57 protein-coding genes and 2 tRNA genes (1 of these 59 cut by a window edge) are annotated in these 55,081 nt (G+C 68.0%); 50 read left to right on the top strand and 9 right to left on the bottom strand.

Going from position 1 to position 55,081, the window contains the following annotated elements; all coding sequences use genetic code 11:
• A protein-coding gene (locus EV671_RS18740; protein WP_132574543.1) for an NADPH:quinone oxidoreductase family protein crosses the window boundary here: on the bottom strand, positions 1 to 200 show its start. 778 nt of this gene lie to the left of the window's left edge; only the first 200 of its 978 coding nucleotides appear in the window; its start codon is at positions 198 to 200; its stop codon lies off the left edge, out of view.
• Positions 201 to 293: 93 nt separating this feature from the next.
• Here EV671_RS18740 and surE point away from each other — a divergent pair, with 93 nt between their 5' ends.
• From surE to EV671_RS18710, 6 genes are all read left to right on the top strand, one after another.
• Positions 294 to 1,037, top strand: coding sequence for a 5'/3'-nucleotidase SurE (gene surE / locus EV671_RS18735; RefSeq protein WP_132574541.1), 744 nt, complete (start codon positions 294 to 296; stop codon positions 1,035 to 1,037).
• A complete protein-coding gene (locus EV671_RS18730) occupies positions 1,038 to 1,841 on the top strand; it encodes a protein-L-isoaspartate O-methyltransferase family protein (RefSeq protein ID WP_132574539.1) in 804 nt (267 codons plus the stop codon). It abuts the gene before it with no gap.
• Between the two features lie 62 nt (positions 1,842 to 1,903).
• The gene (locus EV671_RS18725) at positions 1,904 to 2,755 is read left to right on the top strand and encodes a peptidoglycan DD-metalloendopeptidase family protein (RefSeq protein WP_132574537.1); all 852 of its coding nucleotides are present in this window, start codon (positions 1,904 to 1,906) and stop codon (positions 2,753 to 2,755) included.
• Positions 2,756 to 2,859: 104 nt separating this feature from the next.
• A complete protein-coding gene (rpoS, locus tag EV671_RS18720; protein WP_132574605.1) occupies positions 2,860 to 3,810 on the top strand; it encodes an RNA polymerase sigma factor RpoS in 951 nt (316 codons plus the stop codon).
• A gap of 112 nt (positions 3,811 to 3,922) precedes the next feature.
• Complete coding sequence (gene rlmD / locus EV671_RS18715; protein WP_132574535.1) at positions 3,923 to 5,275, top strand: 23S rRNA (uracil(1939)-C(5))-methyltransferase RlmD; 1,353 nt, start codon at positions 3,923 to 3,925, stop codon at positions 5,273 to 5,275.
• Positions 5,276 to 5,442: 167 nt separating this feature from the next.
• Complete coding sequence (locus EV671_RS18710; RefSeq protein ID WP_165917641.1) at positions 5,443 to 6,951, top strand: glycoside hydrolase family 5 protein; 1,509 nt, start codon at positions 5,443 to 5,445, stop codon at positions 6,949 to 6,951.
• Between the two features lie 46 nt (positions 6,952 to 6,997).
• Here EV671_RS18710 and EV671_RS18705 read toward each other — a convergent pair whose 3' ends face one another.
• Positions 6,998 to 7,690 carry a Bax inhibitor-1/YccA family protein gene (locus EV671_RS18705; RefSeq protein WP_132574531.1) on the bottom strand — a complete coding sequence of 231 codons (693 nt, stop codon included), beginning with the start codon at positions 7,688 to 7,690 and terminating at the stop codon, positions 6,998 to 7,000.
• Between the two features lie 92 nt (positions 7,691 to 7,782).
• Here EV671_RS18705 and EV671_RS18700 point away from each other — a divergent pair, with 92 nt between their 5' ends.
• The 6 genes from EV671_RS18700 (at position 7,783) to EV671_RS18675 (ending at position 14,630) form a co-directional block, all read left to right on the top strand.
• Positions 7,783 to 8,184: a GlcG/HbpS family heme-binding protein gene (locus EV671_RS18700; protein ID WP_132574529.1), complete on the top strand. Its 402-nt coding sequence runs from the start codon at positions 7,783 to 7,785 to the stop codon at positions 8,182 to 8,184.
• Between the two features lie 167 nt (positions 8,185 to 8,351).
• A complete protein-coding gene (carA, locus tag EV671_RS18695; protein WP_165917640.1) occupies positions 8,352 to 9,512 on the top strand; it encodes a glutamine-hydrolyzing carbamoyl-phosphate synthase small subunit in 1,161 nt (386 codons plus the stop codon).
• Positions 9,513 to 9,522: 10 nt separating this feature from the next.
• Complete coding sequence (gene leuE, locus EV671_RS18690; protein WP_132574527.1) at positions 9,523 to 10,164, top strand: leucine efflux protein LeuE; 642 nt, start codon at positions 9,523 to 9,525, stop codon at positions 10,162 to 10,164.
• 24 nt (positions 10,165 to 10,188) lie between these two features.
• Entirely contained in the window at positions 10,189 to 13,464 is a 3,276-nt protein-coding gene (gene carB, locus EV671_RS18685) for a carbamoyl-phosphate synthase large subunit (protein ID WP_132574525.1), read from the top strand.
• 140 nt (positions 13,465 to 13,604) lie between these two features.
• On the top strand, positions 13,605 to 14,081 hold the full coding sequence (gene greA, locus EV671_RS18680; RefSeq protein WP_132574523.1) for a transcription elongation factor GreA: 477 nt from the start codon (positions 13,605 to 13,607) through the stop codon (positions 14,079 to 14,081).
• Between the two features lie 105 nt (positions 14,082 to 14,186).
• Positions 14,187 to 14,630 carry a DUF4149 domain-containing protein gene (locus EV671_RS18675; protein ID WP_132574521.1) on the top strand — a complete coding sequence of 148 codons (444 nt, stop codon included), beginning with the start codon at positions 14,187 to 14,189 and terminating at the stop codon, positions 14,628 to 14,630.
• Here EV671_RS18675 and EV671_RS18670 read toward each other — a convergent pair.
• Positions 14,608 to 15,084, bottom strand: coding sequence for a YhbY family RNA-binding protein (locus EV671_RS18670; RefSeq protein WP_132574519.1), 477 nt, complete (start codon positions 15,082 to 15,084; stop codon positions 14,608 to 14,610). The genes EV671_RS18675 and EV671_RS18670 overlap by 23 nt on opposite strands.
• A gap of 20 nt (positions 15,085 to 15,104) precedes the next feature.
• Between EV671_RS18670 and EV671_RS18665 the strand changes: the two genes are divergently transcribed.
• From EV671_RS18665 to phoR, 11 genes are all read left to right on the top strand, one after another.
• Positions 15,105 to 15,779, top strand: coding sequence for an RlmE family RNA methyltransferase (locus EV671_RS18665; protein ID WP_132574517.1), 675 nt, complete (start codon positions 15,105 to 15,107; stop codon positions 15,777 to 15,779).
• A gap of 85 nt (positions 15,780 to 15,864) precedes the next feature.
• The gene (ftsH, locus tag EV671_RS18660; RefSeq protein WP_132574515.1) at positions 15,865 to 17,769 is read left to right on the top strand and encodes an ATP-dependent zinc metalloprotease FtsH; all 1,905 of its coding nucleotides are present in this window, start codon (positions 15,865 to 15,867) and stop codon (positions 17,767 to 17,769) included.
• 57 nt (positions 17,770 to 17,826) lie between these two features.
• Positions 17,827 to 18,669, top strand: a complete 843-nt coding sequence (gene folP / locus EV671_RS18655) for a dihydropteroate synthase (protein ID WP_132574513.1) — start codon at positions 17,827 to 17,829, stop codon at positions 18,667 to 18,669.
• 13 nt (positions 18,670 to 18,682) lie between these two features.
• Complete coding sequence (gene glmM, locus EV671_RS18650; RefSeq protein WP_132574511.1) at positions 18,683 to 20,014, top strand: phosphoglucosamine mutase; 1,332 nt, start codon at positions 18,683 to 18,685, stop codon at positions 20,012 to 20,014.
• A gap of 273 nt (positions 20,015 to 20,287) precedes the next feature.
• On the top strand, positions 20,288 to 21,334 hold the full coding sequence (pstS, locus tag EV671_RS18645) for a phosphate ABC transporter substrate-binding protein PstS (protein WP_132574509.1): 1,047 nt from the start codon (positions 20,288 to 20,290) through the stop codon (positions 21,332 to 21,334).
• 152 nt (positions 21,335 to 21,486) lie between these two features.
• Positions 21,487 to 22,446 carry a phosphate ABC transporter permease subunit PstC gene (gene pstC / locus EV671_RS18640; protein WP_132574507.1) on the top strand — a complete coding sequence of 320 codons (960 nt, stop codon included), beginning with the start codon at positions 21,487 to 21,489 and terminating at the stop codon, positions 22,444 to 22,446.
• Positions 22,443 to 23,303: a phosphate ABC transporter permease PstA gene (gene pstA / locus EV671_RS18635; RefSeq protein WP_132574505.1), complete on the top strand. Its 861-nt coding sequence runs from the start codon at positions 22,443 to 22,445 to the stop codon at positions 23,301 to 23,303. Before pstC ends, pstA begins: the two co-directional genes overlap by 4 nt.
• Positions 23,304 to 23,314: 11 nt before the next feature.
• Complete coding sequence (gene pstB, locus EV671_RS18630) at positions 23,315 to 24,100, top strand: phosphate ABC transporter ATP-binding protein PstB (RefSeq protein ID WP_132574503.1); 786 nt, start codon at positions 23,315 to 23,317, stop codon at positions 24,098 to 24,100.
• Positions 24,101 to 24,116: 16 nt separating this feature from the next.
• Positions 24,117 to 24,824, top strand: coding sequence for a phosphate signaling complex protein PhoU (gene phoU / locus EV671_RS18625; RefSeq protein WP_132574501.1), 708 nt, complete (start codon positions 24,117 to 24,119; stop codon positions 24,822 to 24,824).
• A gap of 112 nt (positions 24,825 to 24,936) precedes the next feature.
• Entirely contained in the window at positions 24,937 to 25,638 is a 702-nt protein-coding gene (phoB, locus tag EV671_RS18620) for a phosphate regulon transcriptional regulator PhoB (RefSeq protein ID WP_132574499.1), read from the top strand.
• A gap of 16 nt (positions 25,639 to 25,654) precedes the next feature.
• Positions 25,655 to 27,022, top strand: coding sequence for a phosphate regulon sensor histidine kinase PhoR (phoR, locus tag EV671_RS18615; protein ID WP_132574497.1), 1,368 nt, complete (start codon positions 25,655 to 25,657; stop codon positions 27,020 to 27,022).
• Here the strand turns inward: phoR and EV671_RS18610 are convergent.
• The 4 genes from EV671_RS18610 to trxA form a co-directional block, all read right to left on the bottom strand.
• Positions 27,016 to 28,656: a hypothetical protein gene (locus EV671_RS18610; RefSeq protein ID WP_132574495.1), complete on the bottom strand. Its 1,641-nt coding sequence runs from the start codon at positions 28,654 to 28,656 to the stop codon at positions 27,016 to 27,018. The genes phoR and EV671_RS18610 overlap by 7 nt on opposite strands.
• Positions 28,657 to 28,801: 145 nt before the next feature.
• Complete coding sequence (locus EV671_RS18605; protein WP_132574493.1) at positions 28,802 to 29,053, bottom strand: type B 50S ribosomal protein L31; 252 nt, start codon at positions 29,051 to 29,053, stop codon at positions 28,802 to 28,804.
• 115 nt (positions 29,054 to 29,168) lie between these two features.
• Complete coding sequence (gene rho / locus EV671_RS18600; RefSeq protein WP_132574491.1) at positions 29,169 to 30,434, bottom strand: transcription termination factor Rho; 1,266 nt, start codon at positions 30,432 to 30,434, stop codon at positions 29,169 to 29,171.
• A gap of 255 nt (positions 30,435 to 30,689) precedes the next feature.
• Complete coding sequence (gene trxA, locus EV671_RS18595) at positions 30,690 to 31,019, bottom strand: thioredoxin TrxA (protein ID WP_132574489.1); 330 nt, start codon at positions 31,017 to 31,019, stop codon at positions 30,690 to 30,692.
• 145 nt (positions 31,020 to 31,164) lie between these two features.
• Between trxA and EV671_RS27820 the strand changes: the two genes are divergently transcribed.
• The 26 genes from EV671_RS27820 to EV671_RS26835 all read left to right on the top strand — a co-directional run bounded on the left by EV671_RS27820 (position 31,165) and on the right by EV671_RS26835 (position 53,287).
• A complete protein-coding gene (locus EV671_RS27820; RefSeq protein WP_132574487.1) occupies positions 31,165 to 33,732 on the top strand; it encodes a PD-(D/E)XK nuclease family protein in 2,568 nt (855 codons plus the stop codon).
• A complete protein-coding gene (locus EV671_RS18585; protein ID WP_165917639.1) occupies positions 33,729 to 36,938 on the top strand; it encodes a UvrD-helicase domain-containing protein in 3,210 nt (1,069 codons plus the stop codon). Before EV671_RS27820 ends, EV671_RS18585 begins: the two co-directional genes overlap by 4 nt.
• A 50-nt stretch (positions 36,939 to 36,988) precedes the next feature.
• A tRNA-Pro gene (locus tag EV671_RS18580) sits at positions 36,989 to 37,065 on the top strand.
• 172 nt (positions 37,066 to 37,237) lie between these two features.
• Positions 37,238 to 39,220 (top strand): OPT family oligopeptide transporter, encoded by a 1,983-nt coding sequence (locus EV671_RS18575; RefSeq protein ID WP_132574483.1) that lies wholly within the window; start codon positions 37,238 to 37,240, stop codon positions 39,218 to 39,220.
• A 16-nt stretch (positions 39,221 to 39,236) separates the two neighbouring features.
• Positions 39,237 to 39,313, top strand: a tRNA-Arg gene (locus EV671_RS18570).
• Between the two features lie 189 nt (positions 39,314 to 39,502).
• A complete protein-coding gene (locus tag EV671_RS18565) occupies positions 39,503 to 40,744 on the top strand; it encodes a tyrosine-type recombinase/integrase (protein ID WP_132574481.1) in 1,242 nt (413 codons plus the stop codon).
• A 2-nt stretch (positions 40,745 to 40,746) separates the two neighbouring features.
• Positions 40,747 to 40,983 (top strand): hypothetical protein, encoded by a 237-nt coding sequence (locus tag EV671_RS18560; RefSeq protein WP_132574479.1) that lies wholly within the window; start codon positions 40,747 to 40,749, stop codon positions 40,981 to 40,983.
• Positions 40,984 to 41,101: 118 nt separating this feature from the next.
• Entirely contained in the window at positions 41,102 to 41,404 is a 303-nt protein-coding gene (locus EV671_RS18555) for a hypothetical protein (protein ID WP_132574477.1), read from the top strand.
• Complete coding sequence (locus EV671_RS18550) at positions 41,397 to 41,726, top strand: hypothetical protein (protein ID WP_132574475.1); 330 nt, start codon at positions 41,397 to 41,399, stop codon at positions 41,724 to 41,726. The genes EV671_RS18555 and EV671_RS18550 overlap by 8 nt, the downstream gene beginning before the upstream one ends.
• 11 nt (positions 41,727 to 41,737) lie before the next feature.
• Positions 41,738 to 42,241 carry an HNH endonuclease gene (locus EV671_RS18545; RefSeq protein ID WP_207911201.1) on the top strand — a complete coding sequence of 168 codons (504 nt, stop codon included), beginning with the start codon at positions 41,738 to 41,740 and terminating at the stop codon, positions 42,239 to 42,241.
• Positions 42,242 to 42,255: 14 nt separating this feature from the next.
• Entirely contained in the window at positions 42,256 to 42,831 is a 576-nt protein-coding gene (locus EV671_RS18540) for a hypothetical protein (protein ID WP_132574473.1), read from the top strand.
• Positions 42,832 to 42,897: 66 nt separating this feature from the next.
• Positions 42,898 to 43,164, top strand: coding sequence for a helix-turn-helix transcriptional regulator (locus EV671_RS18535; RefSeq protein ID WP_132574471.1), 267 nt, complete (start codon positions 42,898 to 42,900; stop codon positions 43,162 to 43,164).
• Positions 43,154 to 43,375 (top strand): hypothetical protein, encoded by a 222-nt coding sequence (locus EV671_RS18530; protein WP_132574469.1) that lies wholly within the window; start codon positions 43,154 to 43,156, stop codon positions 43,373 to 43,375. Before EV671_RS18535 ends, EV671_RS18530 begins: the two co-directional genes overlap by 11 nt.
• On the top strand, positions 43,372 to 43,551 hold the full coding sequence (locus EV671_RS18525) for a hypothetical protein (RefSeq protein ID WP_132574467.1): 180 nt from the start codon (positions 43,372 to 43,374) through the stop codon (positions 43,549 to 43,551). The genes EV671_RS18530 and EV671_RS18525 overlap by 4 nt, the downstream gene beginning before the upstream one ends.
• On the top strand, positions 43,551 to 44,474 hold the full coding sequence (locus EV671_RS18520; RefSeq protein ID WP_132574465.1) for a hypothetical protein: 924 nt from the start codon (positions 43,551 to 43,553) through the stop codon (positions 44,472 to 44,474). Before EV671_RS18525 ends, EV671_RS18520 begins: the two co-directional genes overlap by 1 nt.
• Complete coding sequence (locus EV671_RS18515) at positions 44,471 to 44,659, top strand: hypothetical protein (RefSeq protein WP_132574463.1); 189 nt, start codon at positions 44,471 to 44,473, stop codon at positions 44,657 to 44,659. Before EV671_RS18520 ends, EV671_RS18515 begins: the two co-directional genes overlap by 4 nt.
• A complete protein-coding gene (locus EV671_RS18510; protein WP_132574461.1) occupies positions 44,656 to 45,126 on the top strand; it encodes a hypothetical protein in 471 nt (156 codons plus the stop codon). The genes EV671_RS18515 and EV671_RS18510 overlap by 4 nt, the downstream gene beginning before the upstream one ends.
• A complete protein-coding gene (locus EV671_RS18505) occupies positions 45,123 to 46,922 on the top strand; it encodes an AAA family ATPase (protein ID WP_132574459.1) in 1,800 nt (599 codons plus the stop codon). Before EV671_RS18510 ends, EV671_RS18505 begins: the two co-directional genes overlap by 4 nt.
• A 19-nt stretch (positions 46,923 to 46,941) precedes the next feature.
• On the top strand, positions 46,942 to 47,376 hold the full coding sequence (locus tag EV671_RS18500; RefSeq protein WP_132574457.1) for a DUF5681 domain-containing protein: 435 nt from the start codon (positions 46,942 to 46,944) through the stop codon (positions 47,374 to 47,376).
• Positions 47,360 to 47,623: a hypothetical protein gene (locus tag EV671_RS18495; protein ID WP_132574455.1), complete on the top strand. Its 264-nt coding sequence runs from the start codon at positions 47,360 to 47,362 to the stop codon at positions 47,621 to 47,623. The genes EV671_RS18500 and EV671_RS18495 overlap by 17 nt, the downstream gene beginning before the upstream one ends.
• A 2-nt stretch (positions 47,624 to 47,625) precedes the next feature.
• A complete protein-coding gene (locus tag EV671_RS18490; protein ID WP_132574453.1) occupies positions 47,626 to 47,967 on the top strand; it encodes a hypothetical protein in 342 nt (113 codons plus the stop codon).
• Between the two features lie 4 nt (positions 47,968 to 47,971).
• A complete protein-coding gene (locus EV671_RS18485; protein WP_132574451.1) occupies positions 47,972 to 48,196 on the top strand; it encodes a hypothetical protein in 225 nt (74 codons plus the stop codon).
• A complete protein-coding gene (locus EV671_RS18480; protein ID WP_132574449.1) occupies positions 48,193 to 48,444 on the top strand; it encodes a hypothetical protein in 252 nt (83 codons plus the stop codon). The genes EV671_RS18485 and EV671_RS18480 overlap by 4 nt, the downstream gene beginning before the upstream one ends.
• A gap of 22 nt (positions 48,445 to 48,466) precedes the next feature.
• Positions 48,467 to 49,171 (top strand): hypothetical protein, encoded by a 705-nt coding sequence (locus EV671_RS18475; protein ID WP_132574447.1) that lies wholly within the window; start codon positions 48,467 to 48,469, stop codon positions 49,169 to 49,171.
• A gap of 7 nt (positions 49,172 to 49,178) precedes the next feature.
• Positions 49,179 to 51,086 (top strand): hypothetical protein, encoded by a 1,908-nt coding sequence (locus EV671_RS27035; RefSeq protein WP_207911200.1) that lies wholly within the window; start codon positions 49,179 to 49,181, stop codon positions 51,084 to 51,086.
• A complete protein-coding gene (locus tag EV671_RS26835) occupies positions 51,071 to 53,287 on the top strand; it encodes a lytic transglycosylase domain-containing protein (protein ID WP_341540505.1) in 2,217 nt (738 codons plus the stop codon). The genes EV671_RS27035 and EV671_RS26835 overlap by 16 nt, the downstream gene beginning before the upstream one ends.
• Here EV671_RS26835 and EV671_RS26830 read toward each other — a convergent pair.
• Positions 53,267 to 53,404 (bottom strand): hypothetical protein, encoded by a 138-nt coding sequence (locus EV671_RS26830; protein ID WP_165917637.1) that lies wholly within the window; start codon positions 53,402 to 53,404, stop codon positions 53,267 to 53,269. The two genes, EV671_RS26835 and EV671_RS26830, sit on opposite strands and share 21 nt — an antisense overlap.
• Positions 53,405 to 53,512: 108 nt before the next feature.
• Between EV671_RS26830 and EV671_RS18460 the strand changes: the two genes are divergently transcribed.
• Positions 53,513 to 53,746 carry a hypothetical protein gene (locus EV671_RS18460; protein WP_132574445.1) on the top strand — a complete coding sequence of 78 codons (234 nt, stop codon included), beginning with the start codon at positions 53,513 to 53,515 and terminating at the stop codon, positions 53,744 to 53,746.
• A gap of 21 nt (positions 53,747 to 53,767) precedes the next feature.
• Here the strand turns inward: EV671_RS18460 and EV671_RS18455 are convergent, their stop codons facing one another.
• Positions 53,768 to 54,925 carry a hypothetical protein gene (locus EV671_RS18455; protein WP_207911199.1) on the bottom strand — a complete coding sequence of 386 codons (1,158 nt, stop codon included), beginning with the start codon at positions 54,923 to 54,925 and terminating at the stop codon, positions 53,768 to 53,770.
• Between the last annotated feature and the right edge of the window lie 156 nt (positions 54,926 to 55,081).

Raw genomic sequence — 55,081 nt, 5'->3', positions numbered from 1 at the left:
CCGGAGAACTCCGTGCCGGGCACGAAGGGCAGGGGCGGCTTCATCTGGTACTTGTTCTGCACGATCAGCAGGTCAGGGAAATTCAGGCTGGCGGCGCGGATGCCCACGCGGATCTGGCCGGCCGGCAGAGGCGGGGCCGGCAGTTCGCGCCATTGCAGGGCCTCGACGCCCACCGGGTTTTCGCAGAGCCACGCCTTCATCGTCAATCTCCTGGTTTCGTGAGGCGGTGATGATAGGAATCAAGGTGGTTACACCCGGTCTCGCAGGTGACGCCCTCCCTACAATCGGCCATCATGCGCATCCTGATTTCCAACGACGACGGCTATCTGGCCCCCGGCCTGGCGGCCCTCGTGAAGGCCTGCGAGGGCCTGGGCGAGATCGACGTCATCGCCCCCGAGCAGAACGCCAGCGGCACGTCCAACTCGCTGACGCTGAACCGCCCGCTCAATGTCTATCGCGCCGCCAACGGTTTTCGCTACGTCAGCGGCACGCCGTCCGACGGCGTGCACCTCGCGCTGACCGGCCTGCTGGGCTACCGGCCCGACCTGGTGCTCTCGGGCATCAACAACGGCGCCAACATGGGCGACGACACGCTCTATTCCGGCACCGTCGCGGCGGCCACCGAGGGCTATCTGTTCGGCATCCCCTCCATCGCCTTCTCGCAGACCGAGAAGGGCTGGGGCGAGCTGGAGGCGGCTGCGCGCACGGCACGCAGCGTCGTCGAGCAGGTCATTGCCGGGGGCCTGGGCCAGGGCTTCCTGCTCAACGTCAACATCCCCAACCGGGCCGATGCAGCCACGCTGCCGCGCAAGATCACTCGGCTGGGCCGGCGCCATGCCAGCGAGGGCATCATCGAGCAGGTCAACCCGCGCGGCGAGACCATCTACTGGATCGGCCCGGCCGGCGATGCCAAGGACGCCGGCGCGGGCACGGATTTCCATGCCACGGCCAACGGCCTGGTCTCGATCACGCCGCTGCAGGTGGACCTGACCGAGCATGCATCCCTGGGCTCCTGGGCGCAGCGCCTGGGCCTCTAGATGTCCACCCCCAAGCGCTTTCCGGCCAGCCTGAAGTCTGCCGCCTCGCCGCAGCGCGAGCTGCTGATGCCGCAGCGCCATCTGCGCCAGGCCACGGCCGATGCGGCGCGGCTGGCCCGGCCCAGCGGTACCGGGCTGGACAGCGGTGCCGTGCGCGAGCGCATGGTCGGCCGTCTGCGGGCCGAAGGGCGTTTCGATGAGCGCGTGCTGGCCGCGATGGCCGCCGTGCCGCGCCACGAATTCGTCGACAGCGCGCTGGCCGCCCAGGCCTATGAGGACACGGCCCTGCCCATCGGCCATGGCCAGACCATCTCCAAGCCTTCGGTCGTCGGCCACATGCTCGGTCTGCTGTTCGCCGGTGCGGGCGCCAGGCAGCGCGGCTCCCTCGGACGCGCGCTCGAGATCGGCACCGGCTGCGGCTACCAGGCCGCCGTCATCGCGCTGCTGGCGCGCCAGCTGACGTCCATCGAGCGCCTGCAGGGGCTGCACGACAAGGCCAGGGCCAATCTGCAGCGCGTCGCCCTGCCGCGTGCGCCGCGCCTGGTCTGGGGGGATGGGCGCGTCGGCCATTCGGCCAGCGGCCCCTTCGACAGCATCATCGCGGCGGCCGGCGGTGAAGACATTCCGCAGGCCTGGATGGACCAACTGGCGCCTGGGGGGCGGCTGGTCGCGCCGACTGCGGCGGGCGGGCGTGGCCAGGTGCTGGTCGTGCTCGATCATGTCGTCGAGGCCGGTGTCTCGCGCTGGATCCGCAGCGAGCATGAGGCCGTGCTCTTCGTCCCCCTAAAATCCGGCGTTGTCTGACGGGGCCGTCGGCGTATCGCGCCACACAATCGGGTCGGCCTCCAACGTGCCGTAGCCACACGATGCCCTCAAGCCTGCGTTTCCTTTTCGTCCTCTCCACCTCGCTGTTGCTCAGCGCCTGCGGCACGTCGCTGCATCGCGCGCCCGTCGAGGACCGCAATCCGCAGCAGTCCAGGTCGGCCGCCGAAGCGTCGCCGGCGGCCTCTGCGCCCGCGCCCGAGGCCAAGCTGCCGCCCGGCGCCGAGAACGCCGGCAAGCCCGGCTACTACACCGTCAAGCCCGGCGACGCTCTGATCCGCATCGCGCTGGACAACGGCCAGAGCTGGCGCGACGTGGCCAAGTGGAACAGCCTCGAGAACCCGAACCGCATCGAGGTCGGCCAGGTGCTGCGCGTCGTGCCGCCGGGCGCCGACCCGTCGGCCGTGACGGCCAAGCCGATTGCCACCGCGCCCAAGGTCGAGTCCCGTCCGCTAGATGTCAAGCCGCCGGTGGCGGCGGCCAGCGTGCCCGCCACTGCGGCTTCCACTTCGTCCGCGTCGGAAGACGATGGCATCGCCTGGGGTTGGCCGGTCACGCAGCCCATCAGCGCCGGCTTCGATGACCAGCGCAACAAGGGCCTGGACTTTGCCGGCAAGCCGGGCGACCCGGTGCTGGCGGTTGCAGACGGCCGCGTGGTTTACGCCGGTTCGGGCTTGCGCGGCTACGGCAACTTGGTCATCATCAAGCACAACAACACCTACCTGACGGCGTATGCCCACAACCGGGCGATGCTGGTCGAGCAGGACCAAGTCGTACGCAAGGGCCAGAGGATTGCCGAGATGGGTTCCACCGAGAGTGACACCGTCAAGCTGCACTTCGAAGTGCGCAAGCTCGGCAAGCCGGTCGATCCGGCCAAGCTGTTGCCCCCGCGCTGATCGGGCGGGAAGCACACCCTTCACACCGGGCCAGCGAACAAGCCATGAAACGCGCTGCGCCCAAACTCAACGGCCACCATGACGGCAGCGGCGAGCCCGGCGTCATGCTGTCGGCGCTGAACGGCAGTGCCGAGGCCGCGAGCCCGCCGGCCGATTCGCCGGACGAAGACGCCCAGGTGCTGCGCAGCGCTGCCGACGATGTCGAACTCGGCAATGCCCTGCAGGCCTATCTGCGCGACATCCGCCGCACGCCGCTGCTGACGCCGCAGCAGGAGTTCGACACGGCCCAGGCTGCGCGGGGCGGCGACTTCCACGCCCGTCAGGCCATGATCGAGCACAACCTGAGGCTCGTCGTCAGCATCGCGAAGAACTACCTCGGCCGCGGCCTGCCGATGAGCGATCTCATCGAGGAGGGCAATCTCGGCCTGATGCATGCCATCAGCAAGTTCGAGCCGGAGCGGGGCTTCCGCTTCTCGACCTATTCGAGCTGGTGGATTCGCCAAAGCATCGAGCGCGCGCTGATGCACCAGGCCCGCCTCGTGCGTCTGCCGGTGCACATCGTGCGCGAGCTCAATCAGGTGCTGAAGGCGCGCCGCGCGCTGGAGGCGTTGCAGAGCGCTCAGGGCGCCGAAGGCCGTGTGCGCGCGGAGGACGTGGCCCAGGCCCTGGGCCGGCCGGTCGACGAGGTGGCGGAACTGCTGGCCTATGCCGAGCTGCCGAGTTCGCTCGATTCGCCGGTGGACCGCAGCGGCGAGGGCGGCGAGTCCATGCTCGATCTCGTCGCCGACGACCAGGCCATCGACCCGATGGGCCTGCGCCTGTCGCACGAGGTCGAGGAACTGCTGCAGCACGGTCTGGCCAGCCTGAACGACCGCGAGCGCGAGGTGCTGTCGGGGCGTTATGGCCTGTCCGACCGCGAGCCGGAGACGCTGGACGTGCTGGCCATCCGCCTCAAGCTGACGCGCGAGCGCATCCGCCAGATCCAGATCGAGGCGCTGGCCAAGCTCAAGCGCAACATGATGCGCCACGGGGTGGATCGGGATTCGATCTTCTGAGGGGGCTGGGCCGAGCGCAGGGCCGCCCCAAGCCGGCCCGCATCCCCTTGGGGGATCGGTCGACGTACTCGTTGGACGAGGGGCTCGTTCCATGCCGGGATAATTCGGCCCCATGAATCAGACGACGGATTGGCTCAAGGTCGAAAGCCTCGAGCTTGAGGCGCAGGGCGTGGCGCACAACGCCGAGGGCAAGGTGGTTTTCATCGACGGCGCCTTGCCGGGCGAAATCGTGAAGGCGCAGATCTCGCGCCGCAAGAACAACTGGGAGCAGGGCCAGCTCACCGAGATCAAGAAGGAAAGCCCGCTGCGCGTGACGCCGGGCTGCCCGCATTTCGGTCTGCATGCCGGTGCCTGCGGCGGCTGCAAGATGCAACATCTGCATGCCGGGGCCCAGGTGGCGATCAAGCAGCGGGTTGTGGAAGACCAGCTCTGGCACCTGGGCAAGGTCAAGCCCGAGGTGCTGCTGCGGCCCATCGAGGGGCCGACCTGGGGCTATCGCTACCGGGCGCGGTTCTCGGTGCGCTATGTGGCCAAGAAGGGCGTCGTGCTGATCGGTTTCCATGAGCGCAAGAGCCGCTATGTGGCCGACATGCAGGTCTGCAAGGTCGTGCCCAAGGTCGTCAGCGACCTGTTGTTGCCGCTGCGCGAGCTGATCTCCGGCATGGCCGAACGCGACCGCCTGCCCCAGATCGAGCTGGCGATGGGCGACGCGGTCATCGCACTGGTGCTGCGCCACCTGAACCCACTGCCGGCCGGCGATGTCGCTCTGCTGCGCGAGTTCGCCGCCAAGCATGGCGTGCAGTGGTGGCTGCAACCCAAGGGACCGGACACGGTCAAGCTGCTGGACGAGGGTGGCCCGCAGCTGGCCTACGGCCTGCCCGAGTTCGGCGTGACCATGCCCTTCAAGCCGACCGACTTCACCCAGGTCAACCCGCACATCAACGCGGCGCTGGTGGGCCGCGCGCTGCGCCTGCTGGCCGTGCAGAAGGACGAGCGCGTCATCGACTGGTTCTGCGGCCTGGGCAACTTCACGCTGCCGCTGGCCACGCAGGCGCGCGAGGTGCTGGGCATCGAGGGCAGCGAGACGCTGGTGCAGCGTTCGCGCGAGAACGCCGCGGCCAACGGCCTCGCGCACAAGACCAGCTTCGTTGCGCGCAATCTGTTCGAGATGACGCCCGAGCTGCTGGCCGCCGACGGCGTGGCCGACCGCTGGCTGATCGACCCGCCACGCGAGGGCGCCTTCGCCCTCGCCAAGGCCGTGGCCGACATCGCCCAGGACCCGTCGCTGGCGCCGGGCTGGACGCCGCCGAAGCGCATCGTCTACGTGTCATGCAACCCGGCCACGCTGGCGCGCGACGCGGGCCTGCTCGTCAATGTGGCGGGCTACCGCTGCACGGCGGCCAGCGCGGTGAACATGTTCCCGCACACGGCCCACGTCGAGAGCGTCGCGGTCTTCGAACGCTGAGGTTGGCCGCAGGGGAAGGCATGCGCGCCGCGTGACGGCGGCGCGGGCCGGGTGCGTGTTCGCGTAAGTCCGGGGTGCCGTTTTCGGCAAGGTGGACAAAATGGATAAACACAATTTGTTTAGTTGTGTTTATCGACAGCTACCGACTTGGAGACTGGAGGCCGCCCGTGTTCACCCGACTCAACTTTGCCCGCCTGCTGGGCGTCGCCTGGCTGGCGCTTGGCTTGATCGGCGGCGCCCATGCGCAGGCCGATGGCGCGGCCATACCCAGCGTGCCCAAGCGGGGCGTCAACATCGTGGGCTACGACCCGCTCTGGACCGACCCCGCCAAGGCGCGCTTCCAGCCGCGCCACATGCAGGCCATCCGCGACGGTGGCTTCGATCACGTCCGGCTCAACCTCCAGGCCTTTGTGCACATGGACGCCGAGCATCGCTTGCCCGCCGCCTGGCTGAAGCAGCTGGACATCCTGGTGGATGCGGGGCTGAAGGCCGGCCTGCAGGTCATTCTTGACGAGCACAACTTCACCGAATGTGCGAAGGAGGTGGCCGTCTGCCGCGCCCAGCTCCAGGCCTTCTGGCGTCAGATTGCGCCGCGCTACCGGGGCGCGCCGGACGCGGTGATCTTCGAGATCCTGAACGAGCCTAACGGTGCCGCCGACGCGATCTGGAACGACATGCTGGCCGAGAACCTGGCCATCATCCGCGAGACCAACCCGACGCGCCGGGTCATCGTCGGCCCCAAGTTCTGGAACTCGCTGGACCACCTGGACAGCCTGCGCCTGCCCGACAGCGACCGGCAGCTCATCGTGACCTTCCACTACTACACGCCCATGGAGTTCACGCACCAGGGCGCAAGCTGGACGCCGCAGTTCCAGAAGCTGTCTGGCATCACCTGGGGCTCGCCGGCCGAGCTGGAGAAGCTGCAGAAGGACATGGACCGGGTCAAGGCCTGGGCCGACCAGCACAAGCGGCCCATCCTGATGGGCGAGTTCGGCGCATTGGAAAGCGCTGGCATGTATCACCGCGTGGCCTGGACGGCCGCCGTGGCGCGGGCCGCCGAGGCGCGTGGCTTCGGCTGGTCGTACTGGCAGTTCGACTCGGACTTCGTGCTCTGGGACATGAAAGCCGACGACTGGGTCAAGCCCATCCATGGTGCGTTGATTGGCCGAATCGTGGCAGCAGTTGCGCCGGCGCGTGACCCGGCGTTGGACTACCTCATCAACGCGCCGCGCGCGACGGCCTGGTCGGTGTACGGCGAGGGCCAGTCTACCCAGCAGGTGCCCTGCGCCACCACCAGCAGGACCTGCCTGCGCGTGGCCTTGGCCGGCGCCAAGCCCAATGCCTGGGATATCGGTGCCGTCATGCCGCTGCAGGGTGACATTGCCAAGGGCGACAAGTTGCAGGCCCTGCTGTGGGCGCGGCTGGACACGGAGGACCCAAAGGCCAAGGCGGTTGTTCCGATGCTGCTGCAGCTCGGCTCGGCGCCCTACACGGCCGTGGTGTCCGGCCAGGTCACGCTTACGAACAAGCTGGAGGCCGTCGTCGTCAGCGGCGTGGCGGCGGAGGGCTTTGCCGCTGGCACGGTGAACCTCGCGCTGCAACTGGGCCAGATCGGCCAGCCCATCGTGCTGAGTGCGCCCTACGTGCTGAAGAACTACACGCCGGCCGGCAAATGAAAAAGGCGGCCGAAGCCGCCTTTCCAGCTTTATCGCAAGAACTCAATCAATCGCGGTCGCCGCCGAAGATGCCCAGCAGGGACAGCAGGCTCTGGAACACGTTGTAGAGGTCCAGGTAGATGTTGAGCGTGGCGCTGATGTAGTTGGTCTCGCCGCCATCGACGACGCGCTTGATGTCGTAGAGCATGAAGGCCGAGAAGATGCCCAGCGACATCACCAGCATCGTCAGCATCATGGCGGACGACTGCAGGAAGATGTTGGCGATGCCGGCGATCATCAGGATCACCGCGCCGACGACCAGGAACTTGCCCATGGACGACAGGTCGCGCTTGATGATGGTGGACAGGCTGGCCATCGTGAAGAAGACCGCAGCCGTGCCGCCGAAGGCCGTCATGACCAGCGAGGTGCCGTTCTTGAAGCCCAGCACGAAGCCGATCAGGCGCGAGAGCATCAGGCCCATGAAGAAGGTGAAGCCGAGCAGGGCGGCGACGCCGGCGGCGCTCTCCTTGGTGCGTTCGATGACGAACATCAGGCCGAAGGCGCCGATGAAGAAGACCAGGGCGCTCATGCCCGGGCTCATCATGCGGAACACCCCGGTGGCGACGCCGATCCAGGCGCCCAGCACCGTGGGCACCAGGGACAGGGCCAGCAGCCAGTAGGTGTTGCGCAGCACGCGCTGACGGTCGGCAGCAAGGCCCACGTTGGCGTAGCCGTATTGGGTTTGCAGGCTGTCGTTCATGACGATCCTCCGAAGGACGAATGGGAAACCGCACCGATTCTAGGCCGGTGCCAGGCGGCTACATTGGAGCCCATCCCCAGGAAATCAAGGCCATGAAACAGCAAGCCCAACTCGAACTCGAAGACGTCAAACGCATCGCCGCAGCCGCCGAGGCGCATGCCGCCGGCAAGGGCTGGGCGGTCAGCATCGCCATCGTCGACGCCGGCGGCCATCTGCTGTGGCTGCAGCGTCTGGACGGCGCCGCGCCGATCTCCGCGCAGATCGCGCCGGCCAAGGCGCACACGGCCGCGCTCGGCCGCCGGGAGAGCAAGAACTACGAGGACATGATCAACCAGGGCCGCGTGTCCTTCCTCAGCGTGCCCGGCCTGCAAGGCCTGCTGGAGGGTGGCGTGCCCATCCTCGTCGATGGCCAATGCATTGGCGCGGTGGGTGTCAGCGGCGTGAAGTCCAGCGAGGACGTCGAGATCGCCAAGGCTGGCATCGCGGCACTTTGACCGTCACGAGTCAGTCACGAAACCTCCGTAGTAACCCCCAGTCGGCTATACTCGATGGGTTTACCTGAACCCCACGCTGCCCGGCGCCAAACCCCCTCGGTTTCTTCAAGTTGATCCGTCCCCAGACGGGTCGATGCTGGGCACGCGCCCTACTTGCGGAGACCCCTGTGCTGACCGACCTGCTCCATCCCCCTCAAGCAATCCTGGCTCTGGCGGATGGGACGGTGTTCCGAGGCCAGTCCATCGGTGCGACGGGCCAGACCGTCGGCGAAGTGGTGTTCAACACCGCGCTGACCGGCTACCAGGAAATCCTGACCGACCCCAGCTACTGCCGCCAGATCGTCACGCTGACCTATCCGCACATCGGCAGCTACGGCATCAGCGAAGAGGACGTCGAGGCGTCCAAGGTCTTCGCTGCAGGCCTCGTCATCAAGGACCTGCCGATCCGAGCGTCCAATTTCCGTTCGGGCAAGACGCTTGACGCCTATCTGCGCGAGCAGGGTACCGTGGCCATCGCCGGCCTGGACACCCGCCGCCTGACTCGCGTTCTGCGCACCCAGGGCGCCCAGAATGGTTGCATCCTGGCGCTGGCCGCCGGCGAGGCGCTGACCCAGGCCCACATCGACACGGCCGTCGCCGCAGCCAAGGCCGCGCCGTCGATGGCCGGCCTGGATCTGGCCAAGGTCGTCAGCCGGACTGAGGCTGAAACCTGGACGCAGACCGAGTGGAAGCTCGGTAGCGGTTATGGCACGCAGTCCAGCCCGAAGTTCCATGTCGTCGCCTACGACTTCGGCGTCAAGAGCAACATCCTGCGCATGTTGGCGTCGCGCGGCTGCAAGGTGACCGTCGTGCCGGCCCAGACGCCCGCCAGCGCCGTGTTCGACCTGGAGCCGGATGGCGTCTTCCTGTCCAACGGCCCCGGCGACCCGGAGCCCTGCGACTATGCGATCAAGGCCACGGCCCAACTGATCGAATCCGGCATCCCCGTCTTCGGCATCTGCCTGGGCCACCAGATCCTGGCGCTGGCCTCGGGCGCCAAGACCTTCAAGATGAAGTTCGGCCACCACGGCGCCAACCATCCGGTCAAGGATCTGGACAGCGGCCGTGTCGGCATCACCAGCCAGAACCACGGCTTCGCGGTCGACCCCGAGACGCTGCCGGCCCATCTGCGCGCCACGCACATCAGCCTGTTCGACGGCACGCTGCAGGGCATCGCGCGCACCGACAAGCCGGCCTTCAGCTTCCAGGGCCACCCGGAGGCCAGCCCCGGCCCGCACGACATCGCCTACCTGTTCGACCGTTTCGTGTCCATGATGAGCAAGTCCTGAGGAGGGCTTCATGTTCGGCATCACCGACCTCGGTACCTTCATCGCGGCAGCGATCTTCATCATCCTGCTGCCCGGGCCCAATTCGCTGTATGTGCTGTCCGTCGCGGCGCAGCGCGGCGTGCGCGCCGGCTACACGGCGGCCTGTGGCGTGTTCGTTGGCGACACGGTGCTGATGACGGCGGCCGCGGCCGGTGGCGCGTCGCTGCTGATGTCCAGCCCGCAGATCTTCTTCGTCGTGAAGATGGTGGGTGCGGCCTATCTGGGATGGGTCGGCCTGCAGTTGCTGCGCGGGGCGCTCAATACCTGGCGGGGTGATGGCAAGGCAGACGAGGCGCCGCGTGTCGTCGATGCGAACCAGCCCTTCCGCAAGGCCCTGGTCGTCAGCCTGCTGAACCCCAAGGCCATCGCCTTCCTGCTGTCCTTCTTCATCCAGTTCGTCGACCCGGCGTATCCGCGCCCGGCGCTGACCTTCCTGATCCTGGGCTCCATCATCCAGGTGCTCAGCTTCCTCTATCTCTCGACGCTGATCTTTGCCGGCGCCCGCCTGGCCGCTGCCTTCCGTGCGCGCCGCAGGCTGGCCAGCACCGCCAATGCCGGCGTCGGTGCCCTTTTCGTTGGATTCGGGGCCAAGCTGGCCACGGCCACTCTCTAAAAAGTTCCAAGAGCGCAGACCGCCATGCCGAAACGTACAGACCTCAAGAGCATCCTCATCATCGGCGCCGGCCCGATCATCATCGGCCAGGCCTGCGAGTTCGACTACTCGGGCGCCCAGGCCTGCAAGGCGCTGCGCGAGGAGGGCTACAAGGTCATCCTGGTGAACAGCAACCCGGCGACCATCATGACGGACCCGGATACGGCGGACGTCACCTACATCGAGCCCATCACCTGGCAGGTGGTCGAGAAGATCATCGCCAAGGAGCGCCCCGACGCGGTGCTGCCGACGATGGGTGGCCAGACCGCGCTGAACTGCGCGCTGGACCTGCACAAGCACGGCGTGCTGGCCAAGTACGGCGTCGAGATGATCGGCGCCAACGAGGTCGCCATCGAGAAGGCCGAGGACCGCCTGAAGTTCAAGGACGCGATGACCAAGATCGGTCTGGACTCGGCCAAGTCGGGCATCGCGCACACGCTGGAAGAGGCCTGGGGCGTGCAAAAGCGCATCCATGCCGAGATCGGCGGCAATGGCTTCCCGATGGTCATCCGCCCCAGCTTCACGCTCGGCGGCACGGGCGGCGGCATCGCCTACAACCCGGAAGAGTTCGAGGAGATCTGCAAGCGCGGCCTGGACCTGTCGCCCACCAACGAACTGCTCATCGAGGAGAGCCTGATCGGCTGGAAGGAATACGAGATGGAGGTCGTCCGCGACAAGGCGGACAACTGCATCATCGTCTGCTCCATCGAGAACCTCGACCCGATGGGCATCCACACCGGTGACTCCATCACCGTGGCCCCGAGCCAGACGCTGTCCGACAAGGAATACCAGCTGCTGCGCAACGCGTCGCTCGCCGTGCTGCGCGAGATCGGCGTGGACACCGGTGGCTCCAACGTGCAGTTCTCGATCAACCCGAAGAACGGCCGCATGATCGTCATCGAGATGAACCCGCGCGTGTCGCGGTCGTCGGCGCTGGCGTCCAAGGCCACGGGCTTCCCCATCGCCAAGGTCGCGGCCAAGCTGGCCATCGGCTACACGCTGGACGAGCTGAAGAACGACATCACCGGCGGTGCCACGCCGGCGTCCTTCGAGCCCAGCATCGACTACGTCGTCACCAAGATCCCGCGCTTCGCCTTCGAGAAGTTCCCGATGGCCGACTCGCGCCTGACGACGCAGATGAAGTCCGTCGGCGAGGTGATGGCCATGGGCCGCACCTTCCAGGAGAGCTTCCAGAAGGCGCTGCGCGGCCTGGAGACCGGCATCGACGGCCTGACCGAGCGCTCGACCGACCGCGAGGAGATCGTGCAGGAGATCGGCGAGGCCGGTCCCGAGCGCATCCTCTTCCTGGCCGACGCCTTCCGCATCGGCATGACGCTGGGCGAGATCTTTGAAGAGACCGCGGTGGACCCCTGGTTCCTCGCGCAGATCGAACAGCTGGTGCTGATCGAGGCCGACCTGAAGGGCCGCAGCATCGAGTCCCTGGGCGAGGCCGAGCTGCGCCTGCTGAAGACCAAGGGCTTCTCGGACAGGCGCCTGGCCAAGCTGCTGGGCACCAACCAGCATGCCGTGCGCGAGCGCCGCCATGCGCTGAACGTGCGCCCGGTCTACAAGCGCGTGGACACCTGCGCGGCCGAGTTCTCGACGCAGACGGCCTATATGTACTCGACCTACGAAGGCGAGGGCGCCGAGTGCGAGGCGCAGCCCACCGACAAGAAGAAGATCATGGTGCTGGGCGGTGGCCCCAACCGCATCGGCCAGGGCATCGAGTTCGACTACTGCTGCGTGCACGCGGCCCTCGCGATGCGCGAGGACGGGTTTGAAACGCTGATGGTCAACTGCAACCCCGAGACCGTCTCGACCGACTACGACACCAGCGACCGCCTGTACTTCGAGCCCGTCACGCTGGAAGACGTGCTGGAGATCGTCGACAAGGAAAAGCCCACCGGCGTCATCGTGCAGTACGGCGGCCAGACGCCGCTGAAGCTCGCGCTGGACCTGGAGCGCGCCGGCGTGCCCATCATCGGCACGACGCCCGATTCCATCGACATCGCCGAGGACCGCGAGCGCTTCCAGAAGCTGCTGCACGAACTGGGCCTGAAGCAGCCGCCCAACCGCACGGCGCGCACCGAGGAACAGGCCGTCACGCTGGCCAACGAGATCGGCTACCCGCTGGTCGTGCGCCCGAGCTATGTGCTCGGCGGCCGCGCGATGGAGATCGTGCATGGCGACAAGGACCTGGAGCGCTATATGCGCGAGGCCGTGCGCGTGTCCGAGAAGTCGCCGGTACTGCTCGACCACTTCCTGCAGGACGCGGTCGAGGTTGACGTGGACTGCATCAGCGACGGCGTCGACACGATGATCGGCGGCATCATGGAGCACATCGAGGCGGCCGGCATCCACTCCGGCGACTCGGCCTGCTCGCTGCCGCCCTACACGCTGTCGAGCGAAGTGCAGGACGAACTGCGCCGCCAGACCGCGGCCATGGCCAAGGCGCTGAAGGTCGTCGGGCTGATGAACGTGCAGTTCGCGATCCAGGGCGACGTGACCCAGGGCCTGGAGCACTGCACGATCTATGTGCTGGAAGTGAACCCGCGCGCCTCGCGCACGGTGCCCTATGTGAGCAAGGCCACCGGCCAGCAGCTCGCCAAGATTGCCGCGCGCTGCATGGCCGGCGTGAAGCTGAAGGACCAGCGCGACCGCAACGGCCGCGTGCCGCACGAGGTCGTGCCGCCCTACTACAGCGTCAAGGAAGCCGTCTTCCCGTTCAACAAGTTCCCGGGCGTGGACCCCATCCTCAGCCCCGAGATGCGTTCGACCGGCGAGGTGATGGGCGCCGCCCGCACCTTCGGCGAGGCGATGCTGAAGAGCCAGATCGGCGCCGGCTCGCGCCTGCCGCGCCAGGGCAACGTGCTGATCACCGTGAAGAACAGCGACAAGACCCGCGCCGTCGCCATCGCCCGCGACCTGCATGCGCTGGGCTTCGGCATCGTCGCAACCAAGGGCACGGCCGCAGCCATCGCGGAGGCCGGTGTGCCGGTCAAGCTGATCAACAAGATCAAGGACGGCCGCCCGCACATCGTCGACGCGCTCAAGGGCGGCGACATCCAGCTCGTCTTCACGACGGTGGACGAGACCCGCACGGCCATCGCCGACAGCCGCTATATCCGCCAGGCGGCGCTCGCCAATCGCGTGACCTACTACACGACGATGGCGGGCTGCGAGGCCGCCGTCGAAGGCATGAAGCACCAGGACGGCCTGCTCGTGCAATCCCTGCAGGAACTGCACGCCGAGCTGGCCTGAAACGCGCGCGTTTCAGCGGAAACTCATCTCGCTTCAGCGATGTGACGTTGAAGCTAAAATTCCGATCCAACAATTCCGCCGCAGCAGTCCGGGTCCCCTGGGCCGCTGCGGCGGAACTCTTTTGCCCATCGAGTTTTGACATGACGACCATTCCCCTGACCAAGCGCGGCGCCGAGTCGCTCAAGGCCGAGCTGCACCGACTCAAGACTGTCGAGCGCCATGCCGTCGTCCAGGCCATTGCCGAGGCACGCGCCCAGGGTGACCTGAGCGAAAACGCCGAGTACGACGCAGCCAAGGACAAACAGGGTTTCATCGAAGGCCGCATCCTCGAGATCGAGGGCAAGCTCGCCGCGGCGCAGATCATCGACCCGTCCACGCTGGATGCCGGCGGCCGTGTGGTCTTCGGTGCGACGGTGGATCTTGAGGAAGAGGCCAGCGGCGCCGAAGTGACCTACCAGATCACGGGCGACGACGAGGCCGACATCAAGCTGGGCCGCATCTCGGTCAGCTCGCCCATCGCGCGTGCGCTGATCGGCAAGGAGGCTGGCGACGTGGCCGAGGTGCAGGCTCCGGGCGGCGTGCGTCGCTACGAAATCATCGAAGTGCGCTACGAATGACCCACCCCCTACCGGCTGCGCCGGCCCCCTCAAGGGGGCGCCGCCAGCGGTCCGGCAAAGCCGGCCCCGCGGCAGCCGCTCGGTAAGGCACTACAACAGCCTTCGATGTTCCTGAAACTTCAAGCCCTGCTGGCCGCTCTCTGGGGCGGCCTTTTGCTGTGCATCGCCTTCGTCGCCACGCCAAGCGCCTTTGCCGTGCTGGAACGCGCGCAGGCGGGAGCCTATGTGGCGCGGGTGTTCGCCATCGAGGCGCAGCTCAGCCTGGCATTGGGCCTGGTGTTGATGATGATCGAGCGTCGCCTTGCGCGGGACGCGGCGGAGGCGGGTACCTCGGCCAGCCAGTTCTCGGCCCGCCTGCTGCTGCCGGTCGTCGCGCTGTTCTGCACCATCGCCGGCTACTACGGCCTGCAGCCGCTGATGGCGAGCGCCAAGGCCGGCGTGGGCGTCGCGTCCTTCGCGGCGCTGCACGGCGTCTCGCTGGCTTTCTTCGGCGTGAAGGGCCTTGCCGTACTGGCCCTCGCGTGGATCAGTCAGCGAAGGACTTCTTGACGCTGGTGGGCTTGCGCCGCTTGGCGCGCTTGACCTCGCCGCCCTGGGTCACGCGTTCGTTGCCCATGACCTTGACCTTGCTGACCTGGGGGCGCGCATTGCCGCTCTTGGAAAACTTGACGATCTTCACGACGCGCGGGCCGGGCATCGCGTCCTCGCGGTCGGCCCTGGCCTTCTCGGGGATGGGCCGCCACAGCACCAGCAGCTTGCCGATGTGCTGGATGGGCGCGGCATTCAGTTCGTCGCAAAGCTGGGCGAACATGGCCTCGCGGGCCGCGCGGTCGTCGCCGAGCACGCGGACCTTGATGAGGCCGTGGGATTTCAGCGCCGCGTCGGTTTCCTTCACGACGGCGGGCGTCAGGCCCTCGCCGCCGATCATCACGACGGGGTCGAGATGGTGGGCATCGGCGCGCTTGTCCTTGCGCTGGGCGGGGGTCAGATTGATTTGAGGCATCCCCGTATTATCCCGTAGGCATGAAAACTCAAACCAAAAGCAAGAAACTCAACAAGGCGTGGCTGAACAATCACGTCAGCGACCCCTATGTGCAGCAGGCCCAGAAGGATGGTTATCGCTCCCGCGCGGCCTACAAGCTCAAGGAGATCGACGAGGAGCTCAAGCTGATACGCCCGGGCCAGGTGGTCGTGGACCTGGGCGCCACGCCGGGCGCCTGGAGTCAGTACCTGCGCCGCCGGTTCGCGCCCAAGGAGGCGGGGCAGGGTGGGGCGGCGGTGGGGCAGCTCAACGGCACCATCATCGCGCTGGACCTGCTGGACTTCGAGCCCATCGAGGGCGTGCAGTTCATCCAGGGCGATTTCCAGGAAGACGCGGTGCTGGCCCAACTGGAGGCCGCGCTGGCCGGCCGGCCGGTCGACGTCGTCGTGTCGGACATGGCGCCCAATCTGTCGGGCATCGCGTCCACCGACGCCGCCCGCATCTCCAATCTCATCGAGCTGGCCGTGGATTTCGCCGGCAGCCACCTGAAGCCTGAGGGTGCGCTGGTGGCCAAGGTCTTCCACGGCAGCGGCTACAACGAACTCGTGGCCCTGTTCCGCGCCACCTTCAAGACGGTCAAGGTGGTCAAGCCCAAGGCCTCGCGGGAGCGCTCCTCCGAGACATTCTTGGTCGGTATCGGATTGAAACCCCGTTGATCTCAGGGCTCATCCCCTTGCGTCACCTAAAATCGCCCCCACTGTCCTGAAACCCGCGCTGGGTCATCAGGGCCAAGGAGTCGCAGTGAACAATCAATGGTTTTCGAAATTCGCCGTCTGGATCGTGATCGCGCTGGTGCTGTTCGCGGTCGTCAAGCAGTTCGGCGGCGCGACGGCGCCGGGCAACCAGATCGGCTACTCCGAGTTCCTCGATGAGGTGCAGGCGCGCCGCATCAAGCAGGTCACGCTGACCGAGGGCGGCGCCAGCGGCGCCGAGATCCTGGCCGAAACCACCGACGGCAAGAAGTTGCGCGTGACGGCCACCTACCTCGACCGCGGCCTGATCGGCGACCTGCGCAACAACGGCATCAAGTTCGACGTCAAGCCGCGCGAGGAGCAGAGCTTCCTGATCAGCATGCTGATCAACTGGACGCCGATGCTGCTGCTGATCGGCGTCTGGGTCTACTTCATGCGCCAGATGCAGGGCGGCGGCAAGGGCGGCGCGTTCAGCTTCGGCAAGAGCAAGGCCCGCATGCTGGACGAGAACAACAACACCGTCACCTTCGCCGACGTGGCCGGCTGCGACGAGGCCAAGGAAGAGGTGAAGGAGCTGGTCGACTTCCTGAAGGACCCGCAGAAGTTCCAGAAGCTCGGCGGTCGCATCCCGCGCGGCGTGCTGATGGTCGGCCCTCCGGGCACCGGCAAGACGCTGCTGGCCAAGTCCATCGCCGGCGAGGCCAAGGTGCCCTTCTTCACGATTTCGGGCTCCGACTTCGTCGAGATGTTCGTCGGCGTCGGCGCGGCCCGCGTGCGCGACATGTTCGAGCAGGCCAAGAAGAGCGCGCCCTGCATCATCTTCATCGACGAAATCGACGCTGTCGGCCGCCACCGTGGCGCCGGCCTGGGCGGCGGCAACGACGAGCGCGAGCAGACGCTGAACCAGATGCTGGTCGAGATGGACGGCTTCGACACCAACCTCGGCGTCATCGTCATCGCAGCCACCAACCGCCCCGACATCCTCGACCCGGCCCTGCTGCGCCCCGGCCGCTTCGACCGCCAGGTCTACGTGACGCTGCCGGACATCCGCGGCCGCGAGCAGATCCTGAACGTGCACATGCGCAAGGTACCCATCGGCCAGGACGTGAACGCGTCCATCCTGGCGCGCGGCACGCCCGGCATGAGCGGCGCCGACCTTGCCAACCTCGTCAACGAGGCGGCGCTGTTCGCCGCCCGCCGCAATGCCCGCCTCGTCGAGATGATCGACTTCGAGCGCGCCAAGGACAAGCTCTACATGGGCCCCGAGCGCAAGAGCATGGTCATGACCGAGGACGAGAAGAAGGCCACGGCCTATCACGAGTCCGGCCACGCCGTTGTCGCCGAGCTGCTGCCCAACACCGACCCGGTCCACAAGGTCACCATCATGCCGCGCGGCCGCGCGCTGGGCGTGACCTGGCAGCTGCCCGAGCGTGACCAGCACAGCCTCTACTTCAAGCAGATGCTCAACAGCATCAGCATCATGTTCGGTGGCCGCATCGCCGAGGACCTGTTCGTCCACGACATCTCGACCGGCGCCTCCAACGACTACGAGCGCGCCACGCGCATGGCCCGCGACATGGTCACGCGCTACGGCATGAGCGAGCTGCTCGGCCCGATGGTCTATGCCGAGAACGAGGGCGAGGTCTTCCTCGGCCGCAGCATGACCAAGACGGCCAACATCAGCGAAAGCACGCAACAGAAGGTCGATGGCGAGATCCGCCGCATCCTCGACCAGCAGTACGCCGTGGCGCAGCAGATCCTTGAGGACAACCGCGACAAGGTCGAGGCCATGACCGCCGCGCTGATGAAGTGGGAAACCATCGATCGCGACCAGATCTTGGACATCATGGCCGGCCGCCCGCCGCGCGCGCCCGGCGACACGCCGCCCGCGTCCAGCGGCCCGACGGGCGGCACGCCGCCGGTCAGCACCGACGGCGCCCCCGCCGCGGCCTGATCCCCTCCCGAACCGACGGGCCCGGCTTCAAACCGGGCCCGTTTTCCATTCAAGACCATGCATTGGCAGACCCGCCGCTTCCGCATCGACCTGAGCCGCCCCCGCGTGATGGGCATCGTCAATGCGACGCCCGATTCCTTCTCGGATGGTGGCCGGCACGATGAGGCCCGCGGCGCAATCGCCCACTGCGAGAGGCTCGTCGCGGAGGGTGCCGACATCCTGGACATCGGCGGCGAGTCCACGCGGCCCGGCGCGCCGCATGTCGATGCGGCCAGCGAGTGGGCCCGCATCGACAAGGTGCTGGCCGCCGCCCTGACGCTGGGCGTGCCGGTTTCCGTGGATACCTACAAGCCCGAGGTGATGCGGCGCGCGCTGGATGCCGGTGCCGACATCGTCAATGACGTGCAGGCGCTGCAGATGCCGGGCGCACTGGCGGCCGTGGCCGGCAGCGGCGCGGGCGTCTGCCTGATGCATATGCGCGGCGAGCCGGCGTCGATGATGGATCTGGCCTGCTATGGCGACGTGGTGGCCGAGGTTGCCGCCTTCCTGGCGCGGCGCGCCCAGGCGGCGCGTGACGCGGGCATTGCCGCGGACTGCATCGCGCTGGACCCTGGCTATGGCTTCGCGAAGAAGGCCGAGCACAACCTGAGGCTGCTGGCGGGCCAGCGACGCCTGGCCGAGCTGGGCCATCCGCTGCTGGTGGGCTGGTCGCGCAAGCGCACGCTGGGCGACATCACCGGCCGTCCTGTGGACCAGCGCCTGCCCGCCAGCCTGGCCGCGGCGCTGCGCGCGGTCAGCGCCGGCGCGAACGTGCTGCGCGTGCACGATGTCGCCGCAACGGTGGACGCCCTCAAGGTCTGGGCCGCGGTCGATGCGGCGACAATTCCAGCCATTGAATAGAAGGAAGAGCTCGATGAGCCGCAAGTATTTTGGAACCGACGGCATTCGAGGCACGGTGGGCCAGAGCCCGATCACGCCCGACTTCATGCTGCGCCTGGGCCACGCCGTCGGCAGCGTGCTGCGCAAGACCGCCAAGCGCCCGACGGTGCTGATCGGCAAGGACACGCGCATTTCCGGCTACATGATCGAGTCGGCACTGGAGGCCGGCTTCGCCTCGGCCGGCGTCAATGTGCTGCTGACCGGCCCGCTGCCGACGCCCGGCGTGGCCTACTTGACCCGCGCACTGCGCCAGGACCTGGGCGTCGTCATCAGCGCCTCGCACAACCCCTTCCAGGACAATGGCATCAAGTTCTTCTCGGCCAAGGGCGAGAAGCTGCCCGACGCCTGGGAACTGGCCGTCGAGGCCGCGCTGGACGAGGCGCCGCAGTGGGTGGACTCGGCCAGCCTGGGGCGCGCCAAGCGCCTGGAAGACGCGCGCGGCCGCTACATCGAGTTCTGCAAGAACAGCTTCGGCTCCGACCTGACGCTCAAGGGCATGAAGATCGTCGTCGATGCGGCCCATGGGGCGGCCTATCACGTCGCGCCGGACGTCTTCCACGAGCTGGGCGCCGAGGTCATCTCCATCGGCTGCAAGCCCGACGGCTTCAACATCAATGCGGGCGTCGGTGCGACGGCGCCGGGCGCCCTGGTCGAGGCCGTGAAGGCGCATGGCGCGGACTACGGCGTCGCGCTGGACGGCGATGCGGACCGGCTGCAGCTGGTGGATGCCAACGGCCGCCTCTACAACGGCGACGAGCTGCTCTATGTGATGGTGGCGGACCGCCTCAACCAGGGCCTGCGGGTTCCGGGCGCGGTCGGCACGCTGATGACCAATATGGCCGTCGAGGTGGCGCTGCGCTCGCGCGATGTCGAGTTCGTGCGCGCCAAGGTCGGCGACCGCTATGTGCTGGAGGAGCTGGCCGCGCGCGGCTGGCAGCTGGGCGGCGAGGGCTCCGGCCATCTGCTGGCCCTGGACAAGCACACGACCGGCGACGGCATCGTCAGTGCGCTGCTGGTGCTGCAGTCGGTCTGCCGCAGCGGGCGCAGTCTGGCGGAGCAGCTGCAGGGCGTCGACCTGTTCCCGCAGACGCTGATCAACGTCCGCCTGGCGGCCGGCCAGGACTGGAAGAGCAGCAGCCGCCTCGCCGAGGAGCAGACGGCCGTCGCGGCCGAGCTCGGCGACCGCGGCCGGGTGCTGATCCGCGCCTCGGGCACCGAGCCCCTGCTGCGCGTGATGGTCGAGGCCTCGGATGCCGCGCTGGCGCAGCGCTGTGCCCAGCGGCTGGCGGAGGCCGTTGCGGCCTGATCTTTTCGGGGTGCACAGCCGCAGCGAGGCCGCCGACGAGGCGGCCTTTTCTTGGCCGTCAGCCGCAAAAGGCGGCTTCATCCCCTCCTCCGGCAGCGTGTGACGGCCGCGTGAATGTCAAATGACGCTGTCATAAACCGGCCCGAATGACTTCACAGAGGGCGTTTGGCGCGCTCCAATGGCCATTTGGCCCAGATGACGGTCACCGAATCGTCACATTCGATCCCTAGGATGCCGGTCATCGTCAAACCCGCTCAGCGGAAGGTGTCTCAGATGAACTTTGTCCAGGTCAGCAAGTCGTTCGCGCTTATTTCCACTTTGGCGGGTCTGTTCGGCGCCCAGGCAGCCCTGGCCCAGGACGTGACCGGCGCTGGCGCCACCTTCCCGGCCCCCATCTATGCCAAGTGGGCCGACGCCTACAACAAGGCCACCGGTGCCCGCATCAACTACCAGTCCGTCGGCTCCGGCGCCGGCATCAAGCAGATCAAGGCCAAGACCGTGGACTTCGGCGCGTCCGATATGCCGCTGAAGGACGAAGACCTGGCCAAGGACGGCCTGTTGCAATTCCCGACCGTCATCGGCGGCGTCGTGCCCGTCGTCAACATCAAGGGCATTGCCGCCGGCCAGATCAAGCTCACCGGCACCGTGCTGGCCGACATCTACCTGGGCAAGGTCACGAAGTGGAACGACGCGGCCATCACCGCGCTGAACCCCGGTGTGGCCCTGCCTGACGCTGCCATTGCCCCGGTGGCCCGCGCCGACGGCTCCGGCACGACCTTCATCTTCACGAACTACCTGTCCAAGGTCAGCCCCGAGTGGAAGGACAAGGTCGGCGAGGGCACGACGGTCAAGTGGCTGGCCGGCACGGCCGGCAAGGGCAACGAAGGCGTCGCCGCCTTCGTGCAGCGCCTGCCCAACTCCATCGGCTACGTCGAGTACGCCTATGTGAAGCAGAACAAGATGACCTTCGTCCAGCTGAAGAACAAGGAAGGCCAGTGGGTCAACCCCAATGACGAGGCCTTCAAGGCCGCCGCCGCCGGCGCCGATTGGAAGAAGACTTTCTACCAGATCACGACCGACCAGCCGGGCAAGGCCTCGTGGCCCATCACCAACCCGACCTACATCCTGATGTTCAAGTCCCAGGACAAGCCCGCACAGGCCGCCGCCGTGCTGAAGTTCTTCGACTGGGCCTATGGCAATGGCGACAAGATGGCCGACGACCTCGACTACGTTCCCCTGCCTGCCAGCGTGAAGGAACTGGTGCACAAGCAGTGGGGCGAGATCAAGGACGCGTCCGGCAAGGTCGTTTCCCACAAGTAAACCCCAGGCGCTGAGCCAGGCCCGGCATCGCCGGGCCTTTGCCACATCAACGGCGCCCTTTCATTCCAGACCCCGGAGGTTCCTTGGCAGCCATCCTTCCCGCCGACAGCGCAGGTGCTGATCGAAGCGAACCTCAGCCGCAAACCGCGCCGATGAGCCCCCAACCCCCGCGCCGCCGCGTCGCGCCCTGGGCCGACACACTGTTCGCGGCGCTGTCCCAGGGGGCTGCCTGGCTGACGCTGGCCCTGATGGCCGGCATCATCGGCTCCCTCATCGTCGGCGCAACACCGGCCCTGGAGGCCTATGGCCTCGGTTTCCTGACCAGCGCGGACTGGGACCCGGTGCAGGAGAAGTTCGGCGGCCTGGTGATGATCTACGGCACGCTGGCCTCGTCCTTCATCGCGCTGCTCATCGCGGTGCCGGTCAGCTTCGGCATCGCCATCTTCCTGACCGAGCTCTCGCCCAGCTGGCTCAAGCGCCCGCTGGGCATCGCCATCGAGCTGCTGGCCGCCGTGCCTTCCATCGTCTACGGCATGTGGGGCCTGCTGGTCTTCGGTCCCATCCTGGCCACCTTCGTGCAGCAGCCGCTGCAGGCCCTGCTGGGCGGCGTGCCGGTGCTGGGCTCGCTGGTGTCCGGCCCGCCCGTGGGCATCGGCATCCTGTCGGCCGGCATCATCCTGGCGATCATGATCATTCCCTTCATCGCCTCGGTGATGCGCGACGTCTTCGAGGTCACGCCGCCGATGCTGAAGGAAAGCGCCTACGGCCTGGGCGCGACGACCTGGGAAGTCGTCTCCAAGGTGGTGCTGCCGTTCACGAAGACCGGCGTCGTCGGCGGCGTCATGCTCGGCCTGGGCCGCGCGCTGGGCGAGACCATGGCCGTCACCTTCGTCATCGGCAACATGAACCAGCTGAACTCGCTGTCCGTCTTCGAGGCGGCTAACAGCATCACGTCCACGCTGGCCAACGAATTCGCCGAGGCCGGCGAGGGCCTGCACCAGGCCTCGCTGATGTACCTCGGCCTGCTGCTGTTCGTCATCACCTTCGTCGTGCTCTCCATTTCCAAGCTGCTGCTGCTGCGCCTGAAGAAGAGCGAAGGAGTCCGCACATGAGCAAGCTCGACGCCGGCCGCCTGGCCAGGCATGCCAAGCGCAAGCGCATCAACGCCGTCGCGCTGACGCTGTCGCTCGGCGCGATGGCCTTCGGCGTGTTCTGGCTGATCTGGATCCTGTTCGAGACCATCTACCTCGGCATGGGCGGTCTGAACTGGGCCACCTTCACGCAGATGACGCCGCCGCCTCAGGGCGAAGGCGGTGGCCTGGCCAACGCCATCTTCGGCAGTTTCGTCATGGTCGGCCTGGCCACGCTGGTCGGCACCCCGGTCGGCATCCTGGCCGGCGTCTACCTGGCCGAGTACGGCCAGAAGACCTGGCTCGGCAGCGCGGTGCGCTTCATCAACGACATCCTGCTGTCGGCGCCGTCCATCGTCGTCGGCCTGTTCGTCTACGCGGTCGTCGTTGCCCGCATGCACAGCTTCTCGGGGCTGGCCGGCTCGCTGGCCCTGGCCCTGCTGGTCATTCCGGTCGTCATCCGCACGACCGAGAACATGCTCAGCCTGGTGCCCAATGCGCTGCGCGAGGCGGCCTATGCGCTCGGCACGCCGAAGTGGAAGGTCATCCTCTCCATCACGCTGAAGGCCGCGCGTGCCGGCGTCATCACCGGCATCATGCTGGCGCTGGCCCGCGTGTCCGGCGAGACCGCGCCGCTGCTGTTCACCGCGCTGTCCAACCAGTTTTGGACCAGCGACGTCGGCGCGCCGATGGCCAGCCTGCCGGTCACCATCTTCAAGTTCGCGATGAGCCCGTACGAGAACTGGCAGAAGCTGGCCTGGGCGGGGGTCTTCCTGATCACCGTCGGCGTGCTGCTGTTGAACATCCTCGCGCGCGTGCTCTTCAAGAACAAACACTAAGGACCCGGCCCATGGACGCCAAGATCGAAACCTCGCTGGGTGAGCGCGCCAAACTCTCGGTGCGTAACCTGAACTTCTACTACGGCAGCTTCCACGCGCTGAAGAACATCAACCTCGACATCCCCGAGAAGAAGGTCACCGCCTTCATCGGCCCGTCGGGCTGCGGCAAGTCGACGCTGCTGCGCACGCTGAACCGCATGTTCGAGCTCTACCCCGAGCAGCGCGCCGAAGGCCAGATCCTGCTGGACGGCGAGGACATCCTGACCAGCCGCGACGACGTCTCGCTGATCCGTGCCAAGGTCGGCATGGTCTTTCAGAAGCCCACGCCCTTCCCGATGTCCATCTACGACAACATCGCCTTCGGCGTGCGCCTGTTCGAGACGCTGCCGCGCGTCGAGATGGACGAGCGCGTGGAATGGGCGCTGAAGAAGGCCGCGCTCTGGAGCGAGGTGAAGGACAAGCTCAACCAGAGCGGCGCCGGCCTCTCCGGCGGCCAGCAGCAGCGCCTGTGCATCGCGCGCGGCATCGCCATCAAGCCCGAGGTGCTGCTGCTCGACGAACCCTGCTCCGCGCTGGACCCGATCTCGACCGGCAAGATCGAGGAACTGATCCACGAGCTCAAGAGCGACTACACCGTGGCCATCGTGACCCACAACATGCAGCAGGCCGCGCGCTGCTCCGACTACACGGCCTATATGTACCTGGGCGACCTGATCGAATTCGGCCCGACCGCCGAGCTCTTCATGAAGCCCAAGCGCAAGGACACGGAAGACTACATCACGGGCCGCTTCGGCTGACCCGCAAGGAGGCACCATGGTTGACAAGCATCTCTCCACCCAGTTCGATGCCGAGCTCAGCGGCATCTCCACGCGCGTGCTCGAAATGGGCGGCCTCGTCGAGGCCCAGGTGGCCCAGGCCGTGCAGGCCCTCAGCGACTTCAGCGCCGAGTCGGCCGACGAAGTGCTGGCCCGTGAGGGCCGCGTCAACGCGATGGAAGTCGAGATCGACCGCGATCTCTCCACCATCATCGCGCGGCGCCAGCCCACGGCCCGCGACCTGCGCCTGCTGATCGCCATCAGCAAGAGCATCGCCAACCTCGAGCGCGTCGGCGACGAGGCCGCGCGCATCGCGCGCACAGTGCAGCGCCTGGTGTCCGGCGGTGTCTCCAGCCGGCTGCGCGTGCCGATGTCGGACCTGGCCTTCGAGGCCGAGCTCGCCACCGGCCAGCTGCGCAAGGCGCTGGACTCCTTCGCCCGGCTGGACGTCGAGCGCGCGCTCGACGTGCTCAAGCACGACGACGAGATCGACAAGGAATTCGACGGCCTGCTGCGCAAGCTCATCACCTACATGATGGAAGACCCGCGCACGATCTCCTCGTCCATCGACCTCGTCTTCGTCGCCAAGGCCATCGAGCGCGTGGGCGACCACGCCAAGAACCTGGCCGAGGTCGTCATCTATGTGGTCAAGGGCCAGGACGTCCGGCACAACACGCCGGAAGCCGTCGAAACAATGGTGCGATAGCCCACCCCCTACCGGCTTCGCCGGCCCCCTCAAGGGGGCACTGTCAGTGGCCCGGCAAAGCCGGCTCCACGACAGTCATTCGGTACGGCACTACTTTCGAAAGAGAGCTTTTATGAGTCGAATCCTGGTGGTGGAAGACGAATCGGCGATCGCCGAACTGATCTCCATCAATCTGCGCCACGCCGGTTTCGAGGTCACCCTCGCCGGCAGCGCCACCGCGGCCCAGTACGAAGTGGACCGCGTGCTGCCCGACCTGGTCGTGCTGGACTGGATGCTGCCCGGCCAGAGCGGCGTGGCCCTGGCCCGCCAGTGGCGCGGTGCGGCGCGCACCAAGGAGCTGCCCGTCATCATGCTGACGGCGCGCGCCGAGGAGGGCGACAAGATTGCCGGCCTGGATGCGGGGGCTGACGACTACGTCACCAAGCCCTTCTCGACCAACGAACTGCTGGCGCGCATCCGCGCCGTGCTGCGCCGCAAGGCGCCCGAGGCGCTGGACAGCGCGGTCGAGGTCGGCCCGCTGCTGCTGGACCCGGGCACGCGCCGCGTCAGCCGCGAGGGTGTGGAGGTCAAGCTCGGGCCCACCGAGTTCCGCCTGCTGCATTTCCTGATGACCCATCCCGAGCGCGTGCACAGCCGCTCGCAGCTGCTGGATCGCGTCTGGGGCGACCATGTCTTCATCGAGGAGCGCACCATCGACGTCCACGTCAAGCGCCTGCGCGAGGCGCTGGAGCGGGTGCAGTGCGCGCGCATGATCGAGACCGTCCGTGGCGCCGGCTACCGGCTGACCCAGCAAGCCAGCGCACTCTCCGCCTGAGTCCCGTCCGCAGTTCATGACCTGGTTGTTGCCTCGACTGCTGCAGGCCCTCGCGGCCGCGTTGTTCGGTTTCCTGTTGGGTGCGGCGGTGCGCGGGACGACCGGCTTCGAAGGCCTGGGCCTGGGTGTCGGCGTCGTCACCGGCGTCGGCCTGCTGTTGCTGCTCGATGCCGTGCGTGGCCACCGTCTGCTGAGCTGGCTGCGCGGCAACCAGCAGGACAACGCGCCGCGCGACACCGGCCTCTGGGGCGAGCTGGGCTATCGCGTCGAGCGGGCGATGCGCGACCGCGACCGCGCGGTGGCCCGCGGCCGCGTCGAACTCGAGCAGTTCCTGTCGGCCATCGAGGCCTCGCCCAACGGCGTGCTGATGCTGGACGCCCAGGAGCACATCCTCTGGTGCAACCGCGTCGCGGCCGACCACTTCGCGCTCGACCCCAAGCGCGACCTGCAGCAGCGCATCACCAACCTCGTGCGCGCGCCGGCCTTCGTCGCCTACCTGCAGGCCGGCCGCTTTGCCGAGCCCCTCGTGCTGGGCAATGGCCGCGGGCCGGGCACGCTGTCCATCATCGTGCGCGAGTATGGCGAGGGGCAGCGCCTGGTGCTGACGCTGGACATCACCGAGCGCCTGCGCTCCGAGGCGATGCGGCGCGACTTCGTCGCCAATGTCTCGCACGAGATCCGCACGCCGCTGACCGTGCTGTCCGGCTTCATCGAGACCCTGCACACGCTGCCGCTGACGGCCGTGGAGCGCGACCGCGTGCTGGTGCTGATGAACCAGCAGACGCAACGCATGCAGACCCTCGTCGCCGACCTGCTGACGCTGGCCCAGCTCGAAGGCAGCCCGCGCCCGGCGCCGGACCGCTGGGTTGCGCTGGACGGCCTGCTGCTGCGCATCGCGGCCGACGCCGAGGCCCTGTCGGCCGGCCGCCATCCGCTGCGCCTCAAGCCGGAGACCGGCGTCGAGCTCGCCGGTGTCGAGAGCGAGCTGCTGAGTGCCATCGCCAACCTCGTGACCAATGCGGTGCGCTACACGCCCGACGGCGGTGAGATCGAGGTGGCTTGGCGCCTGCTGGAGGACGGCAGCGGCGAGCTGACCGTCATCGACACCGGCCGTGGCATCGCGCGCGAACACATCCCGCGCCTGACCGAGCGCTTCTACCGCGTGGACGGCAGCCGTTCGCGCGAGACCGGTGGCACGGGCCTGGGGCTGTCCATCGTCAAGCACGTCATGCAGCGCCATGGCGGCGAATTGATGATCGAGAGCGAGGTCGGCAAGGGCTCGCGCTTTCGGCTCGTTTTCCCGGCCGCTCGTGTGCGTTTGGCCAGCGATTCGGTGCTGGGCGACGAGGCCGCCTTCAGCGGCGCCGCGCTGTCAGATCACTGACGAGCCAGCAGCACCAGGCCGGCGCTGCTGCCGCGGTCGGTCGGGCGCTTCACATGGGCGACGACCTGCCACCCTGGGGGCGTGGCTTGCCCGGGGTTGATGACCGCGTGGCTGCAGGCCGTGCCGGCCAGCGTGCCGCGCCCCTGCACGCGCCAGCCGCCATGCCATTCCAGTGCGGCCAGCGTTGCCAGGGTCTGCTCAGGCGCGGCCAGGCAGTTCACCGTCGCCGGCAGGTAGGGCTTGAGCCGGGCGACGAGCGGGCCGTTGCTGCGTGCATAGTCCAGCGGCGGCAGCAGCAGGCTCATGACGAGCAGCCAGCCCAGGGCCACGCCGCCGGCCGGCAAGGCCAGGCTTTTCCAGAGCGCGTGCCGATGGCGTGCGGTGCGCCAGCGCACCAGGGCCAGCCAGGCGACCGTGGCGACGATGGCGAACGCCAACGCCAGCAGGCTGAAGCGAGGCTCGAAGCCCTCGGCCAGGCGGCGCATATTGGCCAGCGGACGGGCCGGCCAGCCGGTCTGCATGGACACGTAGTACAGCCAGAAGAACAGCGCCGCGGCACTGAAGAAGAAGACCGAGAACCAGTCCACAGCTGCCGAGAAGCCGCGGGTCAGGGTCGGCAGCGCGAATGCGGCCAGGATGGCCAGTGACGGCAGGGCCAGCAGCAGTGCGCGGTCCGAGCCGTCCATCGTGATGCAGGCCAGCAGCGGCACGAGCAGCGCGATGACGGGCACGGTGATGTGGCGGCGCAGCCGCTGGCGGCGCCAGCGCCACAGCGTCCACAGCGCCATCGGGCCGGCAGGCCAGCAGAACCAGGCCAGCAGGCTCAGCAGCGGACCGGGCTCCAGTTCGGCCCGGACACGCCAGGCCCAGCCGTCGAAGGCCCAGGCTGCCAGCACGGCCAGCGTCAGTGCGCCCAGCAGCCACACGCGCTGGGCCTTGGCCGCCTCGTAGCTGGAGCGGTGGTTGAGCAGCACACCCAGCGCGCCGAGCAGGCAGGCCACGGTCGGCGCGCCGCTGACCGCCAGCGCCGGCAGGGCCAGCAGCACCGCGATGCGCGACTGGGGGCGCCGGAAGGGTGCCGCCGCAAGCCCATAAAGGTAGACCGACACCGCCAGCAGTTGCAGCAGTTCGGGCGTGGTTTCGTGACCGAGTTGCAGCAGGCCGAGTGATGCCATCAGCGCGAGCAGCGCGCCGTCGGCCAGCGCCCGTGCGTAATCGACCACTTGGGCCTCGCCACCGAAGGCGAAGGCCACAGGCTGAGCGGCCTCGGTGCGGGCGAGGTGAAAGCACGCATACCAGACGGCCACGAGCACACCCACCAGCACGAAGGCATAGGGCAGGCGCGCCGCCACCGGCGCGTTCAGAAAGGGCAGGGCCTTGATCGCCAGTGCGCCCAGCCAGTAGGGCAGGGGGCCGCCTTCTGCCGGGATGCCGGCGATGGCGGGTTGCCACCAGGGGGCACGGCCCTCGGCGATGCTGGCCATGAAGCCGAAGGCCGTCAGGTCGGCGTTGCGCCAGGGGTCGCGGCCGAAGAGCCCGGGCAGCACATAGGCGGCGCACAGCAGGATCAGCGCCAGGCGCGGTAGGCGCACGGCACCGCGCTCGGCGACGATGGCGGGGGTGGGAAGGTTCACGCGTTGAGCTTCGATCGGATCGGCCGGCATGATGCAGCACAAATGACGCAGAAACGGCGAAGTGCGGCCGAGGCGGCAGAAATGACAAAGGGCAGCCTGGAGGCTGCCCTTGCTTTCGGAAGCGGTACGGGACCGCCTCGACGAATTACTTCTTGAGGTGAGCGAACTTGTTGCGGAACTTCTCGACGCGGCCGCCCAGGTTGTCCACGCTCTTCTGCGTGCCCGTGTAGAAGGGGTGCGATTCGCTGGTGGTTTCCAGCTTCACCAGCGGCATGGTCTTGCCGTCGAGCTCGATGGTTTCCTTGGTCTGGACGGTGGAGCGCGTCACGAACTGGAAACCGTTGGACAAGTCGACGAAGACGACGTCGCGGTAGTTGGGGTGAATGCCTTCTTTCATGGGAACCTCTCGGCTAGGTTGGGAGCCACGTCGCCGGTATTGGCAACGCACTTTCCAGGGTGTCTGGGCGGAAAACCCGCGATTGTAGCGAGTTTCCGGGGTCGATGCGTGGACGTCAGCCGCCGCGCCGCATCATGTCGAAGAAGTCCAGGTTGTTCTTCGACGCCTTCATCTTGTCGAGGATGAACTCCATCGCCTCGATCTCGTCCATGTTGTAGAGCAGCTTGCGCAGGATCCAGCTCTTTTGCAGGATCTCGGGCTTGAGCAGCAGTTCCTCGCGGCGCGTGCCGGACTTGTTGATCAGGATGGACGGGTAGACGCGCTTCTCGGCCATGCGGCGATCCAGGTGGATCTCGCAGTTGCCGGTGCCCTTGAACTCCTCGTAGATCACCTGGTCCATCAGGGAGCCGGTGTCGATCAGGGCCGTGCCGATGATGGTCAGCGAGCCGCCTTCCTCGATGTTGCGCGCGGCGCCGAAGAAGCGCTTGGGGCGCTGCAGCGCGTTGGAGTCCACGCCGCCGCTCATGACCTTGCCGGACGAGGGCAGCACGTTGTTGTAGGCGCGGGCCAGGCGGGTGATCGAATCCAGCAGGATGATCACGTCCTTCTTCAGCTCCACCAGGCGCTTGGCGCGCTCGATGACCATCTCGGCCACCTGCACATGGCGGGCGGCGGGCTCGTCGAAGGTCGAGCTGATGACTTCGCCGCGCACGGTGCGGATCATCTCGGTCACTTCCTCGGGGCGCTCGTCGACGAGCAGCACGATGAGGTGGCAGTCCGGCGCGTTGGCGACGAGGGCATGGGCAATGCTCTTCATCATCTCGGTCTTGCCGGTCTTGGGCTGGGCGACGATCAGCGCGCGCTGGCCTTTGCCGATGGGCGCCACCAGGTCGATGATGCGACCGGTGATGTTCTCCTCGCCCTTGAAGCCCTCACGCTCGAGCCTGAACTGTTCCTTGGGGAACAGGGGCGTCAGGTTCTCGAACATGATCTTGTTCTTGCTCTCCTCGGGCGTCTGGCCGTTGACACGGTCGACCTTCACGAGAGCGAAGTAACGCTCGCCGTCCTTGGGCACGCGCACCTCGCCTTCCACCAGGTCGCCGGTGTGCAGGTTGAAGCGGCGGATCTGGCTGGGCGACAGGTAGATGTCGTCCGTCGAGGCCATGAAGCTGGCTTCGATCGAGCGCAGGAAGCCGAAGCCATCGGGCAGGACTTCGAGCACGCCGTCGCCGAAGACCTGCTCGCCGGCCTTGGCGCGCTTCTTCATGATGGCGAACATCAGCTCCTGCTTGCGCAGGCGGCTGACGTTGTCGATCTCCAGTTCCTCGCCCATCTGGATGAGGGCGGAGACGTGAAGGGCTTTGAGTTCGGAAAGATGCATGGGTGAACACCCGTCAGGGGCCGCGGCGCCAGCCAAGGCGCAACGGCGATTCCACGGCCGCCCCGGAACAGGACCGAATGAGCAGTCGCTCAAACGGCGAGCGACGCGGATTCGACAGCTTTTGTGGTGGGAGGGGGCGCCGAGTCCACGCTGGCTGGGGTCTGGTTCGTGACCAGGACGCCCGGGGCGTGTTGGCTATGGCTGCTGCAGCGGGGCGCCGGGAAGCGCCAGAAGCGCCGCAGCAGTCAGACGCGATTATAGGTTCGCGTCGATGAAGGCGGTCAACTGGGCCTTGGACAGGGCGCCGACCTTGGTGGCGGCGAGCTGCCCGTCCTTGAACAGCATCAGCGTCGGGATGCCGCGGATGCCGAACTTGGCGGGAACCTCGCGGTTCTCGTCGACGTTCATCTTGGCGACCTGCAGCTTGTCACCGTAGCCGGTGGCGACCTCGTCCAGGATGGGCGCGATCATCTTGCAGGGGCCGCACCACTCGGCCCAGTAGTCCACCAGCACCGGCTTGCCGGACTGGATCACGTCGGCGTCGAAGGACGCGTCGGAAACATGCTTGATCAATTCGCTGCTCATGGGAGGGTTCCTTGGCCTCAAAGGGTTGGCGGTCGCCGCGACGGCGCCGTCCGAATAGGCAAAATCATTGTGACATAGCCACTTTTGCCCGGACGGTCGCCGGGGTGACCCAAGCAGTGGCAGACATGAGGGCGGGAGGCCTTTCTTGCAAGCCTTGAAGCTCGGCCTGGTGGCCGGAGAAGACATCGATGCCTTCTGGCGCCGCGTCGCGGCCGTCAGCGCCGACTGGCTGGCCGGGCAGGGCGCGCCGCTGCGCGACGCCGTGCTGCTGTTGCCTTTTGCCCAGCAGCTCGTGCCGGCGCGCCGTGCCTTCCTGGCCCGCGGCGGCTGGATGCCGCGCATCAGCACCAGCCACAGCCTGGCCTCGGCCCTGGGGCCGAGCGCGCTGGCCGCGCCGGACCAGCTCTCCGGCGACGCCGCCATCGACGCCTTCACGGCCGACCGCCTGCTGGCCGGCCAAAGCTGGATCCAGCCGCTGCGGCGCAGCAGCCCGCGCGACTACCGCGTGGCGCTGGCCCGCCTGGTCGACACCGCCCAGGCCTTGGCACGCGCCGCGGCCCAGGTACCACCCGAGGCCCGCCCGGCCTTCCTCGATGCCGCCCGCCAGCGCCTGACCACGCTGGACGCCGGCCCCGGCCTGCTGGAACGCGCGCTGGCCCAGGTCGCGCTGGCCTGGGTGGCGGCGGACGAGCGCCGTCCGGCCACCGACACGCTGTTCGCGCTGCGCCCCAGCGCCTGGATCTGGCTGCGCGCCGGCGGGCCCGACCCGCTGGCTGAAGGCCTGCTCGCCGGCGGCGTGCCGGCCCTGTGCCTGGATGCCGACCTGGACCTCGATGAGGCCTGGGCCGGCTTCACGCCCTCGGCGCGGGTGGAGGAGGCTGTCGCGCCGGATTTCGAGGCCCTGGCCGCGCAGGCCGCCACGGCCGTCATCCAGCACCTGAACGCCGGCCGCCGGCCGGTGGCCCTGCTGGCCCAGGACCGCGTCGTCATCCGCCGCGTGCGCGCCCTGCTGGCGCGCCAGGGCCTGCCGGTGCATGACGAAACCGGCTGGACACTGGCGACGACGCCGGCCGCCGCCGCCGTCATGGCTCTGCTGCGCGCGGCGTTGGCCGGTGGCGCGCTGGACGACTGGCTGGCCTGGATGAAATCGGCGCTGGCAGCGGGCTGGGACGTCGAGGCGCTGGAGGCGCGCTGCCGCCGCTTCGGCTGGCGCCAGGCCGCCCAGCTCGATGCCGCCATGCTGCCGCCGGCGCAGGGCGCGCTCTGGCAGCGCGCGCGCCGCCAGCTGGAGCCCCTGGCCGGTGGCGCGCGTTCGCTGGGCGGCTGGCTGGTCGCGCTGGGCCAGGCCTTGAACGGCCTCGCGCCGCTGGCCGAGGTCGAGGGCGGCGAGGCGCTGCTGGAGACGCTGTGGATCTCGCGCAACCCCTGGGCCGGCAGCGCCCACGAGGCGGCGCTGGCGCAGACGCGGCTGCGGCCCGATGAATTCCTGGTCTGGGTGGACGACACGCTGGAGTCCGCCCAGTTCGAGCCGGCACAGGAGGTCGGTGCCGCCGAGGTCGTCATCACGCCGCTGGCCCGCGCGATGCTGCGGCCCTTCGGCGCCATCGTGCTGCCCGGCGCCGACGCCGCCACGCTGGGGCCGGTCACCCCCCAGACCGGGCTGCTGGCCGACGCCGATGCAGCGGCCCTGGGCCTGCCCAGCCTGGCCGAACGCCGCGAGGCCGAGGCGCAGGGCTTTGCGCAGCTGCTGCGCGCGCCGGTGCTGACGCTGCTGCGTTGTGCCTTCGCCGGTGCCGAGCCGCTGCCGCCAAGCCCGCTGCTGGAGCGCCTTGCCGGCGCGGCGGCCAGGGCCGGCCTGGCGCTGCCGGCCTGGCTCGACGAGCGCGAGCCGGTCGACACCTCGCCCCGGCCCCAGGTCCGACCCGCGGCGGACGCCGCCGGGCGCCTGCCCGCCGCGTTGAGCGCCAGCGCCATCGACGCGCTGCGCAACTGCCCCTACCAGTTCTTCAGCCGCGTGCTGCTGGGCCTGCGCGAGGCCGACGAGCTGGAGCAGGAGCTGAGCAAGCGCGACTACGGCACCTGGCTGCATGCGGTGCTGAAGCGCTTCCACGAAGCCCGTGGCGACGATGACGACGCCGCCCTGCGCGCCGCCGCCGCGGCCGAGCTGGCGCTGCTGGACGCTGCCGACTTCCTGCCCTTCTCGGCCGCCTTCGAGCGGCTGTGCCCACTCTATCTGGCCTGGCTGGCCGAGATCGAGGCCACGGGCCAGCGCTATGCGGCCGGCGAGCTGGACCGCGAAGCCCGGCCCTTCCAGGCGCCGCTGGACCCGCTGATGGTCAAGGGCCGCATCGACCGCATCGACGACTCGCCCACCGGCACCTGGCTGCTGGACTACAAGACCGGCGACGCCAAGGGCCTGAAGGCCAAGGTGGCGGCCAGGCTCGAAGACACCCAGCTCGCCACCTATGCGCTGCTGAGCGACGCCGTGCCCGGGCTGCGCGCGGCCTACCTCGTGCTGGACGACGGCAAGGGCGTGGAGCTGCTGTCGCACGAGGACGTCAGTGACACGGCGCTGGCGCTGCGCGACGGCCTGCAGGCCGACCTGATGGCGATACGCGACGGAACCCCGCTGCCCGCGCTGGGCGAAGGCAAGGTCTGCGATTTCTGCGAGGCCCGCGGGCTTTGCCGTCGAGATGATTGGAGCCCGCTGTGACCGAACTCGCCTACTGGGCCGACGGCTACCGCATCCCGCGCGAGCGCTTCTACGCGCTGGCCTGCGACCCCGCGCGCAGCATCGTCGTCGAGGCCTGCGCCGGTGCCGGCAAGACCTGGATGCTGGTCTCGCGCATCCTGCGCGCGCTGCTGGCCGGCGCCGAGCCGCAGCAGATCGTCGCCATCACCTTCACGCGCAAGGCGGCGGGCGAGATGCGCCAGCGCCTGGCCGAATGGCTGGCCGAATTCGCGCGGGCTCCCGAGGCCGAGCAGCTCGCGGCGCTGCGCCAGCGCGGCATCGCGGCCGACGAGGCCGCCGCCCTGAGGCCGCGGCTGGCCACGCTGCAGGCCGAGCTGCTGCGGGGTGGCCGGGCCGTCGAGGTGCGCACCTTCCACGGCTGGTTCTCGCAGTTGCTGCGCGCGGCGCCGCTGGCCTTCCTGCAGCAGCAGGGCATCGCGCCCGAGTTGCAGCTCGTCGAGGACGAGGAGGAGCTGATGCCCACGCTGTGGCGGCGCTTCCACGTGGCCGTGCTGACGAGCGAGGCCCTGCGCGCGGACTTCCAGGCGCTGACGCAGTCGCGCGGCCGCTTCAACCTGCGCGAGTGGCTGCTGGGGGCCTTCGCCAAGCGCGTCGAGTTGCGCCTGGCCGAGGCCGCCGGCGTGCTGGAGGCCAGCCTGCCGGGTGCCGTCGAGCTGCTGGGCACGACGCCGGAGCAGTTCTTCGAGCATCTGCGCGAGCCCTTGAAGGCCCTGGCCCGCCAGCTGGGCCAGGCCAAGGGCAAGAAGGCCCAGGACGCAGCCGTGCTGCTGGAGCAGGCCGAGGACTTCGACGCCGCCTTTGCCGCGCTGTTCACGTTGAAGGGCGAGCCGCGCAAGCTGGGCGTCGCCAGCCCCGACCTGGACGAACTCTGCGACGAGCTGCTGCATCTGCGCGCAGCCATCGTGCAGCAGCATGCCGCCGACGAGCATGCGGCGATGCGCCGCCTGGCCCTGGTGCTGGTCGACGCCTTCGAGGTGCTGAAGCGCGAGCGCGGCCTGGTCGACATGAACGACCTCGAACGCGGCGCGCTGGCCCTGCTGGCCGATGCGCAGACTTCCGGCTGGGTGCAGCAGCGCCTGGACGCCCAGGTGCGCCACCTGCTCATCGACGAGTTCCAGGACACCAGCCCGCTGCAGTGGCAGGCCCTGCACGGCTGGCTCTCGGCCTATGCCGGTGCGGGCGCCGGTGCGCCGCTGTCGGTCTTCATCGTCGGCGACCCCAAGCAGAGCATCTACCGCTTCCGCCGCGCCGACCCGCGCGTGTTCGCCGCGGCGCAGGACTTCGTCTGCGAGGGCCTGGCCGGCGTGCGCCTGGCTTGCGACCACACGCGGCGCAACGCGCCCGAGGTGCTGGCCGCCGTCAACGCGGCTTTCGACGGCGCCCAGCGCGCCGGTGCCTACGGGGGCTTTCGCCTGCACACCACCGAGGTGGCCGAGGTGGACGAACTCGCCGGGCTGTGGTCACTGGACGGCGAAGTCGCGGCTGCGCCCAAAGACGAAGAGCCCGACCCGCTGCGCTGGCGACCCAGCCTGACCGAGGCTCGCCACGAGGCCGAGATCAGCCGGCGCGCGCCCGAGTGCGAGCGGGTCTGCGCGGCCATCGTCGGCCTGCTGCGCGCCCGCCCCGAGCTGCGGGCTGGCGACCTCTTCGTGCTGGCCCGCAAGCGCGATCCGCTGCGCCAGCTCAGCGCCACGCTGACGGCAGCCGGCGTGCCACATGCCGCGCCCGAGGAGCAGCCGCTGGCCGAGCAGCCCGACGTGGCCGACCTGCTGGCGCTGCTGGACGTGCTGGCCTCGCCGGGCCACGACCTGTCCCTGGCCCATGCGCTGCGCAGCCCGCTGTTCGGCGCCGCCAATGCCGACCTGCTCGTGCTGGCCGAGGCCGCTGGCACGGCCGAGTGGCTGGGCCACCCGCCCGCAGAGCGCCGCCGCTGGTGGGATGCGCTGCAGGGCCTCGCGTCGCCCAGCCCGGTGCTGGCGCGTGCCCAGGCCCTGCTGCGCGACTGGGCCGCGCTGGCCCGCCAATGCACGCCGCACGAGCTGCTGGACCGCATCGTCCACGAGGGCGAACTGCTTTCCCGCATCGCCGCCGCGGTGCCGGCGGCCGATGCCGCCGTGCGCCTGCAAAGCGTGCAGGCCCTGCTGCAGGCCGCGCTGGAGCTGGACGGCGGGCGCTATGCCCAGCTCTACGGCTTCGTGCGGGCGCTGAAGAGCCGCCCCGTCAAATTCGTGCCGGCCGCCGCGCCCGATGCCGTGCAGCTGCTGACCATCCACGGCGCCAAGGGGCTGGAGGCCGAGGTGGTCTTCCTGCTCGACACCGACGCGCCGCCGCCCAAGGCCGAGACCCTGGGCCTGCTGCTGGACTGGCCGGTGGGCCAGGCCGCGCCGTGCCGCGCCGCCTTCCTCGCCTCCGAGGCCAGGCCGCCGCAGTCGTTGCAGGCCTTGGTCGACGAGGAGCGCCGCGAGCGCGAGCGCGAGGAGCTCAACGGCCTCTATGTGGCGCTGACGCGGGCACGCCGCGCCCTCGTGCTGAGCCACACGCCGGGCCGCAGCCAGGCCACGAGCTGGTGGGGCCGGCTGCAGCCGCTGGCCCGACGCTGGCCCATCGCGCCGGACGCCGCGGCCCGCAACGACAGCGCCGCGCCGCGGCTCGCGCCACTGCCATGCTGGCAGCCGCCGGCCACGCAGCCCGCGCGTGACGGCGCGGCTCGCAACGAGCGCCAGGCCAAGGTCGGCGAGGCCCTGCACCGCGTGCTCGAATGGGCGTCCGCGCCGGGCCAGGCCCAGCCGCTGGAGCTGCTGCTGGCCGCATCGGCCCAGGCCTTCGGCCTGGATGCCAAGGCCCGCGAGCAGCACGAACAGGCGGCCCGGGCCATCCTCGCCAGCCCCGACTGCCGGCCCTTCTTCGACCCGGCCGAACTGCTCTGGGCTGGCAACGAGGTGGCGGTGGGGCAGGGCGCAGACGACCAGCGCATCGACCGCCTCGTGCAGAAGCGCGACGGCAGCTGGTGGGTGCTGGACTACAAGCTCGGCGCGACGCCGGAGCGCGAGCCGGCCTATCTGGAGCAGATGCGCGGCTACGTCGCCGCCGTGCAGGCCCTGCAGCCGGGCGAACTGGTGCGGGCCGCTTTGATCAGTGGGCAGGGGCGGCTCATCGCGGTCGGCTGAGCGAGGCCAGGCGGCGTGCAGGCCGGCTGACATAGAATGGAGGGCTTGATCGGGGCGTAGCGCAGCCTGGTAGCGCATCTGCTTTGGGAGCAGAGGGTCGCGAGTTCGAATCCCGCCGCCCCGACCAAACCTCTTCGGAACCCGCCGCTGGCCTTGCGCCACGGCGGGTTTGCTTTTGTGAGGCCCCGCATCCCGGGGCCGAGACCCTGGGGCATCCCTAGGGCCGACCGAGCGGTCGGCCGGGACAATCCCGGCCTTTGCTGCAACCCTGGCACGGCCACAAGCCGCGCCCGAGACCCATGGCACTTCAACACCTGAACGACGAGCAGATCGCCACCTGGACCCGCGCCCAGAAGGACGAGTGGTGGTTCAAGAACGTCTTCCGCGGCGACATGGCCCAGCTGACGCTGCGTTCCGGCCTCACGGGCTTCCTGCTCGGCGGCGTGCTGTCGGCCACCGGCCTGTACATCGGCGCCAAGACCGGCCTGTCGCTGGGCGTCGGCCTGACCTCGGTGATCCTCGCCTTCGCGCTGTTCCGGGCCCTGCACTCGGCCGGCCTGGCCAAGGACTACACCATCCTCGAGAACAACTGCACCCAGTCCATCGCGACCGCGTCGGGCTATGTGACTTCGTCGCTGATCGCCAGCCTGCCGGCCTACATGCTGGTAACCGGCGTCATCCCGCCGTGGTGGCAGATGATGGTGTGGATTCTCGTGATTTCGTTGATCGGCGTGCTGATCGCCTTTCCGCTCAAGCGCCGTTTCATCAACGAAGACCAGGCGCCCTTCCCGGAGGGCCGGGCCTGCGGCGTCGTGCTCGATTCGCTGTATGACGGCAACGGCGACGAGGGCGTCTTCAAGGCCAAGCTGCTCGGCTGGGTCAGCGGCGCAGCCGCCCTCTACCAGGGCATCGTCAGCGACGGCTGGATGAAGCTGCTGCAGTTCAAGGTCCTGATGCTGGACAAGTGGGCCGGCCTCAAGGAGCCCAGGTACCTGCACGACCGCCTGGACGATTACTACTACGCCTGGGCCACCAAGGCCCAGGGCTTCATCCCCAACATCCTCGGCACCGACTTCCGCACGCTGGGCCTGCGCCTGACGCTGGACGTGGCCGTCGTCGGCGTCGGCGGCCTGATGGGCCTGGCGATCGCGGCGAGCTGCTTCCTCGGCGCCTTCATCAACTTCGTCGTGCTGGCGCCGCTGATGATCCAGATGGGCGACATCGCCCCGCGCCTGGGCGCCAACGGACTGCCCGTGCCGCTGAGCCGTGTGGAGATCGTCAACCAGTGGTCGCTGTGGTGGGGCGTGACGATGATGGTGGTCGGCGCGATGGTGTCGCTGCTGGCCAAGCCGGAGATCTTCACCGGCCTGTTCAAGAAGCGCGCACCCAAGGTCGCCGACGACGGCGTCGACATCCTCAGGCACATCGAGGTGCCGCTGTGGATCTCCTATATCGGCGTGCCCGCGCTGGGCCTGCTGGGGGCCTTCGTCACCCACCTGTTCTTCGGCGTGCCGCTGTGGATGGCCGTCGTCTCGCTGCCGCTGATCTTCGTGCTCAGCATCATCTGCACGAACTCGATGGCGCTGACCTCCTGGACGCCCACCGGCGCGCTGTCCAAGATCACACAGTTCACGATGGGCGCGCTGGACCGCAGCAACCCGGCCGCCAACCTGCTGCCCGCCGGCATGACGGCCGAGATCTCGTCCAACGCCGCCAACCTGCTTTCCGACATCAAGCCCGGCTACATGCTGGGCGGCAAGCCGCGCCACCAGGCCATCGGCCACGTCATCGGCAACATCGCCGGCGTGCTGGTCTGCGTGCCGCTGTTCTTCCTGCTGTTCCTGCATCCGGACGCGTCCGGCGTGCGTAGCACGGCCGGCATCGTGTCCGACCAGTTCGGCTTCCCCGCCGCGCTGCAATGGAAGGGCGTGGCCGACATCATTTCCAAGGGCCTGAAGAGCCTGCCCGCATCGGTGCTGATCTCGATGGCCGTGGCGGCCTTCGCCGCGGTGGCGATGGAGGTGGCGCGCATCAAGACCAAGGGCCGCTTCCAGCTGTCGGCCGTCGCGACAGGCCTGGGCGTCGTGCTGCCGCCCGAGTCCACCTTCATGATGTTCGTCGGCGCGCTGCTGTTCTGGCTGATGGGCCTGCGCCACGGCAAGAAGCCCGGCAGCTTCGGCCACCGCGTCTGGGTCGAAGGCATGGAACCGATCTGCGCCGGCCTGATCTCCGGCGCCGCGCTGATGGGCATCGGCAACGCGATCATCAACGTGCTGATCTGATAATCACATGTTCTGTCTGCCCGTAGCTCAACTGGATAGAGCAGCTGCCTTCTAAGCAGCAGGTCGGGGGTTCGAGTCCCTCCGGGCAGGCCAAATTTACGGCCGACAACGTCCGAGAACGTCCAAGGCGCCTAGTCATTTCAACGACTTAGGCGCCTTTTTCATTCGAGGATGTCCGAGGATGGCCCTTTACAGCCAGGGGGAACAGGGGGAACATATGGGGGAATGAATCGCTGATTTCCCCGTAGTGGGGGAACGCGTTCCCCCAAAGGCCTGTTCCCCATGCTCACAGATGCCGCCTGCCGCAATGCCAGTTGCCCTGACGACAAGGCCAGGGCCAGGTTCGCTGACGCCGGCGGCCTCTACCTGGAGGTGGCCGCCAGCGGCTCGAAGCGCTGGTTCGTGAAGTACCGGTTCGGCGGCAAGGAAAAGCGCTTGGCGCTGGGCAACTACCCGCTGGTCAGCCTCAAGGAGGCCAGGGAAGGGCGTGACAAGGCCCGCAAGGCCCGCGGCGAAGGGGAAGACCCCGTCCAGGCTCGCCGGGTCGCCAAGGTCGTCAGCAAGGCCGCCGGCGCCCAGACCTTCGAGGCGGTGGCCCGCGAGTGCTTCGAGACGAAGAAGGGCGGCTGGAGCCCGAAGTACGCCGCCCGCTGGATTGAGCGCCTGGAGAAGGATCTGTTCCCCCACATCGGCGCCCTGCCCATGGGGAACATCACCGCGCCGCTGCTGCTGGATGCTCTGCGTCGGGTCGAGAAGCGAGGCGCCATCGAGACCGCCCACACGCTGCGCCAGACCGCGGGCCAGGTGTTCCGCTACGGCGTCCAGACCGGCCGCTGCGAGCGTGACCCGGCGCCCGATCTGCACGGAGCCCTGCAGCCGGTGAAGGTCAAGCACATGGCGGCCGTGCTGGAGCCGACCAGTGCCGGCGAGCTGATGCGCGCCATCGACAGCTACGCTGGCCAGCCGGTGACGCGGGCGGCGCTCCTGCTGTCGGCGCTGCTGTTCCAGCGGCCCGGAAACATCCGCGCCATGGAGTGGGCCGAGGTCGACCTGGAACGGGCCCTATGGACGATCCCGGCCGCCAAGATGAAGCGCACGCTCCACGGGAAGGAGAACGGCCGGCCGCACCTGGTGCCGCTGGCGCCGCAGGCGGTGGCCGTGCTCAAGGAACTGCAGCCGCTCACCGGTCACGGCCGCTACGTCTTCCCGTCGCTGCTGACCGGCGAGAACTGCATGAGCGAGAACACGGTGCGCGCGGCCCTGCGCCGCCTGGGCTACGGTAACGGCGAGATGACGCCGCACGGCTTTCGCGCGATGGCCCGCACGCTGATCATCGAGCGGCTGCCGGGCGTGTCGCCCGACGTCATCGAGGCTCAGTTGGCGCACGGCAAGTCCGGCCCGTTGGGCATGGCCTACGACCGCGCCGAGTTCATGGAGCAGCGGCGGCAGATGATGGCCCTGTGGGCGGACTACCTGGACCAGCTGAAGGCTGGCGCCAAGGTGATCGATTTCAGGGCGGCGTGACCATGCTTGAGATTGCGGGTGGCATCGTCTTGGCGGTCATTCTGCTGTGGGCACTGCCTCTGCTACTCGCCACCGGAGCCGGCATCGCCCTTCTGTGCATCGCACTGATCGTGATCGTGCTCGCCGTGCTGCATTGGCAGACGCTGCTGGGGTTCGTCGCGATGTTCATCGGCTGCTTTGCGGTGGTCGGGTTGGTCGACTTCGGAGTACGCCGAATCTGGAAGCGTTTCAAGCGTTGACCGCGCCCGGCCGGCAGCCGGGCACCGTGGCCACTGCGGTCCAGTGGCAAAGCGGCCGAACCGGGCGGTGCAACGCTCGGTCGGCCTGACCACAACCCACCTGATGAAGAGGTGAATCATGGCTACCCAAACTGTATCCAACAAGGCAGCGAAGCCTTCGTCCCTGCCGCCAGACCTGATCGAGGCTCGCGACCAGGCTTGCTTCCATGCCGCCATGGAGGTTGGCGCAATTGCTGCCATGCTTCGAGCGCAGGAAGATGCCGATGACGCGGAGTTCGTCAGGCATGGTGCGCTGATGCGTGTGGAGGCTCTCGGCAACTCGCTGGTATCGCTTCTCGGATTCGGCCGCGATATTGCGCTGGAAGTCACCGAGGGCTACGAGATCGTCTTCGGCAAGCCGCTGGAGGTGCCCCATGGCTGAAATCACCGCAGATCGATCGGAGATCGAACAACTGCCATTGGGCCCAGGTGCCAGGCAACTGGGCGCTGATGCCGTGGCGGAGCAGCGTGAACTGCTCTCGCTGCTGCTCGACGAAAGCAACCAGTTCTCTGGCTTCGCCAAGCGCGGAATGCTGATGCGAATCCTGGATCTGTCAGACCTTGCGGCGGAGCTCTTTGAGGGTGTCAGTGGGGATGAGCCCTACATACTCGCAGGGCGTCTCCATGGCCTCGGCAACAAGGCGTGCAGCGAGGCAGCCGCGGCAATTCAAGCCGAACGCGGCACTCTCGGGGGAAGTTCATGAGCGCGTCCCCAATGCTTCGCCGCCCGATCATGGGTGGCATCTTCGGCCAGGGCGAATTCGAGCTCGCTACACAGCCCACGATCAGCGCTGGCCTGCACGCAGTCCGGTTCATGGTGATCCAGCCGCGTGCCGGCCGGATCCTGGCCATCTCCGAGAGCAAGACCGAGGCCCTGGCCGGGGCGCGACGCGTGCTGCGCGCCACTGGCGTTGCGAACGACGAGCCGCGCTGGGTGCAGCCACGCCTGTGGTCGGACGCGGAGCTGTCCGTCGTGTCGGAGCCGCCGCCGAGGCCGGTATCGCGGCGCCGGCGCGATGTGTTCGTGCGCTCGGGCGGCTGCTGCGCCTACTGCGGCACGCCGCTGCGCATAGACGGCGCCTGGCATGTCGAGCATCAGCTGCCACGGGCCCTTGGTGGCACGGACGAGGCGCTGAATCTCGTGGCGGCGTGCGAGCGCTGCAATTTGCAGAAAAGCGACCGCACGGCCATCGAGTTCATGGCGGCGCGTGCCGTCTGAGCGCGAGGAAGCGCATGGCCAAAGAAAAGGCGAAAAAGAGAGAGCTCGTCGGGCTGAAGCCTCAACAGAACCTGCTGTTGGCTGCCGCGCTTCTCGACGATCAAGCGACCGTGTCGCAATTGCTTGCTGACAGGGCAAACGAAGAATTGCGTCGGATGAACGCGCTCGCCGACTCACTCGGAATGCCTGCGGGGGAGTCTCGCTGGTACCTGCTGGCGCTGTGGTTCGCTCGGAAGCATCACCCAGCGCTGAAGGAGGTGAAGCAAGACGGACGCAAGCGGAAATGGGGGGCAGTTGAGCACGCCATCCTGGCAGCAGACTTGGAGCGTGAACAACGGAGCAAGACGCCGAAGAAGTCTCAGCGGGATGCCGCAAACGCATTGGCAATGCGATGGCCGTGGAAGAACTTTCTTTCCTCGTGGGATGAGGCGAAGAGTAGGGGAGCTGATCCGGGTGAGGCGCTACTGGCCGCATACAAGGATGCCAAGGGCAGCAGTATGGCCAACAAGTTGCGTGAGCACGAGCGCGTAGCTGGCGATGCCGATTGGGCAGACGTGCTGATGTGGATTCAGGAAAGAACTACGAAGTAGGTTTTTTCCCCAGCCAAATGCCATGCATCCGGGGATGGCCCCGGGCAGCCTTGAAAGGCCCGCAGCATGGCTCGCTTGCTTCGAATCGAATCCGTCCTGGCGCAAACCGGTCAGGCCCGCACCACGCACTATGAGTGCGTCGCGGCGGGAACGATGACCAGTCCCATCAAGATCGGCCCGCGTGCGTCAGCGTGGCCGGATGATGAAGTCGATGCCATCGTCAAGGCGCGCATCGGTGGCGCCACTGATGACGATCTGCGTCGTCTGGTGACGCGGCTGCACGCTGAGCGCAAAGCTCTGGCGGCCCAGCGCGAGGCCAGCCATGCCGCGTAAGACCAAGAAGTCCAGCGGCGAAACCATCGAACTCTCCCGCGCCGACTTGGCAGCCATCGCCGAAGCGCGTCAGGGAATCCCGCTGCCGCTCGACCTCGCGTCCAAGCTGGCCACGCTGGTTCTCGCCGCTCTTCGCGGGCAGCAGATCACGATCAACGACCCGGGCAAGCATCTGCAGAAGGTCTTGGGCGAGCAGGAGCCAGCGCAATGATGGCCGGCCGTCTGATCGGTCTGCAGGAGCTGCGCGCGCGGATCATGGCCAGGCTCTGGCTGTTGGCCTACGAGCTCGAGGAGCGCCGCGAGGCCGCCGCCCAGAACCAGCGCAACCTGACCTGTGCTGGCTACTGTCTGCTGCTGGCCCTCTGTGGCACGTTCGGGAGGCGCTGATGGCAAGAGCTCGCAGCCTCAAACCCGGCTTCTTCAAGAACGAGGATCTCGCCGAGTGCTCGTGCTGGGCCCGCCTCTGCTTCGCCGGCCTGTGGACCCTCGCTGATCGCGAGGGGCGCCTCGAGGACCGGCCCAAGCGCATCAAGGGCGAGCTGTTTGCCTATGACACGGTCGAGGTCGATCCCTTGCTGGCCGAGCTGGCACAGCACGGGTTCATCCTGCGCTACAGCGACGGCAGCCGCGGCCTGATCCAGATCTTGAAGTTCCGCCGGCACCAGAACCCGCATCACAAGGAGCCGGCAAGCGTCCTTCCATCACCTCAAAGCCTGGGGCTTTTGCCTGATGGCATGGCTGTTGAGCCCGAGGCTGAACCCTCGTCGCATGACGACGAAACCCCAGGCAAGCCCGAGGCTAGCCCTGGGTTTTCAGGGGATGAATGCGCCATGAATGGGGTCAAAACCGTGCTGACTCCTGACTCCCTTAACCTGACTCCGGACTCCCTCAACCCCCGGCGCAAAGCCCGGGGCTCGCCGGCCGAGCCGGCGGGGTTCGCGGACTTCTGGGCGGCCTACCCCCGCAAGGTCGGCAAGGCCGATGCGCTCAAGGCGTTCGGGAAGCTGCAGGCCGGACCGGAGCTGGTCGCGATGCTGGTGCAGGCCGTCCAGCGACAGCGGGCCAGCGAGCAGTGGCAGCGCGATGGCGGCCAGTACGTGCCGCACCCGGCGACGTGGCTCAACGGGCGCCGCTGGGAAGACGAGCTCGGCGCTGCCGGTGCGTCCTCGGGCGGCCCTGCAGGCGACGCCACACGGCCGGCCTGGGCGCTCAGTGCTGGCTTCGCCAACCGCTTCGAGGCCGAGAACGCCGGCTGCTTCGAGCACACCAGCAACCGCTTCGCCGACGGCCGGCGACTGGAGACCGCATGAAGCCGCACCACTTCGCCCACCAGGCCATCGACGGCCTGTGGCACACCGTCTGCCGCGCGCCGGACTGCGGATCGCTGCAGAGCGTCGCGGAGAGCCCCTGCAAGGATGCAGCCGAGGACGAAGCGGAGCGTCTCAACGCCGCGGCCGCGTCGGCCGATGCCGGTCAACTGGAGAGCCTTCGATGAGCCCCGACATCGGTGCCGGCGCCGTTTCGATCGCGAAGCCTGAAGAGCTGTGGCACTTGGCCGGCCAGGTGGATGCGGTGAACGCAATTGCGCTCCTCAGCATCACAGCGCCGGGCGAGGCGCGTCAGCAGCTCCTGCGGACGTTGCCGCTCTGCGACGCGCACCCGAGCCTGACCTGGGTCTGGCAGGTGCTGGTCCATGCGTGCACGATGCGGCAGCAGGAGCTGGCGGCCAAGAGCGCAGAACGAGCGCTGCACCTGGCCGACCGACCTCGCGAGCTCCACACGGACTGCGCCGGCATCCTGCTTGTCGACGATGGTGGCGCAGCGCCGATTGAAGCCTTCGACGATGAGACGGCGATATGCGCTTTCGTCGACTGGCTTCATCACCGCCGGGCTGAACGTGATCGCGAAAGCGTTGTGGCCCGCCGCCGCCATGAGTTCCGACTCGTGGGAGACCCGACATGAACGCGGCAGAGCTGAGTCAGAAGCTGGCCGACAGCGCCGACACGGTGGCCGAGTACCTGCTGCCGCGTGGCAAGCGACACGGCGCGGAGTGGAAGGCTGGCAGCGTGTCGGGCGAGGAGGGCCAATCGCTGTCCGTGCGGATCACCGGCGCCAAGCGCGGTGTCTGGCGCGACTTCGCGTCGGGGCAGGGCGGCGACCTGCTCGACCTGTGGTGCGCGGCGCGCAGTCTCTCCCTGGCCGAAGCGATCACCGAGGCCAAGGCCTACTTGGGGATTCGCGATGCGATGCCGGTGCGCGAGCGCAGGGAGTACCGCCGGCCGCTGCACAGCAACGCGACACGCGCACCGGGCCGAGTCGCTGCGTGGCTGGCGGACCGCGGCATACGTGCGGAGACCGTGGAGGCCTTCAAGGTCGGTGAGCAGATCCGCGACGACAAGACCTACGCGCTGCTGCCCTACCTGCGCGACGGCGAGCTGGTCAACGTCAAGCACCGCAACATCGACGAGAAGCGCGACATGCGCCAGGAGGCCGGCGCCGAGCCCTGCCTGTTCGGCTGGCACCTGATCGAACCCCGACAGCGCGTGGTGGCCATCACCGAGGGCGAGGTCGACGCGATGACGCTGCACCAGTTCGGCATTCCGGCGCTGTCGGTCAACGCCGGCGCCGGCAACCACCAGTGGATCGATACCGACTGGGAGCGCCTGGAGCGCTTCAGCGAAATCCTGGTCTGCTTCGATGATGACGACCCCGGCCGCAAAGGGGCCGCGGAGGTCTGTCAGCGCCTGGGCCTGGAGCGCTGCAAGGTGGTCCGCTTCGGCGCCAAGGACGCCAACCAGTGGCTGCAGGACGGTGCCTGCGGCGAGGACTTCCACCACGCGCTCAAGGAGGCCAAGCCGCTGGACCCGGCCGAGCTGACCCGCATGGCTGACGTCATGGACGCGGTGAAGGCGCTGCTGCATCCGGCGGCGAACGCGCACCGCGATCCCTGCCTGCTGCTGGGGCAGCGCGAGTTCGACTGGTTCGAGTTCCGGCCCGGCGAGCTCACGGTCTGGACCGGATACAACGGGCACGGCAAGTCGCTGCTGAACAACCAGATCCTTCTGGGTCTGCTCCACCAGGGCGAGCGCGCCTGCGTGTTCTCCGGCGAGATGCACCCGGCGCAGCAGGGCAAGCGCCTGGTCAAGCAGGCGACCGGCCTGGCCAAGCCCTCGCCGGCCTACATCGACGCTGTCGGCGAGTGGCTCAGCGACCGCATGTGGCTGTTCAACGTGCAGGGCAGCGCCACCATCGCGCGCCTCCTTGAGGTCTTCGCCTACGCGAGCCGCCGGTACGGCGTGCGGCACTTCGTCATCGACAGCCTGATGATGACCGACGTGCCCGAAGACGGCCCGGGCTCGATGACCGCCCAGAAGCAGGCGGTCCAGAAGCTCACCGACTTCGCCAAGCGATTCGGCGTCCATGTGCACCTGATCGCGCATCCCCGCAAAGGCCGCGACGAGTCGCAGGCGCCGGGCAAGCTCGATGTCGCCGGCAGTAGCAAGATCACCGACGCCGCGGACAACGTGTTCACGGTCTGGTCAGCGCGCCGCGACGAGAGCGACCCGGAGACCGACAAACCCGACGCCTGCCTGGAGCTGCAGAAGCAGCGTAACGGCGACGTTCAGCGCATGAAGCTGTGGCTGTTCTTCCATCGCGACAGTCAGCAGTTCTGCACGTCATCGCACCGCCGGCCCACGCGCCTGGTCGACTACAGCGGCGAGACGGGGCTGCACCTAGATTCGGCCGGCGCCGTCTGATTGAGCAGATTGAAAGCACATGACGACACCGAAACGCAAGCCTCCGTCGACCGCATGGAAGCCTGGTCAGAGCGGGAACCCAGCCGGCCGCACGCCCGGGCATGGCGAGGTTGCCAAATTGCGCGCCGAGATCGCCGGGCACCTGCCCGCAATCATCGCGAAGCAGGTCGAGCTGGCGAAGGCCGGCGATGCGCAGGCCGCGCGGTTGCTGCTGGAGCGCGTGCTGCCGCCTGTGAAGGCCACGGAGCAGCCGGCCATCATCAGCCTGCCCGACGGGCAATCCCTGGCCGAGCAGGGCCGCGCGATCTTGTCGGCCGCGGGCAGCGGCTCTCTCGCTCCGGGCCAGGCGGCCCAACTGCTATCCGGGCTCGGCGCGCTGGCCAAGCTGATCGAAACCGATGAACTCGCCGTGCGGATCGCGGCCTTGGAGGCCAAGAATGGCAACCAGCCTTGAGCAACGCATCGCGGCGCTGGAGCGCAGCCGCGCGGCCGCCGATGACATCGCCATCGTGCACATCAGTCGATTCGACGACCAGTGCCGGACCATCGAAGAGGAGGCCCATCGCATCATCACCGGCGCCGGGCAGTCCTGGGATCGGCAGCCCGGTGAGACCGAAGACGCGTTCATTGCGCGAGCCAAGCGCGAGGCCTCCGCGGCCGGCATCGGCGTGCTGGTGATCTCTAACTGGCCCGACCGCTGAGCATGCCCCGCAAGCCCCGCCAGACTCGCATCGAGTGGCTCCCGGGCCCGGCAGCACAGCAAGCCCTGCAGATCCTGCGCGCGCTGCACCCGAGCCACTCGCAGCAGGCGCTCATCGACCTCGCGTTGATCCGCATGGCCTGGGCTGACCGCTTCCCGCCGCCACAGATGCCCGGCCGTGACCGCATGCGCTGGGCGCTGCCGGCCGAGCTGAAGCTCCCCAGCGTGGACCCTGCTCCGGAACTTCGGGGCATGCCGCCCCAGGGCGCAGTGGTCACAGGTTCCGGAATGCATTGCGGTGCCACTGCAGCACGGCTCACGATGCAGGCCAATCCTGAGGACTGACGCCATGCAGATGACGAACGCCCAACAACCCGCCGCAACTTCGAGCCGCCTGCTCTCGCCGCAGGCGGCCGCGTTCGAGCTGCTGGAGGCGGCCTCCTTGGCCGGGTACGGCAGTGGCGGACGGGCGGGCCTCCTGCCCGTGATGATCGGCAGGCGGCCGGCCTTCCGCGAGGCGGAGGTCCATGCCGTTGCGAGCCTGATTCGCAAGCAGCTGGAGTCCGCCGCGTGAGCCGCGAGCACAGCGCCATCGAGGAGCTAGCCGCCCTCTACGGGCAGGTGGGCGACATGCAGTTCATCGCGGCCGACGTAGCGCCACCGAGCTTGGAAAAACTGGTGCAGGTCTACACCGCCGCGCACCTGCAAGGCATGGACGACCTTGCAAACCTGTTGCGTGGCGAGCTCTGGCGGCTCACTAACCCCGATCCGATGCTGGAGGCCTACCTTTCGGCGAATGCCGGCCTCTGGCGCGTGCACTGACCAACCCAAGGAGCTTTTTCAAATGTCTTGGCTCAGCGACAACCTCTCCTTCGAGCAGCTCAACCTGCAGAAGATCGCGAAGCAGCTCATGCACGACCCGGCGCGCGCCCTCGTCGGAGCTGTTGACCCGGCATCGACCAAGGTCTGGAACGGCGTACTGGGCACCCACTGGGATCCGCTGGTCGACCAAATGGGTGGCCCGACCAGCAGCGCCTTCAGCCAGGCTCGCGCGGCCGGCATTAACACGGGGCCGGCCAGCACGATGCACGACATCGCGCATGTGATTGCGGCCTTCGAGGCCGGAGGGTATGGCATGGGGCAGCTGGGGGCGGCCGGAGGAGCGGCTGGAGATGTTGGAGCAGGCTCTGTCGGAGGTGCCGCCGATTACGTCCCCACCTCGGTAGATGCTGCGGCGCAGTTCGGCAGCGCAGGCTACGGACCAGCCATGGATGCCCCTTCGGCTTCCGACGGGCTTGGCGCACTGGGCGACTACTCGCATGAGGGCCTCAACTACGGGCCCGGCGGCCTGGATGCGAGCACATCCTCTCCCGTCAACTCGTCATCGAACTGGCTGACCCCGGATCGGCGTCAGGCCCTTGGCAAGGCGCTCCAGAACTTCAAATATCAGGCTCCACCGATGGCGCCGATGCACAACTTGATCAACCAAGTGCAGGGTTCATTGCCCTGGCAGAGCGTCGTGCCGGCGCCTGGCCAATCCATCGTCTGAGGTCGTCATGGCGCAACAAGGTCCCACCACTCCTGTCTGGTTCACGACGCCGCCGAACAACCCCGGCGGCTACGCCGACCAGATCGCGCTGCAGCGCCAGCAGGCCATCGCCGATGCGCTGATGCAGCAGTCGATGCAACCCATGGGGGCGGATTTGCCGCAGAACCTCCGCGTGGTGCCGCGGCTCGGCATCGGCAATGGGTTGGTCAAGCTCGGCCAGGCGCTGGCGGCCGGCTACATGCAAAAGCAGGTCATGCAGAAGCAAGCCGAGCTCTGGAACCGCAACGCCCAATCCTGGGGCCAGCTTTTCAACGATGGCAGCGGCGGTGCTTCGACGGGCGGCGCGCAGCCGGCGCAACAGCAAGCGCCGCAGTCTGCTCCGCAGCCGGGCGACGATGGCCAGGACACGACGCCCGCGCCGCAGCAGCAGCAGCAGGCAGCGTCGATGCCGCCGACCACCGGCGACTTCGCTCGCTACGACCGCGGGCAGGGCCCAGCTCCTCAGCAGCTCGGCGCCGCGCTTGCGGCCTCGGGGCCTCAAGAGCAGCTTCCTCAGCCAGACGATGCCGTAGACCAGCATCCGCCCACGACCCCGGGCGGCCTTCAGGTCAGCAACAGCCCGTCGCCCGGCCCGTCCGGCGTCCCTGGGCCTCACTACAGCAGCCGGGGCGCGCTGGCGATGCCCGGGATGGACTCGCGCCAGGCGATGCTGGCCTTCCAGATCGATCCTCAGACCTACATCAAGTCGCCCATCGCCCGCGCCGACAACCGCACCGATCTCACGAAGACGCTGCTGTCGGTCGGCGTTGACCCGCAGTCCGACATTGGCCGGCAGGTGGTCGGCGCGTGGCTGCGCAAGCAGACCTACATCGCACCTGAGAACGCCAGGCCCGGCAGTTGGAGCATCTACCCCGATGGTCACAAGAGCTGGAATCCCGACATCCCGAAGGGTGGTGTGCCGGCGTATGACCAGGGCGGCAACTTCATCGGCGCGATGCCGATGGCGGGCGCCGCCGGTGTGACGCAGCTGCAGAACGCAGCCGAGGCCACCGGCAAGACCAGCGGCACGCTGTACCCCAGCATCAACCCGTCGACGGGCCGCGAGACGATGGTGCCGGGCAGCGCGTACCTGCAGCAGCCCGGTGCGCCCCTCGGTGGCCCAGCTGGCACGCCTGGCGCTGGCGGCGTGGACCCTGGCCGCTTCTCCGGCTACCAGGCGCCGAACGCGCAGCCTCCCGTCAGCAAGCTCGGGCCCGGCGAGGGCGATCTCGGCACCGCCGGCGCGGCGCGCATGAACGACCTGCAGCGCCAAGTCGCAGACAGCCAGACGAGGGCGAACGTGCTGGACAACATCCTCGACCTCTCGCGGCAGGGTGTGGCGACGGGCCCGACGGCCGAATGGAAGAACAAGCTGCTCGGCGCGTTCTCCGACAACCCGATCGGGCCGAAACTGGCGTCGATCGTCGGCGCCGATCCGAGGTCCGACGTGGCCCGCTTCACCGAGATCAAGAAGTTCATGGCGCAGAACGCGCAGCGCAGCTGGCAGGCCGCTGGCGGCACGGGCACCGACGCCCAGCTCGAGCAGCAGATCAACGCGAACGTGAACGCCGGCATGTTTCCCGCCGCGGTGCGCGACGTCGCGCTGTGGAGCAAGGGTGGCGAGCTCGCGCTGCAGGCCAAGGCGCTCGCCCAGCAGCAGTGGGCCGGGCGCAGCGGCAACGCCCCGTTGAACCAGAGCGCGTTCGAGACCGCGTGGCGCGGCATGTTCGACCCGCGGGTCTATCAGCTGTCCGCCATCAGGCAGTTCGATCCGGCGCGGCTGGCGGACTTCACCAAGACCATGTCGGCAACGGACCGTGCGGCGCTCGCCGACAAGTACACCTACGCCAAGCGCCAGGGATGGATCCCGCAATGACCCAGCCGAACCTCGATCCCGTTTTCCAGGCCGCGGCGCAGCGCTTCGGCGTCGATCCGGATCTGCTGCGAGCCCAGGCCCACGTCGAGAGCGGCTTCGACTCCGGTGCCGTCAGCCCCAAGGGCGCGGTGGGCCTGATGCAGATCCTGCCGTCCACGGCCAAGGCGCTCGGTGTCGATCCGACGGACCCGGCGCAGTCGATCCTTGGTGCAGCGGCGCTGATGCGGCAGAACCTGGACCGCTACCAGGGCAATCTGGAGGCCGCGGTCGCCGCGTACCACGGCGGCACGGACCCAGCGAACTGGGGCCCGAAGACGCAGGGCTATGTGACGAAGGTGGCCAACACCTTCCAGGCGATCAAGGGCAACGCCGGCATGCTGCCGATGGACAAGCCCAGCGCGCCGGCGCCGGGTGACGATCCGGTCATTGCGGCGCTCACCGCAGGAGCCCCAGCAAGCGGCCCGCAGGGCGCCCGACAGCCCGCGCAGGGTGTCGATCCGGTGATCGCGGCGCTGACGGGCCAGCCGACCACCACAGCGCAGCCGCAGAACTCAGCCAGTCCGACGCCCTACGACCCCACGGCCGACATGAGCACCTGGCAGAAGGTGATGGCCGGCGCCGGCAAAGCGGTCGTCGACATCGGCCGAGGTGGCGGCCAACTGCTGCGCCATGGCATCGAGGCCATCGCGCCACCGGAGAAGGGCGTCAGCGATCTGGTGACCGGCGGGGCAGGGCATTCGTTCGCCGACACGCTCGGGCTGCCGACCCAAGCCGACATCGACTACGCGAAGCAGCTCGACGCGCCGCTGATGCGCACCGGCGCCGGCACGGCGGGCTACATCGGCGGCAACCTGGCCACGACGCTGCTGCCGCTGGGTCTGGCCGCAAAGGGGGCTCAGGCGGCCAACATGACGCGCAGCGCGGCGCTCGCGCAGCAGCTCATGAACCCGGGCACCTACAAGGCCGCGGCGGCCGGTGGCGCGTTGCTGGCGAACTTGCAGCCGGTGGCCTCCGACGAATCCCGCGTGGAGAACACGCTGTGGGGGGCGGCCGGCGGCGCGGGCGGGAAGGCGCTCGCAGCTGGCCTGGGCCGGGTGGCGACCCCGGTGCAGAACGCGCTGACGCCGGTCGCGCAGAAGGCCGTCGACACGCTGCGCGGCGCTGGCGTTCCGCTCGACCTGGCGCAGACCACCGGCTCACCGTTCTGGAACCGCGTACGGTCGAGCCTCAGCGACAACGTCTTCACGGCCGGCGGCCAGCAGGAGATGCGGGACGCGCAGCAGCAGGCCTACAACGCGGCTGTGCTCAAGACCATGGGCGCGGACGCCCCGGCAGCGACCTCCGACGTGATGGGCGACGCGCGCCGGCAGCTGAACGCGAAGATCGGCGACGTGCTCTCGCGCAACCAGGTGCAGATCGACATGCCGGCGCTGAACCAGCTCGCCGCCACGCAGGCCGCGGCGGCAGAGAGCGAAAAGGGCCCGGCGGTGAAGATCATCAACCGCATCGTCGACTCGATGGACGGGCAAGGGAACATCGACGGCCAGGTCGCCTACGGCATCAAGAAGGACCTGGATCGCATGGGGTCGAGCGCCGACTCCGACCTGGCGCACTTCGCCCGGCAGACCCGCTCGACGCTGATGGACTCGATGAACGCATCGTTGTCGGGCGCCGACCAGCAAACGTTCTCCCAAGCGCGCGGCCAGATGGCGAACATGTTCAACATCGAGCGCGCGGTCGACAAGACCGGCACCGGCAACATCAGCCCACAGAGGCTCGCGGCGGCGCTGAACACCGCCCGCAATCGCTCGTTCTCGGTCTACGGCAACGGGCCCCAGGATCTCGTGAACCTGGCGCAGGCCGGCGCCCAGGTGCTGCCCGACAAGCTGCCCAACAGCGGCACGACGGCGCGCATGTTCATGCAAGCCCTGCCCGGGCTCGTCACCGGCGCCGGCACCTACGCCGCGACCGGCGATCCGCTGGAAGCTGCCAAGTACGCCGGCGGCGTCGTCGCGCTGCCGAAGCTTGCGCAGATGCTGCTCAACAACCCGGCCTCGGTGAGGCGACTGTCGCAAGGTGTGGGGTCGCCCGCGGTGCAGGCCATGCTGCAGAAGGCCACGAAGAACCAGGCCCTGGGTGCGGCGCTGATGCGAGCGCCGGCCGCTGGCCTCACGGCTCCGCTACCAGCGCCGCAGCAGTAGGCGCTTGAGCCGGCACTCCGGCATCCACTTCTTCACCGCGACCTCGCTGAACGCGACCGCGATGAAGTAGCCGAAGACGAAGAACGGCTTGAGGATCAGGGCGAGGAGCCAGTGCATCGCGGTGCGGGCGGGGTGCTGGGCTGATTGTGCCCATTCGGCCATGCCGGCTCACGCCATGAGCGACCTACCGTCCACAATCAGCGGGACCGAACCGGCGGAGGCGACATGAACGACGCTCAGCAACCCAAGCGCCAGCGCGACTGGCTGGACCGGCTTGCCCTTCTGGCCTGGCTGTGGCTCGCCGTGCTGCTGTGGGGCTCCTGGAACGGCGCGCAGGAATCTTTCACCGGCCACTCCAGCATGCTCTCCAACTTTGTCGTCAACATGGTGCTGCTCGGCTGGCCGGCGCTCCTGATCGTGGTCGGCCGCTGGTTGGTGCGGGGGCGGTTGCTGCCTTGACGGTGGGGCGATACACGGAGTCTATGGGCCGTCCAGCCCTGTCACGGCAGCGCTGTTTTCGATTTCGTGCATCAGGTTCTCCGCCATCCTCACGCAATAGTGGGTCGCCACCTCATGCTGTGAAAGCGATGCGAGCCATGCCCAATCAGGCGCCGACTTCAGTCGTTCCAGCAGCTCCTCCTTTTTGGTGTCCTTGCAGCTCTCCCATATGAAGTCGAAGGCATCTAGTGCTGTCTTCAACTGCTTGCGGCCGGCGTTTCTATCAACGGTGCCGAAGAAGGTAGCTGGGTGTTGCGCGTACGCCTGAAGGTCTTCATCCGTCAATGGAACTTGCACGATGAACCTCTTCCCATCGTCGCTGCGAACAACGCACGATGCTGCCTTCCACGAGGGCACTACCGTGCCATCTTCGAGCGTGACCTCGATATGCGTCCCATCGGGCCCAGGGACCTCAAGTCGTTGGCCGACTTTCAAGCGTGTCTTAGAAGCGCTGCCCAAATATGCATCGGCCTCGCCGTCGAAAGTAACCGGCACATGTTGGTGCTTCTCCATGGACTCCAGCAGCGCAAAGATCGGCGAATGGCGCCGTCTCATCTCGACCTGCTGAAGCAAGGTCTTCAGCCCGGGGCGCAGATCATCGAAATGGAAGCCCCATAGCAGCATGCCGGACGGTAGATCGACGGCGTCGAGGTGGTGTTCCGCTGGCTCGAAGGTGGCTATGACATACGCCTGGGGAAGCGTCTTGCCGATGGGGTCGCGTTCATAGCGGTCAAGCTGTCCTTCAGCTTCCACGAGCGCCACTGGGGCGGCGCGATTTCGGCCCAGTTCCAGCCTACAGTCGTTCGTGTCAATGAAGACGATGCGTGGGTGCTCTGAATGCTTGCTCAGAGCACGGTACATCTGCCTGTTGATTTTCATCCGGGCGCCTTCGCGCCGCTTGGCTTCGACTGCAAAAGTCGCGCCCGACTGAGCGTTCGTGGCAATGAACTCGACGTGGGTTGTACGTCGGTCGGTCTCGTCCTGAAGCTCCAGGGTGCAGCCTGCGCGTAGCAGTGCGGCGGCAACGCGCACCTCGTACATAGCGCCCGGAAAGGTTTCAGGGTGCTTGATGCGGTCGATAAGCAGCTTCTGGACATCGACGGCGTGCTTCAAGCCGTAGAGGTCGTAGGCGAATCGCATGTAGGCGCCGATAGCTCCCGTCATAGGCTGGGGGGAGCCCGCGCCATGACGATCGATATGAGCTGTTACGTCCCGCGTAGATTTCGGCTCGCGATCCCAAGCTATTCGAGGTTGAGTCAAGGCTGCTGTCTCGCGAAGAATTGGACGGGACTCGCA

The organism is Roseateles saccharophilus (genome assembly GCF_004342485.1).
GTDB lineage: Bacteria > Pseudomonadota > Gammaproteobacteria > Burkholderiales > Burkholderiaceae_C > Pelomonas > Pelomonas saccharophila.
Note: the sequence above shows the minus strand (reverse complement) of the source record. Positions and strands in the feature narration are given on the sequence as shown.

Excerpts from the sequence above, each read along its gene's own strand:
- rpoS (WP_132574605.1), top strand. The coding sequence starts at position 2,860 with ATGCTGTCGGCGCTGAACGGCAGTGCCGAGGCCGCGAGCCCGCCGGCC.
- surE (WP_132574541.1), top strand. The coding sequence starts at position 294 with ATGCGCATCCTGATTTCCAACGACGACGGCTATCTGGCCCCCGGCCTG.
- EV671_RS18605 (WP_132574493.1), bottom strand. The coding sequence starts at position 29,053 with ATGAAAGAAGGCATTCACCCCAACTACCGCGACGTCGTCTTCGTCGAC.
- EV671_RS26835 (WP_341540505.1), top strand. The coding sequence starts at position 51,071 with ATGGATCCCGCAATGACCCAGCCGAACCTCGATCCCGTTTTCCAGGCC.
- EV671_RS18460 (WP_132574445.1), top strand. The coding sequence starts at position 53,513 with ATGAACGACGCTCAGCAACCCAAGCGCCAGCGCGACTGGCTGGACCGG.
- EV671_RS18670 (WP_132574519.1), bottom strand. The coding sequence starts at position 15,084 with ATGCCTCAAATCAATCTGACCCCCGCCCAGCGCAAGGACAAGCGCGCC.
- EV671_RS18525 (WP_132574467.1), top strand. The coding sequence starts at position 43,372 with ATGATGGCCGGCCGTCTGATCGGTCTGCAGGAGCTGCGCGCGCGGATC.
- EV671_RS18490 (WP_132574453.1), top strand. The coding sequence starts at position 47,626 with ATGCCCCGCAAGCCCCGCCAGACTCGCATCGAGTGGCTCCCGGGCCCG.
- EV671_RS18500 (WP_132574457.1), top strand. The coding sequence starts at position 46,942 with ATGACGACACCGAAACGCAAGCCTCCGTCGACCGCATGGAAGCCTGGT.
- EV671_RS18575 (WP_132574483.1), top strand. The coding sequence starts at position 37,238 with ATGGCACTTCAACACCTGAACGACGAGCAGATCGCCACCTGGACCCGC.
- EV671_RS18555 (WP_132574477.1), top strand. The coding sequence starts at position 41,102 with ATGGCTACCCAAACTGTATCCAACAAGGCAGCGAAGCCTTCGTCCCTG.
- EV671_RS18705 (WP_132574531.1), bottom strand. The coding sequence starts at position 7,690 with ATGAACGACAGCCTGCAAACCCAATACGGCTACGCCAACGTGGGCCTT.
- EV671_RS18700 (WP_132574529.1), top strand. The coding sequence starts at position 7,783 with ATGAAACAGCAAGCCCAACTCGAACTCGAAGACGTCAAACGCATCGCC.
- EV671_RS27035 (WP_207911200.1), top strand. The coding sequence starts at position 49,179 with ATGGCGCAACAAGGTCCCACCACTCCTGTCTGGTTCACGACGCCGCCG.
- pstA (WP_132574505.1), top strand. The coding sequence starts at position 22,443 with ATGAGCAAGCTCGACGCCGGCCGCCTGGCCAGGCATGCCAAGCGCAAG.
- EV671_RS18510 (WP_132574461.1), top strand. The coding sequence starts at position 44,656 with ATGAGCCCCGACATCGGTGCCGGCGCCGTTTCGATCGCGAAGCCTGAA.
- EV671_RS18565 (WP_132574481.1), top strand. The coding sequence starts at position 39,503 with ATGCTCACAGATGCCGCCTGCCGCAATGCCAGTTGCCCTGACGACAAG.
- EV671_RS18730 (WP_132574539.1), top strand. The coding sequence starts at position 1,038 with ATGTCCACCCCCAAGCGCTTTCCGGCCAGCCTGAAGTCTGCCGCCTCG.
- greA (WP_132574523.1), top strand. The coding sequence starts at position 13,605 with ATGACGACCATTCCCCTGACCAAGCGCGGCGCCGAGTCGCTCAAGGCC.
- EV671_RS18545 (WP_207911201.1), top strand. The coding sequence starts at position 41,738 with ATGCTTCGCCGCCCGATCATGGGTGGCATCTTCGGCCAGGGCGAATTC.
- EV671_RS18540 (WP_132574473.1), top strand. The coding sequence starts at position 42,256 with ATGGCCAAAGAAAAGGCGAAAAAGAGAGAGCTCGTCGGGCTGAAGCCT.
- EV671_RS18475 (WP_132574447.1), top strand. The coding sequence starts at position 48,467 with ATGTCTTGGCTCAGCGACAACCTCTCCTTCGAGCAGCTCAACCTGCAG.
- EV671_RS18535 (WP_132574471.1), top strand. The coding sequence starts at position 42,898 with ATGGCTCGCTTGCTTCGAATCGAATCCGTCCTGGCGCAAACCGGTCAG.
- EV671_RS18560 (WP_132574479.1), top strand. The coding sequence starts at position 40,747 with ATGCTTGAGATTGCGGGTGGCATCGTCTTGGCGGTCATTCTGCTGTGG.
- EV671_RS18515 (WP_132574463.1), top strand. The coding sequence starts at position 44,471 with ATGAAGCCGCACCACTTCGCCCACCAGGCCATCGACGGCCTGTGGCAC.
- phoU (WP_132574501.1), top strand. The coding sequence starts at position 24,117 with ATGGTTGACAAGCATCTCTCCACCCAGTTCGATGCCGAGCTCAGCGGC.
- EV671_RS18495 (WP_132574455.1), top strand. The coding sequence starts at position 47,360 with ATGGCAACCAGCCTTGAGCAACGCATCGCGGCGCTGGAGCGCAGCCGC.
- phoR (WP_132574497.1), top strand. The coding sequence starts at position 25,655 with ATGACCTGGTTGTTGCCTCGACTGCTGCAGGCCCTCGCGGCCGCGTTG.
- carB (WP_132574525.1), top strand. The coding sequence starts at position 10,189 with ATGCCGAAACGTACAGACCTCAAGAGCATCCTCATCATCGGCGCCGGC.
- EV671_RS18665 (WP_132574517.1), top strand. The coding sequence starts at position 15,105 with ATGAAAACTCAAACCAAAAGCAAGAAACTCAACAAGGCGTGGCTGAAC.
- EV671_RS18505 (WP_132574459.1), top strand. The coding sequence starts at position 45,123 with ATGAACGCGGCAGAGCTGAGTCAGAAGCTGGCCGACAGCGCCGACACG.
- rho (WP_132574491.1), bottom strand. The coding sequence starts at position 30,434 with ATGCATCTTTCCGAACTCAAAGCCCTTCACGTCTCCGCCCTCATCCAG.
- EV671_RS26830 (WP_165917637.1), bottom strand. The coding sequence starts at position 53,404 with ATGCACTGGCTCCTCGCCCTGATCCTCAAGCCGTTCTTCGTCTTCGGC.
- EV671_RS18530 (WP_132574469.1), top strand. The coding sequence starts at position 43,154 with ATGCCGCGTAAGACCAAGAAGTCCAGCGGCGAAACCATCGAACTCTCC.
- EV671_RS18520 (WP_132574465.1), top strand. The coding sequence starts at position 43,551 with ATGGCAAGAGCTCGCAGCCTCAAACCCGGCTTCTTCAAGAACGAGGAT.
- rlmD (WP_132574535.1), top strand. The coding sequence starts at position 3,923 with ATGAATCAGACGACGGATTGGCTCAAGGTCGAAAGCCTCGAGCTTGAG.
- folP (WP_132574513.1), top strand. The coding sequence starts at position 17,827 with ATGCATTGGCAGACCCGCCGCTTCCGCATCGACCTGAGCCGCCCCCGC.
- EV671_RS18550 (WP_132574475.1), top strand. The coding sequence starts at position 41,397 with ATGGCTGAAATCACCGCAGATCGATCGGAGATCGAACAACTGCCATTG.
- EV671_RS18675 (WP_132574521.1), top strand. The coding sequence starts at position 14,187 with ATGTTCCTGAAACTTCAAGCCCTGCTGGCCGCTCTCTGGGGCGGCCTT.
- pstC (WP_132574507.1), top strand. The coding sequence starts at position 21,487 with ATGAGCCCCCAACCCCCGCGCCGCCGCGTCGCGCCCTGGGCCGACACA.
- EV671_RS18455 (WP_207911199.1), bottom strand. The coding sequence starts at position 54,925 with ATGCGATTCGCCTACGACCTCTACGGCTTGAAGCACGCCGTCGATGTC.
- leuE (WP_132574527.1), top strand. The coding sequence starts at position 9,523 with ATGTTCGGCATCACCGACCTCGGTACCTTCATCGCGGCAGCGATCTTC.
- EV671_RS18725 (WP_132574537.1), top strand. The coding sequence starts at position 1,904 with ATGCCCTCAAGCCTGCGTTTCCTTTTCGTCCTCTCCACCTCGCTGTTG.
- pstB (WP_132574503.1), top strand. The coding sequence starts at position 23,315 with ATGGACGCCAAGATCGAAACCTCGCTGGGTGAGCGCGCCAAACTCTCG.
- phoB (WP_132574499.1), top strand. The coding sequence starts at position 24,937 with ATGAGTCGAATCCTGGTGGTGGAAGACGAATCGGCGATCGCCGAACTG.
- glmM (WP_132574511.1), top strand. The coding sequence starts at position 18,683 with ATGAGCCGCAAGTATTTTGGAACCGACGGCATTCGAGGCACGGTGGGC.
- pstS (WP_132574509.1), top strand. The coding sequence starts at position 20,288 with ATGAACTTTGTCCAGGTCAGCAAGTCGTTCGCGCTTATTTCCACTTTG.
- EV671_RS18485 (WP_132574451.1), top strand. The coding sequence starts at position 47,972 with ATGCAGATGACGAACGCCCAACAACCCGCCGCAACTTCGAGCCGCCTG.
- trxA (WP_132574489.1), bottom strand. The coding sequence starts at position 31,019 with ATGAGCAGCGAATTGATCAAGCATGTTTCCGACGCGTCCTTCGACGCC.